The organism is Streptomyces sp. NPDC055749 (genome assembly GCF_053617235.1).
The window spans coordinates 1-53,702 of record NZ_JBSHFH010000013.1 but is presented as its reverse complement, the minus strand read 5'-3'; the positions used below and the strand labels follow the sequence as shown (position 1 = coordinate 53,702).

The following is a 53,702-nucleotide window of genomic DNA, read 5'->3' as shown; positions in this document are numbered from 1 at the left end:
TATCTCGTACGCATCACCACCCGCCTCGCCATCGACCGTCTGCGCCACGTGCAGTCACGGCGCGAGGCGTACGTCGGCCCGTGGCTGCCCGAACCGGTCGTCACCGACTTCGGGCCCTCCGTGCCCGACACCGCGGAACAGGTGGTCCTGGCCGACTCCGTGTCCCTCGCCGTACTGGTCGTCCTCGAATCGCTCTCGCCCCTGGAACGCGCCGTCTTCGTGCTGCGTGAGGCGTTCGGATTCCCGTACGCGGAGATCGCAGCAGCCCTCGACCGGACCGAGGCCGCCGTGCGGCAGCTCGCCGGCCGCGCCAAGCGTCATGTGGAGGAACGGAAGCCCCGTTACGACGTCGACCCGGAGGAGCGCCGCGATCTGACCGAACGGTTCCTCGCCGCGGCGTCCGGCGGCGATCTCGAACAGCTCCTGGCGCTGCTTGCGCCGGATGTGAGGCTCGTCAGCGACAGCGGAGGCAAGTCGAAGGCGCCGCGGAGGGTCATCGAGACCGCCGACAAGGTCGCCCGCTTCCTCATCGCCGTCGGGCACCCCGGCCCGGAGATGGAATTCCGGCTGACCGAACTGAACGGCGGCCCGGCTCTCGTGGTCCTCGTCGACGGAGCGCCGGACACCTTCTTCCAGGCGGACGTAAAGGATGGAGTCATCCAATGCGTCTATCTCATCCGTAACCCGGACAAGCTCTCCGGTCTGCCCACCGAATAACTCCCGCCCGCCCTATGGCGAGGGGCACCTCGGGCCCCTCGCGCACCCCGCACCGAGCCCCACGTACCCGCCCGGACGTGGGGCTTTGTGCTGCGCGCGGCTCACGGCACCAAGAACGTCCTGTGAACGCTCTGCGGTGCGGCGCCGTTTCGCTCCGTTACTGAATAAGGATTGGTCTTGACCAAGGGGGTGTGCCGTCCTATGGTCTCAACGTTAAGACAGGAACCTTTAATAAATAACGTCGCGGAAAGCGCCACTGGGCGATTGCGGAGGACAGGGTGGGGACCACGCAGCTGGAATCGGTACAGGAGCCGAAGTACTGGCACCTCAAGACCGTGCTCAGTGAGGCACTCGACTCGGACTTTGCGGTGGGGGAGATCCTGCCCAACGAGCGTGACCTCGCTGCTCGGTTCGGTGTCGCCCGAGCCACGCTCCGGCAGGCTCTGGAACAACTCGAACTCGAAGGCCGGCTCCAGCGTCGCCGCGGTGTGGGAACCACCGTCGCCCCGCCGCGCGTGGGTGTCGCCGTGTCCGCCGCGCAGCAGGACTGGACGGGCGGTGCCGGCGAGGCGTGGCAACCCGTCGACTGCACGACCTGCACCACCGCGACCGCCCCGGCTGCTGTGAGCGGGATGTTCGAGGCGGACGCCGGGGACACCGTGCACGTGGTGCGCCGCATCCGAGTCAGCCACGGACAGGCACTCGCTGCGGAACTCCTCTACGTCCCGTCCTCCTCGGTGCCCGAACTCTCGGCGATCGACGCCCCTTCGGGTCCGGCCCGCGCGCGAAGCGTGCTGCGTGAGCTGCACCGTCTTGGCCTCAACGGCCAGGACCGCTCGGTGGAGCTCGGATCGGCCCGAGCGGACGACGCCAAGGAGCTCGACAGGCTTCCCGGCGCCCCCGTCCTCGTGGTCACCACCCGCTACTTCGCGGCCGGCGGCACGGCGGCGGTCTCCGTCGCCACCTACCGCGCCGACACCTGCCGGCTCACCTTCGGGGACTCGGGTGCCCTGGAAATCAGCCACGAAGACCAGGCACGACAGGCTTCCTGACCGCCGGCACCCAGCCCCAGAACCACCTGCTCCGGTTTCCTGTTCCTGTTGTTCCTGTGCACCGTGCGGCCCGTCGCAGTCAGCGGCGGGCCGTTACCGTGCCCTCAACCGCGAACAGCTGCTCCTCGACATGGTCCAGCGCCAGCCGCAGAGCGCCGGTGGCGACGGCGGCCTCGCCCAGCAGGGACAGCGTGACCCGGGGAGGGCGCAGGCAGTAGCGGGCCAGCTCTCCGCGGAGCGGATCCAGGACACCGTCCAGACCAGCGGCCCAGCCGCCGATCACCACGAGCTCCGGGTCGAGCGCGAGCACCAGAGCCGCCACGTCGTGGACGAGGCGCTGGATGAACCGCTCGACGGCCGCCTGCGCACCGGCGTCACCGCCACGGGCTGCCGCGAAGACGGCGGCCACCGCGTGCTCGTCCAGCGGATCGAGCGGGGTGTCGGTCGTGGACAGCAGATGTTCCGGTGTCACATCCCGGCCCAGCAGATGCAGCGCGCCGATCTCACCGGCCGCGCCACCGAACCCGCGGTGCAGCCGCCCACCGATCAGCGAACCGGCACCGGGGCTGAGCCCTGCCAGGACGAACACGATGTCGTCCGACTCGGTCGCCGCCCCCTTCCAGTGCTCGGCCACCGCCGCGGCGTTGGCGTCGTTCTCCACGAGAACCGGGCAGCGGAACGACCGCCGAAGCCGCTCCCCGAGGGCGAGCCCTGTCCACTCCGGAAGCGCAGTCCCCAGACGTACGGTCCCGTCGGCCTCCACGATGCCCGGGCTGCCCACACCGACCGCCCGCAGACTGCTGCGGGCCACCCCGGTACGCCGCAGCACGTCGGCGATCACGGCTCTGACCTGGTCGAGCCGCTCGTCGGCACCCGCGGTCTCGGACACCGCCCTTGAACCGGCGCCGATGATCCGGCCGTCCAGCCCCGACAGCAGCGCGGAGACCCGGTGCGGTCCGATCTCGACGCCCAGCAGATGCCCGGCCTCGGCCCTGAAACGGAACCGCCGGGCCGGCCTTCCCTGCCGCCGGGCCTCGCCCTCGTCGGCCTGTGCCTCGACAACCAGTCCGGCCTCGAACAGGCCCTCGACGACACCCTCGACCGTCGGGCGGGAAAGCCCCGTTATCCGGGTCAGGTCGGTCAGAGTCGGAGAACCCGCGCCCCTCAGCGCGTGCAGTACCACCGCGGAATTGATCCGCCTCAACAGAGACGGGTCCCCTCCGGTCAGCCGGCCCACGGTGTGTCCTCCCAGCTCGCGCTCATGTCTGCCGGATCGTACTCGCTGGTCGGGGAGGTAGCGACTACTGGCCGGAGCCGGTATCGAGAGGTGACCTACGTCAGCGTGGAGCCACGAAGCCGGACTCGTACGCGGCGATCACCGCCTGGGTGCGGTCCCGGGCCCCCAGCTTGGCCAGAACGCCACTGACATGCGACTTCACCGTTTCGACACCGACGACGAGCTTGGCCGCGATCTCCGCGTTCGACAGGCCCCTGGCCATCAGCCGGAGCACCGCCTCCTCGCGCTCGGTGAGTGAAGCCTGCTCCATGGCCGCCCGGGCCTTGCTCGTGCCGTACTCGGCGGCGAGTTGCCGGACCGCCGCCGGGAACAGTAGCGACTCCCCTTCCGCCACCAGCCGCACCGCGTTGACGATCTCGGCGGGCCGGGCACGCTTGAGCAGAAAACCGTCCGCCCCCGCGCGCAGCGCCTCGTAGACGTACTCGTCGTTCTCGAACGTCGTCACCACCAGGATCTTCGGCGGTTGAGGCACCGTCCGCAGCAGCACCTTGGTCGCCTCAATGCCGTCCATCAGAGGCATTCGCACATCCATCGCGACCACGTCGGGCCGCAGTTGACGCACCAGCGGAATCACGGCGGCGCCGTCGCCCGCCTCGCCCACCACCTCGATATCGGGCTGTGCCTCAAGCACCGCACGCAATCCCGCGCGTACGAGAGGTTCGTCATCGACCAGAAGAACGGTAACCGGCATCCGATCAGCGTATGCGCTCCAGCGGAAGGCTCGCGTGCACCCTCCATTCACCGTCGTAGGGACCGGTCTTCGCCTTTCCGCCCAGCAGGGCGGCCCGCTCCCGTATGCCCCGGAGCCCGCTGCCACCGCCCGATATGCCCGTCGAGCCGGTGAGCGGGTTCGCCACCTCCAGCTCCAGCCACCCGTCCACCACACTTATCCTCACTCGGACGGGCACGGCCCCCGCGTGACGCAAGGCGTTGGTGAGGGACTCCTGAAGGATGCGATACCCCTCGCGGGACACCGGACCTGGCACCAGATCCAGCGCTCCGGATACCTCCGCCTCGACCTTCGCGCCTGAGCCACGCGCGGAATCCAGGAGCCGGTCCGCTTCGACGAGCGTGGGCCGCCCGCCTATGGGAGTGCCCGACTCACGCAACACCCGCAACACCCGCTCCAGATCGTCCATCGCCTCCCGGCCCGTCTCCTCGATCGCGGCGAGCGCCCGCTCCGTGAACGCGGGATCGTTCGCCGCGCGAGCTGCGCCGGCCTGCACGACAGCGACCGTCAGCGCGTGCCCGATCGAGTCGTGGAGTTCCCGCGCGATGCGATTGCGCTCCAGCAACTGCTCGGTGCGCTCCTCCAGGACGGTCATCCGCTCGGTGGCGGTCGGGCCGAGCAACCACCGCGCAGCTGCGGTGGCCACGTTGCCGCCCACGGTGATGAGGCCCAGAAGGACAAGGATCGGCAAGGGGGCCAGGAGGCCGTACCACCAGTGGGGTTCGACTCCCCGCACAAGCCAGTCGTTACTGGGGCCATTCCCGAAGGCCGTGCTGACGAGGTCGACGGAAGTGGCCGGCAGCCAGACCGTCGCGAACATGGCCGGTGTGGCGAGCAGGAGCCGCACCTCCAGCCAGAGCACGGTCCGCCACCGGTCGGCCCACGTCGACGCGGGCGCCACCGAGATCGCGGCGTCCGGTCTGCCACGCTCCGACGGTGTGAGAAGCAACTGTCCCTGAATGCCCTCGGCCAGGCGCATAGCGGGTATCAGCCCGACCGGAACCGCCATGACCAAGAGCGCCCACGGCTTTTCCGGGGAGATGAACAGCCAGATGCTGGCTACCGCGGCCGGACTGAGCAGATGCAGCCAGCGGCTGTACGTGGCCGGCCTGGCCAGCGGAGCGAGGAAGCGGTTCATGTGAGCCATCGTGCCAGCGCGGCAGCCGCGGCGGCTCCCCCGAGCGAGGGAGATGATCTACACGGGCGGGGGAGGCCGTAGCAGGGGGACGGCGGCCAGGCTGAGGACATGACCAGCATCGACGTCCATGAGCTCACCAAGGAATACGGCGCCACCCGCGCCGTGGACCGCCTCACGTTCAGCGTGCGGCCAGGCCGGGTCACGGGTTTCCTCGGCCCCAACGGCGCGGGCAAGTCCACCACCATGCGCCTCGTCCTCGGCCTCGACCGGCCCACCGGCGGCACGGCCACCATCGGCGGACAGGCGTACGCGACGCTCGACCGTCCGTTGCGCAGGGTCGGCGCGCTGCTCGACGCCCAGGCCGCCCACGGGTCGCGGACCGCGCGGCACCATCTGCTCGCGCTCAGTTCGAGCAATGGCATCCCCGACGCCAGGGTGGAAGAGGTTCTCGATGAAGCCGGCCTCAGCCAGGTTGCGGGGAAGCGGATCAAAACCTTCTCGCTGGGCATGCGGCAGCGCCTCGGCATAGCCGCAGCTCTCCTCGGCGACCCGGAGGTGGTGATGCTGGACGAGCCGTCCAACGGGCTGGATCCGGAAGGCATTGTCTGGATCCGTGAACTGATGAAGCGGCTCGCACGCGAAGGCCGTACGGTGCTCGTCTCCAGCCATCTGATGAACGAGACCTCGTCCTTCGCCGACCATCTGGTCGTTCTCGGCAAGGGGCGGCTCCTGGCCGACCTGCCGATGCGGGAATTCCTCGACTCCCGCAGCAAGCCCCGCGTGCGGCTGCGTACCACCGAGTCCTCGCGTCTCCGGGACGTCCTGATTCGGAAGGGACACGACCCGGTGCAGGGTGACGACGGCCGCTGGACCGTCGAGGGTGTCAGGGCGGAGGAGATCGGCGCCATAGCCGCCTTCGAAGGAATCCCGATCCTCGAACTTCTCGATGAGCAAACCACCTTGGAGCAGGCATACCTCGACCTCACAGCGGCGGAGACCGAATTCGCGTCCGCCGGAGCGTCCCCCACCACTCGCCAGGAGGCGTGACCATGTCGACGACCGCAGTTCTCCGCTCCGAATGGATCAAGGTCAGATCGGTCCGGTCGGTCGCCGGCTCGCTCATAGCCGTCTTCCTCGCCACACTGGCCGTCACGGTGCTCACCTTCGCCACCGTCGGACAGGCGGAGGCGGACAACGAGGGAGCAGAGCTGCTCTTCCTTGCGTTCTATGCGCTGAACTTCGGCCAGATCGCAGCTATCAGCTTCGGCGCGACGGCACTGTCCTCCGAGTATCTGAACGGTGCGCTGCGGATATCGCTCTCGGCGGTGCCCCGCAGAGGTCTCTTCTACCTGGCCAAGATGTCGGTTGTCGGCGGGCTCGCCCTAGTGGTGGGCCTGGTCACCAGCTTCACCTCGTTCCTGGTGGGTCAGCTGTTCATGGGTGAGTACGCGATCGGTCTGGGAGAACCGGGCGCTCTGCGCGCGGCCTTCGGCGGTGGCATCTACCTGGCGTTGATGGCCTTGTTCGCCGCGGGGCTCGCGGCACTGCTGCGCAGCGCGGTCGCGGTACTGAGCCTCCTCATCCCCTTCATCCTCATTGTCTCGTTCGTGGTCGGCGACATAGCCGGGGGAGTGGCCCAGTATCTGCCGGACCGGGCCGGGCAGTTGGTGCTGCACCAGAACCCGGAGGGCAGTCTCGGACCGTGGACAGGGCTTGCCGTGACAGCGGCATGGGCCGGAGCGGCACTGCTGGCGGGCTGGTGGGCGGTGCGGCGCAGGGACGCGTGACCGACGCGGCGCGTCACTTGTCAGTGGCGGACGGTTTACTGACGACATGACGACCGCGCACCACCTCCGCCTCATCGACGGGATGCGCGCCCGGGACTTTCCCGCGGAGCGCACCGGGCGGTGCGCCGGAGCGGTCAGCCCTCGTCGGAGGGCGGGGCGTCACCGATGGCGGCGGCTCGGAGGCGGGCGTACTCGTCAGCCATGGTCCGGGCGGTCCAGTGGGCGTTCAGCCCGCTGGGATTGGGCAGGGCCCAGACCCGCGCCCCGCCGATCCTCCGCTCCTGCGGACCGATCTGCGCGTGGCGCTCACCGAAGGCCGTGCGGTAGGCAGTGACACCGACGACGGCGAGCCACTGCGGTTCCAGCTGCTCCACCCTCGCGGTCAGCAGCTGACCGCCCTCACGGAATTCGGCGGCGCTCAGTTCGTCGGCGCGTGCCGTGGCTCTCGCCACCACGTTGGTGATGCCCAGGCCGTAGCCCGGCAGCTCGCTCTGTTCCGACGGTTTCAGCCGGCGGGGAGTGAAGCCCGACAGATGGAGCACCGGCCAGAAGCGGTTGCCCGGGTGGGCGAAGTGGAAGCCTGTGGCGGCGGTCATGAGACTGGGATTGATCCCGCAGAACAGCACACGCAGACCGCCCACGGCCACATCGGGGACGATGCGGTCGCGGGCGGCCAGGAGTTCTTCGGGTGTCATCCGGTGTCGGTGCCGGTCCTCAGAGGATGGAGCCGGGGGTGTAGCCCGCGGCTTCCGGGTGCTGCTTGGTGATCTCCTCGATCCGGGAAACCACCGCGGTGACCTGGTCGCCGGCCGCGCCCGTGAAGGAGAGCTTGTCGGCCATCAGCTCGTCCAGCTGTGCGCGGTCGAGCGGGATGCGCTCGTCAGCGGCCAGCTTGTCCAGCAGTTCGTTGCGCTCCGCGCCCTGCTCCCGCATGGCGAGCGCCGAGGCGACCGCGTGCTCCTTGATGGCCTCGTGCGCGACCTCCCGGCCGACCCCGGCCCGTACCGCGCCCATGAGGACCTTGGTGGTGGCGAGGAACGGCAGGTAACGGTCCAGCTCGCGCGCCACGACAGCGGGGAACGCCCCGAACTCGTCCAGCACCGTCAGGAACGTCTCGAGGAGGCCGTCGAAAGCGAAGAACGCGTCGGGCAGAGCCACCCGGCGGACCACAGAGCAGGACACGTCGCCCTCGTTCCACTGGTCACCCGCCAGCTCGCCCGTCATCGAGGCGTAGCCGCGCAGGATCACCATCAGACCGTTGACGCGCTCGCAGGAGCGGGTGTTCATCTTGTGCGGCATGGCGGACGAGCCGACCTGACCGGGCTTGAAGCCCTCGGTCACCAGCTCGTGGCCGGCCATCAGGCGAACGGTCTTCGCGACGGACGAAGGTGCCGCGGCGAGCTGAACCAGTGCCGTCACGACGTCGTAGTCGAGGGAGCGGGGGTAGACCTGCCCGACCGAGGTGAAGGCCTCGGCGAAGCCGAGGTGGCCGGCGATGCGCTGTTCCAGGTCGGCGAGCTTCGCGGCGTCGCCGCCCAGCAGGTCGAGCATGTCCTGCGCGGTGCCGACGGGGCCCTTGATGCCGCGCAGCGGGTAGCGGCCGAGGAGATCCTCCAGCCGTCCGTATGCCACCAGCAGCTCGTCCGCGGCGGTAGCGAAGCGCTTGCCGAGCGTCGTCGCCTGGGCGGCGACGTTGTGGGACCGGCCGGCGATGACCAGTTCGCGGTATTCGCCCGCCAGCTTGCCGAGCCGGGCCAGGACCGCAACCGTGCGGTCACGCATCAGTTCCAGCGAGAGCCGGATCTGGAGCTGCTCGACGTTCTCCGTGAGGTCCCGGGACGTCATGCCCTTGTGGACCTGCTCATGGCCGGCGAGGGCGTTGAACTCCTCGATCCGGGCCTTCACGTCGTGCCGGGTGATCTTCTCGCGCTCGGCGATCGAGGCCAGATCGACCTGGTCGAGTACACGTTCGTAGTCGGCGAGGGCGGCGTCGGGCACCTCGATCCCGAGGTCCTTCTGAGCGCGCAGCACCGCCAGCCACAGCTGACGCTCCAGCTTCACCTTCTGCTCGGGGGACCAGAGGACGGCCAGCTCCGTGGAGGCGTAGCGGCCGGCCAGGACATTGGGGATACGAGGCTTCGCAGACACAGCAGTCACGTGACCAGAGCTTACCTGTCGTTTTCAGCGGTTCGTGAGCGTCCCCGGAGGGGGAGCCGGCCGTCCCGGCGCTGGTCATTGATGACATGGGCACGCTGGCCGGTCGGCCGCTCGCCGACGATCTGCCGATGGGGCCTGTGCCCCGGGGTTCGCCGCTGCGACGTCCATGCGGCTGGATCCTGCCTTTCATACGAATCCACAAGAGGGGCCGGACGGCCGGCCGACTCCTTCATGGTTTCGGTGACTGCCCTCAGCAGGGCCCGGCGGATGTACTTGCGCTATTCCGGATTAACAGCACGTGAACAAGGCACGGAAGGGACAGCGGAAGCTTCCTGATGATCAATCAGGCTCGCGCCGCACCCGGGGAATCCCTACCGTCTGCGACAAAGGAGTGACCATGACGGCGCACGCCCAAGAGAAGAGCATCCAGGAGCTCGAGCGCACCTGGATGGACGAGGCCATCGGTCTTGCCACCAACAGCGTATTGAACGGCGGCGGTCCGTTCGGCGCACTGATCGCCAAGGGTGGCGAGGTTGTCGCGATCGGGAACAACAACGTCACTGCGAACCTGGACCCGACGGCCCACGGCGAGGTGAGCGCGATCCGCGCCGCCTGCCAGACACTGGGCTCCTTCTCGCTCGAGGGCTGCGTTCTGGTCACCTCGTGCGAGCCCTGCCCGATGTGTCTTTCCTCGGCGCTGTGGGCGCGGGTCGACCGGATCATCTTCGCCGCTGACCGGGATGACGCCGCGGTGGCCGGGTTCGACGACCGCAAGTTCTACGACCTGTTCGAGAAGAGGCCCGCGGAGCTGTGGCCGATGGAGATCGAGCGAGTGAACATGCCGAACCGTACGGCGCCGTTCGACGCGTGGCTGGCCAAGTCCGACCGCGTCGACTACTGAGATCCCGGTTCACCGCGCACCGGCGTCGAGTGAACCGAACCAACCGGACGGCTGTGGATCCCGGCACCGTGCGGCACCGCGGTAGAAGGTGAACCTCGTCGTCACAACGGCGCAGCTGCCGGGCCCGGGCCGCGGCCCGCGCCCCACTCGTAAAAGCCCCAGGACTCACTTTCCGTGACCTGGGGCTTTCGGTTTTCCATGCCCTGCGCCCCGGTGCTGCGCGTGCCGAAAGGGTGCCCCGCATGTGTGCGTTCGCACGAGCGCGGGGCACCCCTTGCCGATCCGGGCAGAGAGTCAGTCGACCTCGGTTTCGAAGGTGCGCAGCAGATCGGCCGCGACGCTCACGGCGATCGTCGCGGGTTCCTTGCCGGTGACGTCGGCCAGCCCGATCGGGGTCTTGATCCGGTCGATCGTGGCGTCGTCGTGGCCGCCCTCGGTGTGGAGGCGCTTGCGGAACCGTACCCACTTGGCCGCCGACCCGATCAGCCCGATGGAGCCGAGGTGGGTGGTGCGCAGGGCGGCGTCGCACAGAGCGGCGTCCTCGGCGTGATCATGGGTCATGATCAGGATGTGGGTGCCGCGCGGCAGCTCCTCCAGAACCTCTTCCGGCAGCAGCGGCGTGTGATGCACATGCACCTGCGCCACCGCGTCCGCCAGCGCGTCGAGACGTTCCTCGGCGAGCATGTCGGCGCGGGTGTCGATCAGATGGAGGTCGAGGTCCTGACGTGCCAGGATGCGCGCCAGTTCCAGCCCGACGTGGCCCACGCCGAAGACCGCCACCGCCCGTACCACCGGCAGGGGTTCGAGCAGCACCGAGACCGTGCCGCCGCAGCACTGCACGCCGTGCTGGTTGGTCACTTTGTCGTTCAGGGCGAAATCCATCAGCTCCGGCTCAGGCTTGGACGCGGCGATCATCTCCCGGGCCCGATCGATCGCGACGGCCTCGACATTGCCGCCACCGATCGAACCCCATGCCTCGCTCTGCCCCACCACCAGCTTCGCACCGGCGTCGCGCGGGGCATGGCCGCGCACGGTCGCGACGGTCACCAGCACGCCGGACTCCCGGCGTGCCCGCAACCGTGCGACCGCGGCGACCCACGTCATGTCAGGCACCGCTCAACGCTGCTGCGTCGGCGAGGACCTCGCCGTTGGAGGCGTGGCCGTTTCCGGTGTGGCCGCCCGCGGCGAATCCGTTGCGGGCGTGACCGTTCCGGGAGGCATCGCCCTGGCGAGCCGCCTCGATCGCCCAGTACACCGCCTCCGGAGTCGCGGGCGAGGCCAGCTCGACGCTTACCCCGCTCGGCCCGAATTCAGCGGCGGCCTGCCGCAGTGCTTCGCGCACCGAGAACGCCAGCATCAGCGGAGGCTCACCCACCGCCTTGGACCCGTACACCGCGCCTTCCTCGGTGGCGTTCTCCAGAAGCGTGACGTTGAACTCCTCGGGCATCTCCGAGAAGCTCGGCAGCTTGTAGGTGCTCGCGGCCTGCGTCAGCAGCCGGCCGCGGTTGGGCCCGTCAGTGGCGTCCCAGCGCATGTCCTCTAGCGTCAGCCAGCCCGCGCCCTGCACGAAGCCACCCTCGACCTGACCGATGTCGATCATCGGGGACAGGCTGTCGCCGACATCGTGCACGATGTCCACCCGCCGGATGCGGTACGCACCGGTGAAGCCGTCCACCTCCACCTCGGCAGCGGCGGCGCCGTGGGAGAAGTACTTGAACGGCGAGCCCCGGAACGCCTTCGCGTCCCAGTGCAGTCCCTCGGTCCGGTAGTAACCGGCCGCCGACAACTGAACGCGCTGGAAGTACGCGGTGCGCACCAGGTCGTCCCAGGCCAGCTCCTTGTCGCTGCCGAGGCTGCGCGCGACGCCCTCGACGATGCGTACGTCCGAGGCGCTCGACCCCAGCTGGGTGGCGGCCACCTGCGTCAGCCGCTCGCGCAGCTGCTCGCAGGCGTTCTTGATCGCCCCACCGTTGAGGTCCGCCCCGGCACTTGCGGCGGTCGCGGAGGTGTTGGGCACCTTGTCGGTACGCGTCGGGGCGAGGCGCACCTTGTGCAGCGGGATGCCCAGCGTGGTCGCGGCCACCTGCATCATCTTGGTGTGCAGGCCCTGGCCCATCTCGGTGCCGCCGTGGTTGATCAGGACGGAGCCGTCCTTGTAGATCAGTACCAGCGCGCCGCCCTGGTTGAAGGCGGTGAGGTTGAACGAGATGCCGAACTTGATGCCGGTGATCGCGAGAGCCCGCTTGGTGTGCGGGTGGGCGGCGTTGAAGGCGGCGATCTCGCGCTTGCGATCGGCGACGCCGCCGTTCTCCTGGACCTTGTCCCAGACGGCGGAGATCCGTTCGGACTGGGTGACCGGCTGGCCGTACGGCGTCGTCTGACCCTCCCCGTAGAAGTTGCGCTCCCGCAACTCCATCGGGTCCAGGCCGAGCAGCGGCGCGCACCGCCCCAGGATGTCCTCGATGACCAGCATGCCCTGCGGTCCGCCGAAGCCGCGGAACGCGGTGTTGGAGACCTTGTTGGTCTTGGCGATACGGCCGTTGATGTGGGCGTTGGGGATCCAGTACGTGTTGTCGATGTGGCACAGCGCACGCGCCAGGACCGGCTCGGAGAGGTCCAGGCTCCAGCCGCCGTCCGCGGTCAGGGTGGCATCCAGGGCCCGGATGCGGCCGTCGGCGTCGAAGCCGATCTTCCACGTGGCGTTGAACCCGTGCCGCTTGCCGGACATGGTCAGGTCCTGTGTCCGGTTGAGCCGCAGCCGGACCGGCCGGCCGGTCAGCTTGGCGCCGAGCGCGGCGACGGCCGCGAAGCCGTGCGGCTGCATCTCCTTGCCGCCGAAGCCGCCACCCATCCGCAGACACTGCACGGTCACCTCGTGACTGTGCAGACCGAGGACGTGCGCGACGATCTCCTGGGTCTCCGACGGATGCTGAGAGCTGCTCTGGATGAACACCTGCTCGTTCTCGTCGATGAGAGCCAGCGCCGCGTGCGTCTCGAGATAGAAGTGCTCCTGGTCGGAGAACTGGAACTCGCCGGTGAACACGTGCGCGGAATCGGCGAAGCCGGCGTCGACGTCGCCGGTCACCATCAGGGGCCGGGCGCCGTGGAAGCTCTCGGCCGCGATGGCGTCCTGCAGCGTGATCAGGGAGGGCTTCTCGTCGAGTTCCACCTCGACGGCCGCCGCACCGAGCCGGGCCGCCTCCAGGGTCTCGCCGAGCACCCAGGCGACCGCGTGGCCGTAGAACATGACCTCGTCGGGGAACAGCGGCTCGTCGTGCTTCATCCCGGCATCGTTGACGCCCGGTACGTCGGCGCCGGTCAGCACACGGACCACACCGGGCACAGCGAGCGCGGGCTCGGTGCGCAGCGCGGTGATCCTGCCGCAGGCCTTCATGACCTGGACGGGGTACGCGTGCAGTACGTCCTTGGTGCGCTGGACCAGGTCGTCGGTGTAGAGCGCGGTGCCGGTGACGTGCTGGAAGGCACTCTCGTGCGGCATCGAGACGCCGACGACAGGCTTTTCGGGGCGTTCGGAAAGATGACTCATGACGACACCGCCTCAGTGTTTGTCGCGGTCTGCGCGTGCAGCTTCAGCAGGCTCTGGCCCAGCATCGCGGAACGGTAGAGGGCGCTGGCGCGATGATCGCTCATCGGTGTGCCCTCGCCCCGCAGCTCCCGCGCCGCGGCCTCGACGGTCTCCGTCGACCAGGGCTTGCCCTCCAGGGCCGCCTCGGTGGCGAGGGAGCGGATCGGCGTGGCCGCCACGCCGCCCAGGCCGATCCGTGCCTTGCGGACGATCCCGTCCTCGATGTCGAGCGCGAAAGCGACCGCAACGCTGGAGATGTCGTCGAAGCGACGCTTGGCGATCTTGTGGAACGCCACGACCGGCGACAGCGGCAACGGGACGCGTACCGAACGGATCAACTCCCCGGGACGCCGCACGCTCTGCCGGTAGCCGGTGAAGTAGTCGGCCAGCGGGACCTCGCGCTCACCGTCGGCGTCGGCGAGCACCACCGACGCTTCCAGGGCGAGCAGCACCGGCGGGCTGTCACCGATGGGAGAGCCGGTGCCCAGGTTGCCGCCGATGGTCGCACCGTTGCGGATGAGCCGTGACGCGAACTGCGGGAACAGTTCGGCCAGCAGCGGGACTTCGCCGTCGAGGCGGCGTTCGATCTCGGTGAGCGTCAGCGCCGCCCCGATCTCGATGAAGTCGGATTCGACTCGCAGTTCCCGCAGTTCGGACAGCCGGTCGATGCCGATGACGCAATCCGCCCGGCGGGAACGGATGTTCACTTCGACGCCCCAGTCGGTGGAGCCTGCGACCACCACGGCGTCGGGCCGCTCGCGCAGCAACTGGAGCGTTTCCGCAAGGGTGTTCTTCCGCAGGAAGACGCTGTCGCCCTGGGTGTACTCGGTGGCGACCGGTGCGGGCGGGGACTGCTCGCGACGCTGCGCGAGCGGGTCGTCGTCCGCGGGCGCACCAACGGCGTACGCGGCATCGCGAATTGGGCGGTAGCCGGTGCACCGGCACAGGTTGCCGCTCAGCGCGTGCAGGTCGAAGCCGTTCGGACCGTGCTCGGCGTCGGTGCTGTCGGCCGAGTCCGCGCCGTCGCCCGAATCGGCGTGCGCGCAGCGGTCGGGACGGTAGTACTCGGAGGCCATGCTGCAGACGAATCCCGGGGTGCAGTAGCCGCACTGGGAGCCGCCGCGGACCGCCATCTCCTCCTGCACCGGGTGCAGGGTGGCCGGCGTGCCGGGCGCGCCGGCGGTGGCGAGGCCCTCGGAGGTAATGATCTCCTGACCGTCGAGCGCCGCGGCCGGGACCAGGCAGGCGTTGACCGCCACCCAGTCGGTGGGCTTGTTCACCCCGGGACGGGCCACCAGGACCGAGCAGGCGCCGCATTCACCCTCGGCGCAGCCCTCCTTGGTTCCGGTGAGGCCACGCTCGCGCAGGAAATCCAGTGCTGTGGTGTGGGGCGCAGCCGGTGAAATCGGCGCTTCTGTCCCATTGACCGTGATTCGCGCCGCTACCATGACAGGCCCTCGATTCCGTGCGAGATCTGTCGATTCATCATGTTCGCCAATTTCAGGCAGCTTTCTGTGTTCAGACGCGCCACGTGAGAGGAGTGGGCGCAGAAAGGCACGCAACAGCGACGTGCCGGAAGATGTTCAGGGGAAACCTGGAATGTGCCACGAACGGGCACATCAGAACGGCGCGATCAGCAGCCGTGCGCGATCCGACCCGGAACCCAGACAGTGCACTGGGCGAGGCGACCAAGATCAGAGCTGGTGTACATCCGCTGGTCGCCTCCTTCCGGAAGTTTTGGGTCGGCGATTACCGCAAACTAGTGGCTCGGGCCACAGAGGTCAAGGGTTAGGATCCTGCCTCGTCACCGCGTGATCCGGCAGAGGTCCGCTGGGGGTACCGAACCGTGGGGGGTTCCACGTCATGTCCGTTCCGCAACTGCGTTCGCCGGCAGGGCTCTCGTACGCTGCCGTGGCCCTGCTGGGTCTGTGCGCGCTGACCGACGTCCTTGAGGTCCTGCTCGCCCTCTCCGCGACGGCGCAGTCCGGCCTCGTCGTGGATCCTGGCCGTTTCGACACGCGCTACGCGTTGCTCGTGGGGATCCAGGGGCTCGCCTACGTCGCCTGCGGAATCGTCTTCTGTGCCTGGTTGTGGCGGGTCCGGGTCAATGCCGAGGTCTTCCGTCCCGACGGCCACAAGCACAGCCGCCCCTGGATCTGGTGCGCCTGGTACGTCCCGTTCGTCAATTTCTGGTATCCGCGCCGCATCGTCGTGGACATCTGGCGAGCCGGCACGACCGAGCGGTCCGGCCCCTCGGGAACGGGGCTCATCAATCTCTGGTGGGGATTCTGGCTTCTGGCCCAGACCGTGATGCTGGCAGCCCCCGAGATGGCTGAGAAGGACATGGGGACCCCCGCCTTCGACACTGCCGTCGCGTTCGCGATCGCTTACTCGCTCCTGGACCTGATTGCCGCGTGCCTGGCCGCCGCGATGGTCCGCAGGATGACCTCGATGCAGCACGAGAAGGCCATGGCGGGCCCATCACTCAGCCCTGAGCCCGCGCCCTGAGCCCGCATAGACGCGGTCCGCAGCACTCCGCCGCCTCACGCGACGTTCAGCCGAGCGGCGGCTCGTACGGCAGCAGGTCCGCACGCTTCGGCGGTCGTCCGTCGCCGGAGGACCGGCCGGTCAGGCGCCGCCCGATCCACGGTGCCAGATGCTGCCGGGCGAACCGGACGTCGTCGACCCGGCGCACCGCCCAGCGCGGCAGCACCGTCGCGGGCATCGGTGTACGCCAGTCCTGCTCGGCCGGCAGCCCCAGCGCCTGCCACACAGCCTCGGCCACCCGGGAGTGCCCCTCCGCGGTGAGATGGAGCCTGTCCACATCCCACATCCGGGGGTCGCCCAGCGACTCCGCACCGTACAGATCGACCACCAGCGCACCGTGCCGGTCCGCCAGCTCGTCGATCAGGGCGAACAGCTCCTCCATCCGCGGACGGAAGCGCTGCATCACCGGGCCGTTGCGCCCGGGGCTGCGCATCAGCACGAGCTGTCCGCACGAGGGCGCGAGGCGTTCGACCGCTTCCTCCAGCCGGGCCCGCACCATGCCCATGTCGCACTTCGGCCGCAGCGTGTCGTTGAGGCCGCCCACGAGTGTGACCACGTCCGCCTTCATGGCCGCGGCGACGTCCACCTGCTCGTCGACGATCTGGCCGATCAGCTTCCCGCGCACGGCGAGATTGGCGTACCGGAATCCGGGGCTGCGGGCCGCGAGCCGGGTGGCCAGGACGTCGGCCCAGCCCCGGTACGAGCCGTCGGGGAGCAGGTCCGACATGCCCTCGGTGAAGGAGTCGCCGACCGCGACAAGACTGGTGTAGGAAGCATTCATTTCCATGGCCCAGCGATTCTACCGTGCGGTAACCCGCTGCTCCCAGGACTCAGCGCCCCTGGGAACGTCCCACCAGCTCACGCAGCACGTCCTCCATCGTGACGAGCCCGGCCAGCCGGTCGTCCTCGTCGACGACGGCCGCCAGGTGCGTGCGACTGCGCCGCAGCGCGGTCAGTGCGTCGTCGAGCGGTGTCGACGCCCGCACCCGGGCGATCGGCCGCATCGCCGTCACCGGGAACGGGACATCGCGCGGTGTCGCGTCCAGCGCGTCCTTCACATGGAGGTAGCCGAGGATCCGCTCCTCGCTGTCCATGACGGGGAAGCGCGAGAATCCGGTCTCCGAGGAGAGCCGCTCCAGATCCTCGGGCGTCGTTCCGACCCGGGTGGACACCACCTGGTCCACCGGCAGGACGACATCGCGGACCGGGCGCCGGCCCAGCTCCAGCGCGTGCCGGAGCCGTTCGGCCGAACGGTCGTCGACGAGACCGGCGTCGCCCGCGTCCTTCACCAGCCGGGCCAGCTCGGCGTCGGAGAAGGTCGCGGACACCTCGTCCTTCGTCTCCACCCGCAACAGCTTGAGCAGCGCGTTCGCGAAGGCGTTGATCGTGAAGATCACCGGGCGCAGGCCCCGGGCCACCGCCACCAGCGGGGGACCGAGCAGCAGTGCGCTGCGGGCCGGCTCGGCGAGCGCGACGTTCTTGGGCACCATCTCGCCCAGGAGCATGTGCAGATACGTCGCCACGGACAGGGCGATCACGAACGACAGCGGATGCACCAGGCCGTGCGGCACACCGACCGCGTCGAAGACGGGCTCCAGCAGATGCGCGATGGCGGGCTCGGCGACGATACCCAGCACCAGCGTGCACAGCGTGATGCCGAGCTGCGCAGCCGCGAGAAGCGCCGACACGTGTTCGAGGCCCCAGATGACACTGTGCGCACGCTGGTTCCCGGCCTCGGCCTCGGGCTCGATCTGGCTGCGGCGTACGGAGATCATCGCGAACTCCGCGCCGACGAAGAAGGCGTTGACCACCAGGGTCAGCAGGCCGATGAGGAGCTGGACGGCGATCATCGTTCGTTCTCCGTCAGCTCGTGGGAACCGGCAAGCGGCGCGTGCAGGAGCGCACGTGCGGCGCGGCGCCCGGATGCGTCCACCACATCGATGCGCCAACCGGTCAGTTCGACGGTGTCACCCACCACCGGGATGCGTCCGACCTCGGCGGCGATGAGCCCGGCGAGTGTTTCGTACGGCCCGTCCGGTACCCGCAGCCCGATCCTCATGAGCTGGTCGGTGCGGGCCGCGCCGTCCGCGGACCAGAGTGTGCGTCCGTCGGCGTCCTCACCGGCCGGAGCGAGGTCCGGCGTCTCGTGCGGATCGTGTTCGTCGCGTACCTCGCCGACGACCTCTTCGACGATGTCCTCCAGTGTCACGACGCCGGCCGTGCCGCCGTACTCGTCGATGACGACAGCCATGGCCAGCTTTCCGGACAGCCGGTCGAGCAGCCGGTCCACGGTGAGCGTCTCCGGTACGAGCAGCGGCTCCCGCAGCATGTCCGAGACTCTTTTGCGGGGCCTCTCGTCGGCCGGGATCGCCAGCACGTCCTTGATGTGGGCGACTCCGACGACGGAATCCAGGTTGCCCCGGTAGACGGGGAAGCGGGACAGCCCGGTCGCGCGCGTCGCGTTCGCGACGTCCTCGGCGGTGGCCTGCAGTTCGAGCGCGGTCACCTGCACGCGCGGGGTCATCACGTTCTCGGCGGTCAGCTCGGCCAGGTTGAGGGTGCGTACGAAGAGCTCGGCGGTGTCCGCCTCCAGCGCGCCCTCCTTCGCGGAGTGCCGTGCCAGCGCCACCAGCTCCTGGGGGCTGCGGGCGGAGGCCAGCTCCTCGGTCGGTTCGAGGCCGAAACGGCGCACCATGCGGTTCGCGGTGCTGTTGAGGTGGCTGATGAACGGACGGAAGACGGCGGTGAACGCCCGCTGAGGAGTGGCCACCGCCTTCGCCACGGCCAGCGGTGACGAGATCGCCCAGTTCTTCGGGACGAGTTCACCGACCACCATCAGGACCACGGTGGACAGGGCGGTGCCGAGCACCAGCGCCACCGAGGACGCCACACCGGGGGAGGCGCCCAGTGCTTCGAGGGGGCCGCGGATGAGCTTCGCGATGGATGGTTCGGCGAGCATGCCGACGACCAGATTGGTGACGGTGATGCCGAGCTGGGCGCCGGAGAGCTGGAAGGTGAGGCTCCGTACGGCCTTGAGGGCGCTCGCGGCGCCCCGCTCCCCCCGTTCGACGGCCCGTTCGAGCTCGCCGCGCTCGACCGTGGTCAGAGAGAACTCCGCCGCGACGAAGGCCCCGCACGCGAGCGAGAGCAGTACCGCCACGAGAAGCAGGAGCACTTCGGTCATCGGTTCACCTCCGTCCCATGATCGTGCAGGGGCAGGAGGATCGCGCGATGGACGCGATGTCGGCTACTGGGAGGCTCGCCCATGGGCGGACGCTCACACCTTTCGAGGGGGTCGGACGGATGACAGGACATCGTAAGGGCCGCCGGGGCAGTCCGTGCGCCGTGCGTGTGCGGCGACGCCCCGCCCATGGTCTCAGCCGTTGAGGGGCTTCACCCAGCGGCTCCATTGAGGCTGAGGCGCGTACCCGGCGGCGCTCCAGGCATGCCGTGCCAGGTCATTGTGGTCGAGGACCATGGCGTCGCCCCGTCGCCCGCCGAGCGCGGTGAACCGTTCCTCTGCCGCTGCCAGCAGTGCCGCGCCGATGCCACGACGGCGCCGGCCGGGATGGACCGCGAGCCGGTACAGATGGCACCGCCAGCCGTCGAAGCCCGCGATGACGGTGCCGGCCAGGACGCCGTCGCGCTCCGCGAGGATCAGGGCGCCGGGGTCGCGGTCGACCAGCCGCCGGATGCCGTCCTGGTCGTCGCTGATGCTGGTGCCCTCGGCCGCCACCTTCCAGAAGGCGAGAACCTCGTCCAGGTCGGTGGCTTCGGCAGCACGTATCGCAAGATCATTCATGTCGGCCATCCCATCACCGGGCGGACGGGGCCGTCGACCCGATTCCGGCATGCGAGCAGGCCCTGCCGAACCATGTGTACGGGGCACGGCACGGCTCCCCTTGCTGGTGCTAGCAAACGCGCGCTAGCGTGATGGGGTGCCCAAGACTCAGTTGAACGTACGAGTGGACGAGGCCACCGCCGAGGCCGCGCGACAGCGTGCGCTGCAGAGGGGGATGAGCGTGAACCGCTATATCGAGGAGCTCGTGAAGCAGGACGCGGGCGAAGTCGGACACACCTTCGTCGAGGCCGCGGCCGACTTCATGAAGCAGTACGAGTCGGTTTTCGCGGAGGAGTTCGGTGCGGAGGGCGAAGGAGCCCGTTGAACCTGAAGATCGACCTTTCCTGGCTGCTGATGGTCGCCGAACACAAGACGCCCGGTGATCCGCAGGTCGTCGACTGGGGTGCGCTGGTCGCCGCGGTCAGCCGGCACGAGGCGGAGATCTTCGGCAGCCCCGTCTACAGCGACCCGCACAGCCGGGCCGCCGCCCTGCTGCAACTCCTGCTCCACGTGCCCGCGCTCGAACACTCCAACGCGATGTTCGCATCGGCCGTGGCCTACGGCTATCTCGTGGCCTCCGGACTGAAGGTCATCACCTCGCCCGAGCAGGTGCGCGACCTGGCCAGGCTGGTCAAGGAGGGCAAGGCGGACCTCCGGGCCATCGCCGACGAACTACGGCAGTGGAGCGTGTGACTCCGTATCCCGCCTCCCGGAACACCCTCTTCCGTGCCCGCGCGTGGCTAACGTCGCGAGCATGACACGCATAGCGCGCCTGCGAAGCTTGGGACGAACCAGACGGATGACGATCACCCTGGTCGGCACGACGGCCGCGGTGATCCTCGGTGTGAGCGGCGCTATCGCCGCCGGCGCCCCGGACGACGGGAGTACGGACACCTCGGGCGGTACGACGGTGGGTGTGACCGGCGGGTCGGGCGGCGACCCGACTCCCGTACCCCCGGACCCATCCGGCGGAGCGGACACCGGTACGGCCAGCGGGTCCGGCGGTACGGACGCCGGATCGGACGCCGGAACAAGCACCGGAGCGGACAGCGGCGGCACCGACGGCGGTTCGGGCAGCGTAGGCGGAGGGGAACCGACCGGATCCCCAAGCCCCACCCCCACGTCCCCCGCCGATCTCGCCGAACTGTCCGAACGCATCGGCGAACTCGAAGCAAAAGTAGACCAGTTGCCGACCAAGCAGGAACTGGCCGACGCCCTGCGGGCCTTCGCCGACCAGCTCGACAGCGGCGGGGAGGACGACGACTGACACGACTGACGCGTCAGTCGTCCGAGAACGGCCGGCGGGCCACGCCCAGGACGCAGGGGGAGGAGGGGAGTTGTATCCCCTTCTCCGGAATCCGCAGCCTGCGGTACGTACCCATCTCGAAGCCGGCCGCCTCGATCGCGGCAATCGTGTCCCGTGCCGTGTGACAACCGCCGAAGAGCAGCGGCCAGACCGTACGGTCCGCCATCCGCTGCGTCGTCGCCAGCGCACGGCCCGGGGCCAGCCCGTGCTCGAAGAAGCGCAGCTCGCCACCGGGCCGCAGCACCCGCCTGATCTCGGCCAGCGCGCGCGGCAGATTCCGTACGGTGCACAGGACCAGGGAGGCCACGGCCGCGTCGAACGCCTCGCTCTTCACCGGCAGCGCCTCGGCCGTGCCGGGCACCACGTCCACCGGGACCTCCGCCCGCAGCGCGGCGCCGGCCGCCAGCTGCCGCAGGCTCCGTTCCGGCTCGATCGCCACCACCTCGGAGACGGCCGCCGGGTAGTGCGCGAAGTTCAGACCGTTGCCCGCGCCGATCTCGATCGCCCGGCCGGACAGGCCGGCCAGCAGCTCCGCGCGAAAAGCGGCCACGCCGCCCCGATCGTCGGCGGCCACACTCATCCGGGCGTAGAACCGGGCGAAGACGGGGTGGTGCACCGCGTCCCGCGGGATCTTCGTACTGCGCAGCTGCATGGCGGCCTCCTCGAGGAACACGTACGGCTTCTTCGATTCTCCCCCGTACGGGCCCGCTCAGCCGGTCGTCAAGGCATTCGGTGCCCGCCGAGCTCCGCGGTCAGCCAACTCGCCGCCCGCGCACGGAAGTCCCGCGGCGCCAGTGATCCCGCACCGGCGGGTACCGCGCCCAGCAGCGGTGCGCCCGCCGCGACCGGCAGATCGTCGATATTGCACAGGGACGCCAGATCCGGTTCGGCCGGCATGCTGCCCACCACCACACCCAGGCACTCCAGACCACGGGTCCGCAGAGCCTCCGAGGTCAGCGCGGTGGAATTGAGCGTTCCGAGCCCCGCCGGAGCCACCACCAGAACTGGAGCGGCCAGCAGCCCGGCCACGTCCGCGAGCGTGGAGCCCTCGTCGTCGAACCGTACGAGCAGACCGCCCGCCCCCTCGATGAGGACGAGATCGTGATCGGTCGCCAGTTTCCCGGCCGCCTCGGCCACCTCGTACGGACGCACCGGTGTCAGACCGGACCTGCGCGCGGCGGTCGCGGGTGCCAGCGGCTCGGGGAACCGGGCCAGTTCGACCGGAGTGACATGACCGCCCGCGAGCCGTACCACCTCGGCCGCGTCCCCGGGCTCGCCCGGGGCCAGCCCCGTCTGGGCCGGCTTGAGCACGGCGACCCTGAGGTCCCGCGCCGCCGCGGCGACGGCCGCGGTCACCACGGTCTTGCCGATCTCGGTGCCCGTACCTGTCACCACCAGAATCGTCATCTCAGCCCTCCCGCGCCGCAGCGCACACCGCGCGGCAGATCATCGCCACATCGTCATCCCCGGTCACATAGGGCGGCATGGTGTAGACGAGGCCGCGGAACGGCCGCAGCCAGACCCCTTCCCGTACCGCCGCCCTGGTCGCGGCCTCCATGTCCACCTCATGATCCAGCTGTACGACGCCGATGGCGCCCAGCACCCGGACGTCCCGGACCCCGGGCAGCCCGGCGGCCTCCGCCAGACCGGCCTGCAGCCCCGCGCCGATCCGCTTGACCTCCTGCTCCCAGTCCTGGCCAAGCAGCAGATCCACGGACGCGCAGGCCACCGCCGCGGCGAGCGGATTCCCCATGAACGTCGGGCCGTGCGCGAGCACGGGCACCTCGCCGCTGGAGATGCCCTCCGCCACCCGCGAGGTGCACAGCGTCGCCGCCATCGTCAGATAACCGCCGGTCAGCGCCTTGCCGACACACATGACGTCCGGCGAGACGCCGGCATGTCCGGCCGCGAACAGCTTGCCCGTGCGCCCGAAACCCGTCGCGATCTCGTCGAACACCAGCAGCACGTCATGCGCGTCGCACGCCTCGCGCAGCACCCGCAGATACGCGGGCGAGTGGAACCGCATGCCGCCGGCGCCCTGCACCACGGGCTCCACGATCACCGCGGCCAGCTCATCGGCATGGTCCGCGATCATGTTCCGCAGATGCTGTACGTAGGCGTCGTCCGGTTCCGCGTCGAAGCCGTCCGGCGGCGCGTCCGCGAAGACCTGCCGGGGCAGCGCGCCCGACCACAGCTCGTGCATCCCGCCCTCGGGATCGCACACCGACATCGGCTGCCAGGTGTCCCCGTGGTAGCCGCCCCGCCAGGTCAGCAGCCGCTGCTTGCCCGGCCGTCCGGCCGAGCGCCAGTACTGCAGGCACATCTTCACCGCGACCTCGACCGACACCGAACCCGAGTCGGCGAGGAAGACGTGCTGCAGGGGCTCCGGGGTGATCTCCACCAGCCGGGTAGCCAGCCGCACGGCGGGCTCGTGCGTGAGCCCGCCGAACATCACATGACTCATCCGGTCCAGTTGACCGCGTGCCGCCTCGTTGAGTACCGGGTGGTTGTAGCCGTGCACCGCCGACCACCAGGACGACATGCCGTCGACCAACTCGCGCCGGCCGTAAGCCTCTTCGGCGAGCCGGAGCCGTACCCCGGACGCGGACTCCACGACCAGCGGTTCCTGGCGGCCCGGCATCGGGCCGTAGGGATGCCAGACGTGAGCCCGGTCCAGGGCACGCAGCTCGGCAGGGGAGAGCGGCTCAGGCATTGGGCGCGAGGTCCGTACCGGCACCGCGGCGGCGGACCGCCACCAGGTCCGTGCGCGCGGCCGGCACCTCGGGGGCGTCGGCGGCGGGCTCGGCGGCAGGCTCGTCGGTGGGTTCGCCGCAGGGCGCGCAGCCTCCTTCGTGCGAGCCGCAGCCGCCGCCGGCCTGCGCACGGTGCTGGGGGAGCGTCGTCGTACCCGCGCCCTCCACCTCGAAACCGGCATCCGCGATCATGTCCAGGTCGGTCTGGCCGGCCTGTCCCTCGCTGGTCAGGTAGTCACCCAGGAAGATCGAGTTGACCAGGTTCAGGGCGAGCGGCTGCATCGAGCGCAGATGGACCTCGCGACCGCCCGCGAGCCGCACCTCGACGTCCGGGCAGACGAACCGGACCATCGCGAGAATGCGCAGGCAGCGCTGCGGGGTGAGGTTCCACTCCTTCGCGAGCGGGGTGCCCTCGAACGGGATCAGGAAGTTCACCGGAACCGAGTCCGGGTCCAGCTCACGCAGCGCGAAGACGACATCGACCAGGTCCGCGTCGCTCTCGCCCATGCCCGCGATCAGCCCCGAGCAGGCGGAAAGACCGGCGGCCTGCGCGTGCTGCACGGTCTCCACCCGGTCCGCGTAGGTGTGCGTGGTGGTGATCTCCCCGTACGTCCCCTCGGACGTATTGAGATTGTGGTTGTACGCGTCGGCGCCCGCGGAGCGCAGCCGCTCGGCCTGCCCGTCGGAGAGCAGACCGAGACAGGCGCAGACCTCGACGCCCTCGTTCTGGTCCTTGATCGCCTCGATGGTCTGCGACACCCGGTCGACGTCGCGGTCCGTGGGACCACGGCCGCTCGCCACCAGGCACACGCGCTTCGCGCCGCCCGCCACCCCGGCGGCTGCCGCCTTGGACGCCTCGTCCGGTTTCAGCCAGGTGTACTTGAGGATCTCCGCCTTGGAGCCGAGCCGCTGCGAACAGTACGAGCAGTCCTCGGGGCAGAGCCCGGACTTCAGGTTGACCAGATAGTTCAGTTTCACGCGCCGCCCGAACCACTGGCGGCGTACCCGGCCCGCGGCGGCCACCACGTCGAGCAGTTCGTCGTCTGAGGTCGCCAGCACGGCGAGCGCTTCTTCGCGGGTCGGCAGTTCGCGCCGCAACCCCTTGTCCACCAGCGTGTTCAGCAGGTCCATGGCGATGATCCTGACGTACGGCACGCCCTTCGGCCAAGGAGGAACCAGACAGAACAGGCGGCGAAGGGTGTGGGTATTGCCACACCCTGACCCGCTGCGCCCGCGGCTAGGGTCTGTGAGCTGCCTACAAAAGGGACCACCTCATGTCCTTCGCCCCGTTCGACTGGATCGACGACGAGGCCCGCCGCCGTGCCGCGGCCGGGCTCGTCCGCACGCTTCGCCCGCGACCGGCCGAAACGGAACTGCTGGACCTCGCCAGCAACGACTATCTGGGCCTCACCCGGCACCCCGAGGTCACTACCGCCGCCGCCGACGCGGCGCTGCGATGGGGTGCGGGCGCCACCGGATCGCGACTCGTCACCGGTTCCACCGCCCTGCACGCCGCGCTCGAACAAGAACTGGCCGCGTTCTGCGGGTTCGAGGCGGCCCTGGTGTTCTCCTCCGGGTACGCGGCCAACCTCGCCGCCCTCACCGCGCTTTCCGGCCACGGCTCGCTGATCGTCTCCGACGCGGGCAACCACGCCTCGATCGTCGACGGATGCAGGCTCTCGCGGGCGGCGACGGCCGTGGTGCCGCACGCGGAGCCCGACGCGGTGCGCAAGGCCCTGCACGCGCACGACGGGCGAGCACTGGCCGTGACGGACTCGGTCTTCTCGGTGGACGGAGACGCCGCTCCGCTGGCCGCGCTCGCCGAGGCGTGCCGGGCCGAGGGCGCCGCCCTGCTGGTCGACGACGCGCATGGTCTCGGCGTTCTCGGGGAAGGTGGGCGCGGCGCGCTCGCCGCCGGGCTCGCGGGCGGCGAGGGGATCGTCGCCACGCTCACCCTGTCCAAGTCCCTGGGCAGCCAGGGTGGAGCGGTCCTCGGACCGGCCCGTGTCATCGACCACCTGGTCAACACGGCGCGCACGTTCATCTTCGACACCGGACTCGCCCCCGCGGCGGCCGGTGGCGCCCTGGGCGCCCTGAACCTGCTGAAGCGGGAACCGGAGCGGGCGGGCAGGGCCCGCGCCGTGGCCACGGCGCTGTACGAACGGCTGACCGCGGCCGGACTCACGGCGGCCCGCCCCGACGCCGCGGTGGTGGCTGTCCGGGCACCGTCGGCGGACACGGCCGTGCGCTGGGCGGCCGACTGCCGGGCTGCCGGAGTCGTGGTGGGCTGCTTCCGGCCGCCGTCGGTGCCGGACGGGATCTCCCGGCTGCGGCTGACGGCACGCGCCGATCTGACGGAGGACCAGATCGCGATCGCGGTGGCGACGATCGTACGTACCGCTCCCGACGGGGCGTCGGCTCCGGTCAGCTGAGCGGGAGGCCGTGCCGGCCGCCCAGCCCGTCCAGCCCGGAGACGAAGGAGGTCCAGGCCGTCGCGGAGAAGCGCAGCGGCGGCCTGTCCACGTCCTTGGAGTCCCGCACGGCGAGCTGCTCACCGCCGAGCGGTGCGGCTTCCACGCAGTTGTTCATTCCGGTACTGCGGCTGCTGCGGCGCCACATCGGTCCGGGAGCCGACACGGGCGGTGCGAGGCGGTCGGACATGGTGCCCCCTCGGGGAGTCAGGCGGTCCGGTCGCCGCGGAGGATCGCGGCGATCAGGTCCAACGAACGCTCCGGCGACAGCGCGTGCGCCTGCAGGGTGCGGAAGGCCGAGCTGTACGCCTCCAGGTCTTCTTTCCGCTCCAGATAGAGGCTACTCGTCAAGTGGTCAAGAACGACCACATCCAGATCAGAAATGGTCGGAAACGAGAAGATAACGAAAGGCCCGGTGAGTCCGACGTGGCCACCGACGCTGAACGGCAGTAACTGAAGCCGCACATGGGGCAGTTGGGCCACCCGTGACAGATGACGCAGCTGCGCGTCCATGACCCGGGGACCGCCGACCTCGCGCCGCAGCACCGCTTCGTCGAGCACGGCGCTCAGCCTCACGGGCGGATCCGCGCGCAGCACTCCCTGCCGGGCGAGGCGCACTTCGACCAGGGAGTCGAGCTGTCCGGCCGGCAGCCCGTCCAGCGAGGCCGTCGTCACCGCACGCGCGTAGTCGGCGGTCTGGAGCAGGCCGGGCACCACGGAGGTCTCCAGCGTGCGCACGGTCCCGGCCTGGGACTCCAGACTGATGAAGTCGCGGTACTGGGGCGGGATGAGACCGCGGTACGCGTGCCACCACCCCGTACCGCCGCCGCCCGCAGAGCCGGCGAGCGCTTCGAGGAGCGAGCGCAGCTGCCTGTCGTGCACGCCGTAGGCGTCCAGCAGCCGGGTCACATCGGCCGGTGTCACACCGCTGGTGCCCGTTTCGATCCGGCTCACCTTCGACTGGTGCCAGCCGAGCAGCCGTGCGGCCTCCCGGCTCGTCAGTCCGGTCGTGTGGCGCAGACTCCGCAGCTCCTCACCGAGCTTGCGCCGTCGCACCGCGGGGCCGTGCCGCATCGCCGGTCTCCCTCCTCCGTCAAGGGCGCCAGTGTGCCGTCCAAATACAGTCTTCCGTGGCAGAGTTCACCACTTTGGGCGACAGATATATGCATATCTTGGTGGATCGCCGTTACAGAGGGCGGCATCAGTGGCAATCTGGCGCGAAGCACAACCCGGCCGACCTCGGGTCGGCCGGGCCGGGAAGGGACGGCGTCGCCATGGCAGACCATCAAGAAGCATCCGTCACTCTGCCGAGCGATCCGGTCTCGGTCTCCTCGGCGCGCAGATACGTGGCCCGGGTACTCACCGAATGGGGCCTCCCGGACGACACCGAGATCGCCGACAGCATCCGCCTGATCGTCTCCGAACTGGCCACCAACGCGGTGCAGCACACGCTCGGACAGTCGCCCACCTTCACCGTGGACCTCCGGCTGGACCGGGACGAGGAACTTCACCTGGGGGTGACGGACAGTCACCCCCGCTGGCCCAGGCGGCTGCCCGCGGCCGTTCAGCAGGACAACGGGCGCGGCATGGTCATCATCCGCTGTCTGGCCAAGGAGTGCGGCGGGCGGCTCACCGTCAGTCCCACGGCCGAGGGCGGCAAGACGGTCTGGATCGCGCTCCCGTGGACCGTCCCCGTCCAGACCTGATCCCGGGGTGACCGCCGGTCAGCCGACCGTGGCCGCACGGCCGAAACCACTGCGCAGCAGCGCCGTGAGCGTCGCGGCTGCCGCGGTCGAGCGGTCACCGCGGTGCACCACCGAAATGGTCCGCCGGAAGGCGGCCGGGTCGAGCCGCCGCACGGCCAGCGGCGCCTGCGACATCGCGGCGACCATCTCCGGCACGACGGCCGCCCCGAGCCCCGCGCTGACCAGAGCGCACACCAGCCCGTAGCCCGGGGACTCGCACACCACGGCCGGCGTCGCCCCCGCGTCGGCCAGGGCGCTCTCCACGCCGCGCCGGGGCGGATGCGTCGGCGCGCTGCTGATCAGCGGCCGGCCTGCGAGCTCGGTCACCGGCAGCCGCCCCGTGCCCTCCGACAGGATCTGCCCGACGGCGGTGATGAGGACCAGTTCCTCGACCAGCAGCGGCTCGACGACAACACCCGCGGGCAGTGGATCGGCGACCGCCGGCTCGTACGCGTGCGTCAACGCGAGGTCCACCTCGCCCGAGGCCACGGCGGCGACCCCGCCCGGCGGCTCGAAATCGGTGACGGTCAGCTCTACATCCGGGTGGGCCCGCCGGAAGGCGCTCAGAACCGGCGGCAGCAGATGGATGCCCGCCGTCGTGAAGGTGGCGACCCTCAGCCGCCCGCCGGACAGCCCGGCCAGCCGCGCCAGCTCGTGGCGGGCCTGGTCCATCTCGTCCAGGACCCGCCTGGCCCGCCCCGCCAGCAGCTCACCGGCCGCCGTCAGCCGTGCGCCACGATGGTGGCGTACCAGCAGCACGGCCCCGGCCTCCCGCTCCAGTTTGGCCAGCTGCTGGGAGAGCGCGGGGGCCGTGTAGCCCAGTCGGGTCGCCGCGCGCGTGATCGAACCTGCCTCGGCGACCGCCACCAGCGCCGCGAGGCGCGTCGGGTCGTACATTAAGCGTTCCTTTTGGCAGACCCAGAAGATTGCAAGTACATGCTAAAGGCCCCACCGGTCCATGGTGTACCCATGGACGCACAACTGCTGGCCTTCACCGGAGTCGCCGCGGGCATGGTCGCGCTGCCGGGCGCCGACTTCACCGTCGTCGTACGCAATGCCCTGGCCTCGCGCCGCGCAGGGGTGGCCGCGGCGCTCGGAGTCGCCGGGGGCCTGCTGGTGCACACCGCGCTCGCCGTGGCGGGCCTCGCCGCCGTGCTGGTGACGATGCCCGTGCTCTTCCGCACCGTCCAGCTGCTCGGCGGCGCGTACGTGCTCTACCTCGGACTGAGCGCGCTGTACGCGATACGGCGGCGCCCGGCGACGGCCGGGACGGACCATGACACGGCGCCGGGACAGGACACCGAACAGGGGCAGGCGCCCGAAGTGCTCGGGCGGTCGCTGCGGCAGGGGTTCCTGACCAACGCCCTGAACCCCAAGGCGCCCGTGCTCTTCCTCAGCCTGCTGCCCCAGTTCGTACCGGACGGCCAGGCGCCCCTGCCGAGAACGCTGCTGCTCGCGGCCGTCGTCGTGCTGCTCGCGCTCGTGTGGTTCCCGGCCGTGGCCCTGCTCGTGGACCGGCTCGGCCGGTGGCTGCGCCGGCCGCGTACCGCCAGGGCGATCGAGGGCGGCAGCGGCGCGGCACTCACCGCGCTGGGGCTCGTGCTGGTGGGCGGGCCCCTGCTGCACTAGGGCCTCTCCGGCGGATCAGGGCCCAGGCAGCGGGGGCGCCGGTCAGCGCACCCGGCCGTACCAGACGCTCTTGGACCAGATCCGTTCCAGGCGCACGACGGACCCGGACTTCGGGGAGTGCCAGATCCGCCCGTGGCCGGCGTAGATGCCCACGTGGTAGACGCTGCGGCCCGCATGGAAGAAGACCAGATCGCCGCGCTGTCGCTGCGACGAGGAGATGTGCCGGGTCTTGTTGTACTGCTGCTGCGCCGTGCGGGGGAGCTTCTTGCCCACCCTCTTGAACGAGTACAGCGTCAGCCCCGAACAGTCGAACCTTCGGGGGCCCACGGCTCCGTACTTGTACGGAGAACCCTTCTTGGAGGCGGCGATCTTCAGCGCCTTCGTCGCATGGGTGGCGGCCTCGGCATCGTTCACGATGCCCGGCGCCAGCATGGTGGTGCCGATGGCGAGGGTGAGTACCGAGGCCGTACCGGCCCGGGCGAGAAGTGACGGGACATGAACCTGCGCAGACATGCGCAACCCTTCGTCAGCCGCCTGTGAAGGATGACCTGTCGGGTTCGGGCTGGCGAAGTTGCCCGGCCGCACTTGGCGGCTTCACCCCGAGGGACGGCCGGTCACCCGGTCGACCCGTTGTGCTCGGGTCCTCCACTCCTGCCGATCCACTCCTGTCGACCAGTCATCCGGACGGCGGCAGGACTCGGCGTCCGCCCGGACCGCCCCGCCGCGGTGGCGGGGGCTTGTCGTCCCAGGGATCTTGACTCACCGACTGCCGGATTTCCGAGCTGAAACGGTGTTATGTGAGGCTCGTCACGACTGATCCATTCGGGTGGACAGGGCGGATTTGGTTCAGGAGCGCGGCCGGCCGACCGGCCTCGTACCAGCGGCGGAGCGCTGGATTCCGCTCACAGTCCACGCGTATTGCGCAAATTGAGCCGTCCCCCGGGAGGGGGACGGCCTACGCCGAACGAGCGAGGAAATTCGGTCCGGGCATCGGGCGTGTCGGGGAGTCGCGCCGGAAAGGTGAGCCGGGGAAGCGGTTGATCAACTCGTGCCGACGGGGGGCACGGTGACCCGCTCCGCGCGCCGCTCCCCGTCGAGCACCCGCAACGCCCGCGCCAGGGTGCCCGTGTGGATCTGCGTCTCGCCCCGCTCGTGCATCGAGACGAGGGCGTCGCGCAGCGCTCCGGCCCGGGAGGCCAGCGCCTGCGCGGCCCGGAGTGCGCTGTAGGTGTCGCTGCCGCGTGCCGGGTTGATCCTGCCCAGTTGGTCGAGCACTTCCAGATAGCAGTCGATGAACTCCCCCTCGGCACGGGTCAGTGCGGGGAGCGGCGGGAACTCCGGTGACAGCATCAGCGGTTCACCTCGCGGTGTGCGGCGGCTGGGACGGGCTGCGGTTCTCCATGACGTGGTCCACCACCCCGTACGCCTTGGCGGCCGCGGCGTCGAGGATCGTGTCCCGCTCGATGTCGGCGGTCACTTGCTCGGCGGACCGGCCGGTGTGCCGGACCAGCATTCCCGTGAGCATCTCGCGCACACGCATCAACTCGCGTGCCTCGATCTCCAGATCGGATGGCTGGCCCCGCACGGCTTCGGGCAGAGCGGGCTGCTGAATGACTACCCGGGCACCGGGCAGGGCATGTCGCCGGCCCGGTGCCCCGGCCGCGAGCAGTACGGCGGCGGAGGAGCCGGCCTGGCCGAGACAGAAGGTCTCCACCTCGCAGGTGAGGAACTGCATCGTGTCGTAGATCGCGGCCATGGCGGTGAACGAGCCGCCGGGGGAGTTGATGTACAGCGAGATGGGCCGGTCCGGGTCCGCGTACTCCAGGTACATGAACTGAGCGATGAGGTCGGTCGTCGCGGTGTCGTCCACGGGTGTGCCCAGGAAGATGATCCGCTCGGAGAGCAGCTTCGAGTACGGGTCGAGGGTCCGGGTTCCGGTCGCGGTGCGCTCGTGGAACTCCGGCAGTACGTAACGGGCGGCGGGGCGGATCATGGCTCGGTCCTCCTTGTAAAAAATGTACAGGACGTACACAAGGTTATGATGGGGACTATGGCCTACGAGATTCCGGTGACGCAAGCCCGGGCGGAGCTCGCCGAACTGATCAACCGCGTCGTCTACGGCGGCGAACGCGTGGTCGTGACGCGGCACGGCAAGCCGCTCGTCGCGCTCGTTTCCGCCGCTGACCTGCAGCGACTTGAGGACGAGGAGGCGGCGCCCGAGGAGCAGGTGATCCGCTCGGTGTCCTCCATCCACTCCGTGACGTCCGCTCCGGGCGAACGGCGCAGCTTCGGTATCGCCGCCGAGCACCGCGGTCACCACAACCGGGACGACTGACCCCCGTACGCATACGCGCGAAAAAGGCCGTGCACCCCCGTCCGCTAAGGAGGGGATGCACGGCGGGGATGCACGGCGGTTCGAGGGCTCAGCGGGCCAGGGCGTTTTCCCGGGTTTCGGCTGCCGGACTCGGCGGGGTGGCCTCGGCCCTGCGCCGGCCGCCGAGCGTCACGACGGCCAGGCCGGCCGCTGCCCACAGCGCGAGCGTCCAAGCCGCGCCGCCGGCCGCACTGCCGTCGAAGAAGCCGACCGACCGCAGCAGTGTTCCGCCCGCGCCCGGCGGCAGCCACTGGCCGATCATGCCGACCGGCTCGGGAAGCATTTCGGGTGCGCTGGTGACACCCGAGAAGGAGTTGCCGAACAGCACCATCACCAGTGCGCCCAGGCCGATGCCCTTCGGTCCGAGGAGCCTGGCGAGCCCGGCCACGGTCGCGCCGATGGCCAGCACGGTCAGCGCGAGGGCGCCTGCCTCGGTCCACCAGTCACCGGCCAGCACTCCGAGCCAGCTGTGCGCGATCGCTGCGGCGGTGATGCCGACCAGCGCCGCGGCGCCGGTCAGCGCGACAGCGGCGCGTGCTCCGCGCAGCCCCATCATGGTCACGACGGCTCCCGATGCGACTCCCGCGAGTGCCAGCGGCAGGGCGCTCGCGCCGAGGGCGCTGCCGCGCGGATCACTGTCGGGGGCCTTCACGACATCGGTGACCGGGACCTCGGTGCCCGCGGGCGCCGATGCGGCGACGGCCTCGCGCAGCAGGTTCGCTACGACGGGGCCGGCCGCGGTGGCGGTGAGCAGCTGGGGGCCGGTGGGGGTGGCGACGACGGCGCCGTATACGACCCGGTCCTCGATGGCGGCGCGGGCGTCGGCCTCGTCGTCGTAACGGTGGATCTCGAAGGCGCCGTCGTTCTGTTCGAGCCGGGTCTCCAGCTGAGCTGCCGCGGGTGCGGCGCCGGCGACGCCGACGGGGAGGTCGCGCGGAGCGATTCGCGCGGCGGGCCAGGCGAAGGCCCACAGGGCGAGGGCCACCACTACGGGGATCAGGACGATCACCGCCACCATGCGGCGGTTCTGGGTGACGGACATGGGAGGGGCCTCGATTCCAGGAGGGGCGAATTTAAGAGAATGAGCGTTCGTTTTGAATAGAGCACCACTGTCGCCCCGGCGGGGGAGCTTGTCAAGAAGGAACGTTCGTTTTAAGTTTGTGTCATGGCTCGTGTATCCCAGGAACACCTCGACGCCCGCCGCCGGCAGATCGTCGCCGGCGCGGCGCGCTGCTTCGCCCGCAACGGCTTCCACGGCACCTCGATGCAGGACGTGCTCAAGGAGGTCGGCCTGTCCGCCGGAGCGGTCTACCGCTACTTCAGCGGCAAGGAGGACCTGATCGCGGCCATCACCGACGAGGCGTTCCGGGTGATTCGCGGAGCCTTCGAGGAGGCCGCCCGAACCACCCCGCCGCCCACTCCCGATCTGCTCCTCGGCAGGGTCATCGGCGGGCTGTTCGCGGGAGAGCTGTACGGCTTGGAGCGCAGGGGCTTCGCCTCGCTGATCGTGCAGGTCTGGGCCGAGACCATGCGCAACGAACGCCTGGCGGCCATGCTCGACGAGGGGTACACCGGAATGCGCGCCATCTGGGTGACACTCGTCGAGGCCTACCGCGAAGCCGGCATCCTGCACTCCGATGTGCCCGCCGACGACATCGCCCGCACGCTGATCGCCACCGCCCAGGGGTTCATCGCCCAAGAGGCGCTCTTCGGGGGCGTGAAGCCCCAGGCGCCGGAGAACGGCCTGCGGGGCCTGATGTCCATGGATGTGCAAAGGGCCAGTTAACGCGCCGGAAAAACTTCCGCCCTAACGTGCAATACCTCGCCGCAGGACCTGTCCGGAAGATCAACAAGTCGTTGAAGCCGGATAAGGTCCCGCTGCGTCCAGGGCAGGTACTGGGCGGAAGACAAAGAGGTGGAAGCGTGCAACTGACCCCGCACGAGCAGGAACGCCTGCTCATCCATGTGGCCGCCGACGTGGCGGAGAAGCGCCGGGCACGCGGGCTGCTGCTCAATCACCCGGAAGCCGTCGCCCTGATCACCGCGCACCTGCTGGAAGGCGCGCGCGACGGCCGTACGGTCTCCGAACTGATGGCGTCCGGACGCAAGTTGCTCACCCGTGACGACGTCATGGAGGGCATCCCCGAGATGATCCACGACGTCCAGGTCGAGGCCACCTTCCTGGACGGCACCAAGCTCGTCACCGTCCATGACCCGATCGTCTGACGGGGGCGCGCCGCGATGATTCCCGGAGAGATCCTGTACGGGGACGGGCCCGTGCCGCTCAACGAGGGCCGTGCCGTCACCCGTATCGCCGTCCTCAACGCCGCCGACAGGCCCGTCCAGGTCGGCTCGCACTACCACTTCGCCGAGGCCAATCCCGGCCTGGACTTCGACCGCGCCGCGGCCCACGGGCAGCGGCTCAACATCGCCGCCGGCACCGCCGTCCGCTTCGAGCCCGGCATCCCGGTCGACGTCGAACTCGTCCCGCTCGCAGGTCTGCGCATCGTCCACGGGCTGCGCGGCGAAACCGGAGGTGCCCTCGATGGCTGAGCTCCACCGCGCGGTCTACGCCGACCTGTTCGGCCCCACCACCGGCGACCGCATCCGGCTGGCCGACACCGATCTGTTCGCCGAGATCGAGGAGGACCGCTCCGGCGGCCCCGGAATCGCCGGTGACGAAGCCGTGTTCGGCGGCGGAAAAGTGATCCGCGAGTCGATGGGGCAGGCGTGCACCAGCCGCGCCGAAGGCGCCCCCGACACGGTGATCACCGGCGCCGTCGTCATCGACCACTGGGGCATCGTCAAGGCCGACATCGGCATCCGGGACGGCCGGATCACCGGCATCGGCAAGGCCGGCAACCCCGACACCATGGACGGGGTGCACCCCGATCTGGTCATCGGTCCCGAAACCGAGATCATCGCGGGCAACGGCAAGGTGCTGACGGCGGGCGCCGTCGACGCGCACGTCCACTTCATCTCGCCGACCATCGTCGACCAGGCGCTGTCCTCCGGTGTCACCACGCTCGTGGGCGGCGGCACGGGACCGGCCGAAGGCACCAAGGCGACCACCGTCACCCCCGGGTCCTGGCACCTTGCCCGGATGTTCGAGTCGCTGGAGGCCTACCCGGTCAACATCGGGCTCCTCGGCAAGGGGAACACGATGTCCGGCGACGCGATGCGCGCCCAACTCCGCGGCGGAGCACTCGGGTTCAAGATCCATGAGGACTGGGGTGCCACGCCCGCCGTCATCGACGCCTGCCTGAAGGTGTGCGAGGAGAGCGGCGCCCAGCTCGCCATCCACACGGACACCCTCAACGAGGCCGGCTTCGTCGGCGACACCCTCGCCGCCATCGCCGGGCGCACGATCCACGCCTACCACACCGAAGGTGCGGGCGGCGGGCACGCTCCCGACATCATCACCGTGGTCTCGGAGCCGTACATCCTGCCGAGCTCCACCAACCCGACCCGGCCGCACACCGTCAACACCATCGAGGAACACCTCGACATGCTGATGGTCTGTCACCACCTCAATCCGGCCGTGCCGGAGGACCTGGCCTTCGCCGAGTCGCGTATCCGGCCCTCGACGATCGCGGCCGAGGACATCCTCCACGACCTCGGGGCGATCTCGATCATCTCCTCCGACGCCCAGGCGATGGGCCGCGTCGGCGAAGTGATCATGCGCACCTGGCAGACGGCGCACGTGATGAAGAGGCGGCGCGGCGCGCTGCCGGGCGACGGGCGGGCCGACAACCACCGCATCCGTCGCTATGTCGCCAAATACACGATCAACCCGGCGGTGGCCCAGGGCCTGGACCGGGAGATCGGCTCCGTCGAGACGGGCAAGCTCGCCGACCTCGTGCTCTGGGACCCGGCGTTCTTCGGTGTCAAACCGCAGACCGTCATCAAGGGCGGCCAGATCGCGTACGCCCAGATGGGCGACGCCAATGCCTCCATCCCCACCCCGCAACCGGTCATGCCCCGGCCCATGTTCGGCGCGCACGGCCGCGCACCCGCAGCCAACTCGTTCAACTTCGTGTCGGGCGTCGCCATCGAGGACGGCCTGCCGGAACGCCTCGGCCTCGGCAAACGGTTCGTGCCGATCACCAGCACCCGCGGAGTCACCAAGGCGGACATGCGCGAGAACGACGCGCTGCCCCGGGTCGAGGTCGACCCCGACAGCTTCGCCGTCACCATCGACGGTGAACCGGTCGTACCCGCACCGGCCGCCGAACTCCCGCTGGCCCAGCGCTACTTCCTCTTCTGACTGCTCTGACCTGCTCTGACTGTTCTGAACGGACGTCACTCCATGACGCGCGCAGCGCTGCTCGTCCTCGCCGACGGCCGGTTCCCCGCCGGTGGTCACGCCCACTCCGGTGGAGCCGAACCGGCCGTCAAGGCAGGACGTATCCGTAACGCCGACGACCTCGCCGCATTCTGCCGTGGCCGCCTCCACACCACGGGACTCACCTCCGCCGCGCTCGCCGCGGCGGCCACCCACGGCCTCGACCCGCTCGCGCTCGACGAGGCCGCCGACGCCCGTACCCCCTCACCCGCCCTGCGGGCCGTCGCGCGCAAGCTCGGCCGCCAGCTGATGCGGGCCGCCACGGCCACCTGGCCCAGCCCCGAGCTGGCCGCGCTCGCCGCCGCCCGGCCACGCGGCGCCCACCAGCCCGTGGTCCTCGGCCTCACCGCCCGGTCCGCGGGACTCGAACCCGAGGACGCCGCGCACTGCGTCGCGTACGAGACCGTCAGCGGACCGGCCGGCGCGGTCGTCCGGCTGCTCTCCCTCGACCCCTTCGAGGCCACCGCCGTCCTCGCCCGCCTCGCCCCCGAGCTCGACCGGGTCGCAGCCCAGGCAGCCGCCGCGGCCCGCCAGGGCATCGACGCACTGCCCGCCGCCTCGGCGCCCCTGCTCGACATCACCGCCGAAGCGCACGCCGCCTGGCCGGTCCGCCTCTTCGCCTCGTAACCGCACATCAGGAGCCGCCCCATGCACCTCGACCACATCCACGAAGGACCGGCCGCCGTGAGCGCCGACGCCGCACGGCCCGACGGCACCCGCCGCGCCCTGCGCATCGGGCTCGGCGGCCCGGTCGGCTCCGGCAAGACCGCTACCGTCGCCGCCCTCTGCCGCACCCTGCGCGACCAGCTGTCCATCGCCGTCGTCACCAACGACATCTACACCCGCGAGGACGCGGCCTTCCTGCTCCGCAACGCCGTCCTGCCGCCCGAGCGCATCCAGGCCGTCGAGACCGGCGCCTGCCCGCACACCGCGATCCGCGACGACATCTCCGCCAACCTCGAAGCCGTCGAGGACCTGGAGGACGCGGTGGGTCCGCTCGACCTCATCCTGGTCGAGTCCGGCGGCGACAACCTCACCGCCACGTTCTCCAGGGGACTCGTCGACGCACAGGTCTTCGTCATCGATGTGGCGGGCGGCGACGACATCCCCCGCAAGGGCGGCCCCGGTGTCACCACCGCCGACCTCCTCGTCGTCAACAAGACCGACCTCGCCCCGTACGTCGGCTCCGATCTCGGCCGGATGGCCCGCGACGCCGCCGAGCAGCGCGGCGAACTGCCCGTCGTCTTCACCTCCCTGACGTCCGGCGAAGGCGTCGCACCCGTCGCCGACTGGGTGCGCGCACAGCTCGCCGCCTGGACCGCATGAGCGTCCAGGCCACGGCCCGCATCACCGCCGTCCCGGACGGCCGGGGCGCCACCTCGCTCCCCGTGCTGGAGAGCAGCGGACCGCTCGCCCTGCGCCGCACCCGGTCCCCCCACGCCCCGTACGCCCGCGTCACCGTCGTCGGCGCCATGACCGCGCCGCTCGGCGGCGACCGCCTCGCCGTCGAGGCGGACGTCCGGGACGGGGCGCGGCTGACCGTCGACTCGGCGGCTGCCACGGTCGCCCTGCCCGGAGCATCGCCGGAGGCCGGACCCGCGACCTACGACGTACGGCTGACCGTGGGGGAGGGGGCCGAGCTGCGCTGGCTCCCGGAACAGCTCGTCTCCGCGTACGGCAGCGAGCTGCGCATGACCACCCGGGTCGAACTGGCCGCCTCGGCACGCCTGGTGCTGCGCGAGGAACAGATCCTCGGCCGGCACGGCGAGACCACCGGAACCCTCACCACCCGCCTCACCGTGCACCGCGCCGGCCGGCCGCTGCTGGACCAGCAACTCGCCTACGGGCCGGGAGCACCCGGCGGCTGGGACGGTGCCGCGGTGCTCGGCGGACACCGGGCTGTCGGGCAACTGCTGATCGTCGAACCGGGCTTCGAGGACAAGATCCCCGAAGCCCGGCTTATCGGACCGGCCGCCGTACTCACCCCGCTCGCCGGTCCCGCCCTGCTGGTGACCGCCGTCGCCGCCGACGCGCGGCTGCTCCGCGGAGTGCTGGACGACGCCCTGAGCGAGCTGAGCGGCAGCGGCTGAGGGGGAGTTCGCTCAGCGGGACCGGGGTCACCGGTTATTGGTTCGGTAAAGAAACACGTGTACGCCCTGTTCTCAGGAACCCCACAGGCGAAAGGATCTGCGAGAAGTCCCGATGAACTGCGCCGCCACCGGCGGCGCATCGGATATGGGGGAGGTTCCACTTGAGACGCACAGCAGTGCTCGGTTCGGCCGGCGCTCTGATCGCGGGCACGCTCATAGCGGGCGCGATAGCCGCACCGGCGGCCAGCGCCGACGGGCGTCAGCAGGGCGGCTCCGAGGCGTACGGCGTCAAGCTCGCCGCCGCACGGGCCGCGCAGGCCGGTATCGACTGGCAGGACTGTCCCGCGGACTGGGCGCTCTCCAAGCCCATCCAGTGCGGCTGGGTGACCGTCCCGCTCGACTACGCCAAGCCCAACGGCAAGAAGATCAAGCTGGCCGTGGACCGGGCGGTAGCCACGGGAACGGCGGCGGAGCGCCAAGGCGCACTCGTCTACAACCCTGGCGGCCCCGGCGGTTCGGGGCTCAGGTTCCCGAACCGGGTCGTCACGAAGAACCCGCTCTGGGTGAAGACCTCGAAGGCGTACGACTTCGTCGGCTTCGACCCGCGCGGTGTAGGCCACTCGGCGCCGATCTCCTGCGTCGACCCGCAGGAGTTCGTCAAGGCCCCGAAGGCCGACCCGGTCCCCGACAGCGAGGCGGACAAGAGGGCCCAGCGCAAGCTGGCCGCCGAGTACGCCGACGGCTGCGCGGAGCGCAGCGGCGACATGCTGCCGCACATGACCACGCCCAACACCGCTCGCGACCTGGACGTCATCCGCGCCGCGCTCGGTGAGAAGAAGCTCAACTTCCTGGGCGTCTCCTACGGCACGTACCTGGGCGCCGTCTACGGCACGCTCTTCCCGACGCATGTGCGCCGCATGGTCGTCGACAGCGTGGTCAACCCGTCGAAGGACAGCATCTGGTACGAGGCCAACCTCAACCAGGACATCGCCTTCCAGATGCGCTGGAACGACTGGAAGGCGTGGGTCGCCAAGAACGACGCCGTCTACCACATCGGTGACACCCCGGAGAAGGTCGAGCAGGCGTGGCTGGAGCTGCGCGCCGCGGCCAAGAAGGACCCGATCGGTGGAGTCGTCGGCCCCGCCGAGCTCATCGGCTTCTTCCAGAGCGCTCCGTACTACGACTCCAGCTGGGCGCCCGTCGCCCGGGTCTGGAGCGCCTACCGGGGCGGCGACACCCAGGCACTGGTCGACGCCGCGGGCCCCGACATGTCGGACCTCGCGGGCAACGCGTCCGCGGAGAACGGCAACGCCGTGTACACGGCCGTCGAGTGCGCGGACGCCAAGTGGCCCACGAACTGGCAGCGGTGGGACCGGGACAACACCCGGCTCCACAAGGACTACCCGTTCATGACCTGGGCCAACGCCTGGATGAACCTGCCCTGTTCGACGTGGTCCGCCAAGCAGCAGACCCCGCTGGAGGTCAAGACCGGCAAGGGTCTGCCGACCGTGCTGATCGTGCAGGCCACGCGTGACGCCGCCACCCCGTACGAGGGCGCCGTCGAGCTGCACAAGCGCTTCAAGGGCTCGCGTCTCATCACCGAGAAGGACGCCGGTTCGCACGGCGTCACGGGCGTGCTCAACCCCTGCGTCAACGAGCGGGTGGACACCTACCTGCTCACCGGGGAGACCGACCGGCACGACGTGACGTGCGCCCCGCACGCCACACCGAAGCCGTAAGCACATCCGTTACGGGCAAGGGGCGGCCGGATACCCATCCGGCCGCCCCTTCGCTCTGTCCCGGTGCCTCACAGGCCGCGGTCGTACGCCTCCAGCCAGGCGTCCTCCGCCGCGTAGTCGAAGATGTCGCCGTAGTTCCGGGCCATCTTCGGGAACGCGTCCGTCCAGTCCCGGCCGCCCAGCTGCTCGGCGAGCCACGCCACGGTCGCCGGCAGGGATTCCGCGTAGCCGGTCACCGGCCGGTAGCCGAGCTCCCGCTCCGCCGCCGCCATGTCGTACACGATGGAGTGCGGGGCGCTCCACGGGGTCTCGCCTACGCCGCCCGGGGCCGGGGCGCCCGGCAGCAGCACGGTCTCGGCCTTTCTGCCGAGCACCTCGTCGACGGCCGTCCCGATCTCCGCGACCGTCGGGGCCTCGGGGTCCGCCGCGTTCAGCACACGGGCACCGGGGCGCAGTGCGGCGAGCCGGACCAGCTCGGCCACGTTGGACACATGGACGGGATGGAAGCGGCTGGCGCCCCCGTAGGCGAGCACCCGGCGCTCCCGGCCGTCCAGGGCACGCTTCACGAAGTACAGCTCGCGCGGAGTGCGGCAGAACGGCCCGTGGACGGCTCCGGCCCGCAGCAGCGTCACCGGGAGGGATTCCGCGGCGGCCAGCAGATCGCGCTCCAGGCGGATCTTGCGCGTCCCGTACGTCGCGTCGCCCGGTGCCACGGTGGCGAGCGACTCCGGGATCGGAAGCGGGTACCGTGGGCTGCCGTCCGGCCGGTCCTGGGTGTCGAAGCTGCGTCCCTGATCGTCCTCGTACACCGCGCCGCTGGAGATGACCACCGCCGAGCCGATCCGGTCCGCGAGACCCGTCAGCTGCCGGGCGTGGGCCCCGTCGTACGCCACCATGTCGACCAGGACGTCGCAGCCCTCGCCCAGCGCCGCCGCGAGTGCCCCGTCCTCGTCCCGGTCGAGGCGGACGCCGCGCACCCCGTCCGCCCAGGTGCCGTCCCTGCCGCCGCCGTGCGAGGCCGCGGTCACCTCCCAGCCGTCCTCGACGAGGGCCGTGACGGTGACCCGCCCGATCTGTCCTGTCGCGCCGAGCACGAATGCGTTTCCTCTGCTCATGGGGGAGACGCTAGGGGGCGGGCTCTCACCTGGCCATGAACCTTCGCTGAGCGCAGATTCGCGGTCAGCGTCGCAGGCGCGGGAACTTCTTCGGCTGCTCGGCCTCCGCGGCCTTCACCTTGGCCGCGTACTCGTCGACGTACTCCTGGCCCGACAGCCCGAGGATCGCGTACATGATCTCGTCGGTGACGGCACGGATCGCCGCCTTCTGGTCCTCCATACCGGCGTACCGGGAGAACTCCAGCGGCTCACCGAAGCGGATCGTGACCTGCTTGATCCGGGGGACGACCTTGCCGGGCGGCTGGATCTCGAACGTGCCGACCATCGCGCACGGGACCACCGGCACCCCGGCCTTGATCGCCATCACCGCGACCCCGACCTTGCCCTTGTACAGCCGCCCGTCGTGCGAGCGGGTGCCCTCCGGGTAGATCCCCAGCAGCTCGTCCTTGGCCAGTACCCCGAGCCCCTCGCGGATCGCGGCCTGGCCTGCGTTCTTGCCGGAACGGTCCACCGGGATCTGCCCCGCGCTGCGGAAGAAGGCGGCGGTCAGCCGGCCCTTGACACCGGGCCCGGTGAAGTACTCCGCCTTCGCGAGAAAGGTGATGCGCCGCTTGATGATCGCGGGCATCAGGAAGTGGTCGGAGAACGACAGATGGTTCCCGGCGACGATGGCAGCCCCGTCGTCGGGAACGTGTTCCAGACCCTCGATCCGCGGCCGGAACAACAGGCGCAACACCGGCCCCAGCACAACGTATTTCAGGACGTAATAGAACACGGAGGGTGCACCTCGCTCTGCCGGTCGGCTCAGGGCTGTGTCGTGCCAGGTCATCGTGGTGCCGGGGAAACCGTCAGTCTAGGTGGCCCGTCGCGAGGGCGGGACCGTACTGATCAGTCACCACGCCGGTGCCAGGCTTCGACCCGGTGCCCGCGCCGCTCCGCCGGAGCGGGTCAGTTCTCCTGTGTGGCCGCCGTTCCCAGCGTCGCCAGGCCCAGCACGACCCAGCCGAACCAGAGCCAGCCGTTGCTGCCCAGCGCCACCGTGTATGCCGTGATGGCAACCAGTGTCCCGAGGGTGAGCACTCCCATGGTCTTCACGGATCCGGACATGCGCGCACGCTCCTCACCGGCCGCGCGGCCGTTGAGCCCATGGTCGCCCCGGGAGTGCGCTCCGCGCTACTGTCCGCGCGCCTGCAAAGAGGCGAGATACGCGTTGTACGCCGCGAGCTCCTTGTCGCCGTCCCGGTCGGCAGCGCGGTCCGAGCGCTTCGCCGTGCGCTGCTCGGAGCGGTACCACTGGAACACCAGTGCGACCAGCACGAGCACCGAGGGGATCTCGCTGAACGCCCAGGCGATACCGCCCGCCCAGTTCTGGTCACTCAGCGCGTCGATGCCGAGCGAGGCCGGGGGATTCTCGTACGTCTTCACCATCGGCTGGCTCGCCATCATCAGCGCGATCCCGAAGAACGCGTGGAACGGCATGCCCGCGAAGAGCTCCAGCATCCGCATCACATAGCCGGGCCGGTGCGGACCCGGGTCGATCCCCATGATCGGCCAGAAGAAGATCAGGCCCACGGCGAGGAAGTGCAGCATCATCGCCAGATGGCCGGGCGTCGATCCCATCAGGAAGTCGAAGATCGGGGTGAAGTAGAGCGCGTACAGACTGGCGATGAAGAGCGGGATCGTGAACGCCGGATGCGTAATGATCTTCAGATAGCGGCTGTGCAGCAGCATGAGGAGCACTTCGCGCGGCCCGGTCCTGCCCCGTCCCGCGACCGGCAGTGCCCGCAGCGTCAGCGTCACCGGCGCGCCGAGCAGCAGCAGGATCGGCGACACCATGCTGATCACCATGTGCTGCACCATGTGCACGCTGAACATGACCATGCCGTAGTCGTTCAGCCTGGTGCACATCACCAGGGCGATCGACAGCACGCCGAGGACGAAGAAGACGGTCCGGTTGACCGGCCAGCCGTCACCGCGCCTGCGCAGCCGCAGCACGGCGTAGCCGTACAGCGCGAGCGCCAGGACGCAGCCGGCCAGGAAGAACGGGTCCGCGGAGAATGCCAGCCCGCGTCCCAGCGTGAACGGCGGCAGATCCATGTTCATGCCGTGCCCGCTGTGGTCCATCTGTTCACTCCCGCTGGGGACGTCCCCGATTCGTGCCGCTTGTCCGGGTCCAGAGTAGAACTGCCCCCGGCCGCAGCTGCGGCCGGGGGCAGTTCGTCACCACGAGCGGGTCAGAGCACGCACTCGGCCTCGGCGTAACGCTCCGCCGGAACCGTCTTCAGGGTCTCCACGGCCGCCGCCAGCGGAACCATCATGATGTCCGTGCCGCGCAGCGCCGTCATCATGCCGAACTCGCCGCGGTGCGCCGCCTCCACCGCGTGCCAGCCGAAGCGGGTCGCGAGGACCCGGTCGTACGCGGTCGGGGTGCCGCCGCGCTGGACATGGCCGAGGATCACCGGGCGGGCCTCCTTGCCGAGGCGGTGCTCCAGCTCGATGGAGAGCTGCGTGGCCACTCCGGCGAACCGCTCGTGCCCGTAGATGTCCTTGGTGCCCTGGGCGAACTCCATGGAGCCCGCCCGCGGCTTCGCGCCCTCGGCGACCACGACGATCGCGAACTTCTTGCCGGCCGAGAAACGCTGCCCGACGAGCGTGGTCAGCTCGTCGATGTCGAAGGGGCGCTCCGGGACGACGATGGCGTGCGCACCGGCCGCCATGCCCGAGTGCAGGGCGATCCAGCCGGTGTGCCGGCCCATGACCTCGACGATCAGCACGCGCTGGTGCGACTCGGCCGTGGTCTTCAGCCGGTCCAGCGCCTCGGTGGCGACACCGACGGCGGTGTCGAAACCGAAGGTCACGTCGGTGGAGGCGATGTCGTTGTCGATGGTCTTCGGTACACCGACGATCGGCAGACCAGCCTCGGAGAGCAGATTGGCCGCCTTCAGCGTGCCCTCGCCGCCGATCGGGATGATCGCGTCGAGGCCGAGCTCGGCGACATGGCCCCTGGCCTTCTCCACACCGTCACGCAGATGGGCCGGCTGGACGCGGGACGAGCCGAGGATCGTGCCGCCGCGGGCGAGGATGCCGCCGACCGCGTCGAGGTCGAGCTTGCGGTAGTCGCACTCGAGAAGGCCCCTCCAGCCGTCGTGGAAGCCGATGACCTCGTCGCCGTGGTCCACCACCGCGCGGTGCACGACGGAACGGATGACGGCATTGAGGCCGGGGCAGTCGCCGCCGGAGGTGAGCACACCAATTCGCATTGCCCGGGAAACCTTTGCAACGTGGGGCCGACGACCGGACCACGTCGTCCGGTTTGATCCCCGCCACCCTACCGGCGCAGGGTGGCGGGACCGAACCGGGCGTCCGCCTGCTGGACTCCGCTCAGTTGAGCCGAAACGGCCTCATCAGGCGGGCTGCGTCGCAGCGGCGATGCGCTCGGAGCGCAGCGCCTCGTACCAGCGGTCGTCGGTGGGCGGCAGAGCGTTCACGTCGAGCGCCAGCTTCAGCAGCAGATCCGCGATCAGCGGGTTGCGTGCCATCACGGGGCCGTGCATGTACGTACCGAACACCGTGTCGTTGTACGCGCCTTCGGTGCCGTCCCCGGTCCCGTTGCCCCGGCCGAACTGCACCCGGGCGAACGGCCGTGCCGACGGGCCGAGATGGGTGACGCCCTGGTGGTTCTCGAAACCGGTCAGGGGCGGCAGACCCAGGTTCGGGTCGATGTCCGCGAGTACGTCGCCGACGCACCGCGCACCCTCGCCGCGCGTGGAGACCACGTCGAGCAGACCGAGACCCGGCTCGCGCTCCCCGAGGTCGTTGATGAACTCGTGCCCCAGGATCTGGTAGCCCGCGCACACCGAGAAGATGATCGCGCCATTCGACGCGGCCCGGCTCAGACCGCCGTCACGGCGCAGCCGCTCGGCGGCGAGCCGCTGCGGCCGGTCCTCACCCCCGCCGATCAGGTAGATGTCACCGGAGGTGGGAATCGGCTGGTCGCTGCGCACGTCGACGCGCTGCACGTCGAGACCGCGCTGCCGGGCCCGGCGCTCCACCACGAGGGCGTTGCCCTGGTCGCCGTAGGTGCTGAGGAGGTCGGGGTAGACCCACACCAGCCGCAGGCTGTTGTTGCTCATGCTTCGTCCTCTCCGGAGGGGGCCGGGGCCGGGGTCAGTTGCCGACACGACGGCGCAGATCCTGGAAGGCGGTGTAGTTGGCAATGACCTCGATACGGCCGGGCGGCGCCAGCTGGACGGCCTCGTCCAGCGTCTCGCAGACCCGGAAGTCGAGACCGGCCACCTCGAGGCGGACCGCGAGGTCCAGCTTGCGGTCACCGAGCACGAAGATCGGGTGGCCGTACAGCTGGGTGTAGTCGACGTCCCAGAGCCAGGAGGTGTCCGTGCCGTCCGCGCCACGGGCATTGACGGAGAGGATCACCGGCGTGGGCGGCGGGTCGATCAGGGAAAACGTTTCGAGCCAGCCCGCCGGGTTCTTCGCCAGCAGGAGCCGCAGCTCACGGCCGAGGAAGGTGACGACGTCGTAGCGGCCCGCCACGGCCTGCACCTGGTACATGCGCTCCAGGGCGACCTGCGGCGGCACACCGAAGACGGCGGCGACCGCGGCCGAACTGGTGGCGTTCGCCTTGTTCGCGCGCCCCGGCAGCTGGAGGTGGATCGGCCAGGCCGAGCCGTGCGGGTCGAGGACGTAGTCGCCGTTCAGCGCCCAGCTCGGGGCGGGGCGGCGGAAACCGCACTCGCCGCAGAACCAGTCGTCGCCGGGGCGCTGCATCACGCCACCGCACGCGGGGCACGACCAGGCGTCGTCCTTCCAGGCCTGTCCTGCCGCCACCCACACCACATTGGGGGAGGAGGAAGCGGCCCAGACGATCAGCGGGTCGTCGGCGTTGGCCACGATCACGGCCTTCGAGCCGGACAGGCCCTCACGCCACTTCTCGGCCAGCATCCGGGTCTCCGCGGCGCGGTCGAGCTGGTCGCGCGAGAGGTTCAGCAGCGCGATCACCTTGGGCGTCGTGTCGCGGGCGACCCCTGCGAGGTACTTCTCGTCGACCTCGATCACGCCGTACTTCGCGTCGGAGCCACCGGCCAGCGCGGAGGTGATCCCCGCCGGCATGTTGGCACCGAGCGCGTTCGACACGACGGGGCCAGCGGCCCCCAGTGCCTCCGCGATCAGCCTGGTGGTGGTCGTCTTGCCGTTCGTCGCCGACACGAGGATCACGTCCAGGTGCTGCGCCAGCCGCCCCAGCAGGTCGGGGTCGAGCTTGAGCGCCACCCGGCCGCCGATCACCGATCCGCTGCCGCGCCCCGCAGCGCGCGACACCGCCGCCGCGGCCTTGCCCGCCGTCACGGCGAGCTTGGCCCGCGGCGACAACGGCTCCGTGTTGCCTGCCATCGTCCTAGATCCTCCTTGCATCGGTCCGCGCCCAGCCTATCGATGTCCGGTGCCACGACCGCACCGCGGCACCACGGGAAGGCGCGGGCCGCGGCGGAACGTACGCTTGCCGCCATGCGAAACCGCCCGATCCCCGGCAGTTCCGGACTCATTCGCGCCATGAGTCTCTTCGGCGACCCCGTCCTCCACAGCCCCTGCGAGGACGTCACCGACTTCGGTCCTGCCCTCGGCCGACTGGTCGAGGACATGTTCGCCACGATGTACGCGGCGCAGGGTGTCGGGCTCGCCGCGAATCAGATCGGCGTTCCGCTGAAGGTGTTCGTGTACGACTGCCCGGATGACGATGATGTTCGTCACCTGGGACATCTGGTCAATCCGAAACTCGTCGAGGTGGACGGCATCACCGTACGCGGACCGGAAGGGTGCCTTTCACTTCCGGGTCTCGAGGCGGGCACCGAACGCTTCGACCACGCCGTCGTCGAAGGGGTGGACGTCGACGGCGTACCCGTCCGGATCACCGGCACCGGCTGGTTCGCCCGGTGCCTCCAGCACGAGTGCGATCACCTCGATGGCACCGTCTACACGGACCGGCTCACCGGACTGCGCCGCACCAGGGCGCTGCGCGCGGCCCGGCGGGCGCCATGGGGGCAGACCGGCTGAGCGCGGTCAGAATCCGGGCGCGCCCGGCCGGTCGCCGGCCTCGGCGAGCCTGCCCCAGAGCAGATCGGCGAGGCTGCGCACCAACTGGGCGCGGGAGCACGGGCGGTCGCCCAGCCACCAGTCGCCCGCCGCGTGCATCATGCCGACGATTCCGTGACCCCAGATGCGGGCCATCTGGTCGTGGTCCGGACCGAGATCGACCCGTTCGGCGATCACCTTGCCCAGTTCCTCGCCGAGCCGGCGCAGCAGCGGGGCCGAGTGCCGGCCGACGTCGAAGCCCTGCTCGGGCGAGGGGGCCGCGTCGTCGGACGGGTGCATCAGGAAGCGGTAGACCTGGGGGCGTGCCTCGATCGCCGCGAGATAGGTGTCGAGCGTCGCCTCGACCCTTTCCCGGCGGTCGGCGGGGGCGTCGAGTGCCGCGCGCAGGGCACTCAGCAGGGCGTCGGTGTGGCGTTTGGCGAGCGCGCGGTAGAGCCCGCCCTTGTCGCCGAAGTGCCGGTAGAGGATGGGCTTGGTGATCCCGGCCTCCGCGGCGATCGCGTTCATCGACGCCTTGGGTCCGTCCCTGAGCACCACTCGGTCCGCGGCCTCGAGCAGTTCGCGGCGGCGGCGCTCGGCCGCGCTCCGCTGACGCTCGGCGCCTCGTGCGGTCTCCATGTCGTGTCTCCCCACCCCTGGCCATGCCTTTTGTTCACGCCTGCGCAACGTAACACCCTGCCCAGTGGTGACGTGGATCGGAGTTCTGGCGGTTGACAGTACCTACTTGCCGGTAACAGACTGCAGTTACCGCAAGTAACGTACGTTTTTCAGCAGTGCATGGAGGGGAATATGGCCGAGTTCACGCTCGATCTCAACGAGGACCAGAAGCAGGTCCGTGACTGGCTCCACGGCTTCGCGGCGGATGTCATCCGGCCGGCGGCTTCGGAGTGGGACGAGCGTGAGGAGACTCCCTGGCCCGTCATCCAGGAGGCCGCCAAGGTCGGCATCTACTCCCTGGACTTCTACGCCCAGCAGTTCTTCGACCCCACGGGCCTCGGCATCCCGATGGCCATGGAGGAGCTCTTCTGGGGCGACGCGGGCATCGCCCTGTCCATCGTCGGTACGGGCCTGGCGGCCGTGGGCGTCCTCGCGAACGGCACCGAGGAGCAGATCGGCACCTGGATTCCGCAGATGTACGGCGACGCGAACGACGTGAAGGTCGCCGCCTTCTGCTCGTCCGAGCCGGACGCGGGTTCCGACGTGGGCGCGATGCGCACCCGCGCGGTCTACGACGAGGCCAAGGACGAATGGGTCCTCAACGGTACGAAGACCTGGGCGACCAACGGAGGGATCGCCAACGTCCACGTCGTCGTCGCGGTCGTCGACGCGGAGCTCGGCTCCAAGGGGCACGCCTCGTTCATCGTGCCGCCGGACACCGCCGGACTTTCCCAGGGACAGAAGTTCAAGAAGCACGGCATCCGTGCCTCGCACACCGCCGAGGTCGTCCTCGAGGACGTGCGGGTGCCGGGCAGCTGCCTGCTGGGCGGCAAGGAGAAGCTCGACGAGCGAATGGCCCGCGCCCGTGAGAGGGCCAGGTCCGGCGGTGGTGAGAGGGTCAAGAACGCCGCGATGGCCACCTTCGAGGCGTCCCGCCCCGCCGTCGGCGCCATGGCCGTCGGCACGGCCCGCGCCGCGTACGAGGTCGCGCTCGACTACGCGAAGACCCGTACGCAGTTCGGCCGCCCGATCATCGACAACCAGGGCATCGCCTTCCAGCTCGCCGACATGCGTACGCAGATCGACGCGGCCCGGCTGCTGGTCTGGCGCGCCTCCTGGATGGCGACCACGGGCAAGCCGTTCGACTCGGCGGAGGGCTCGATGTCGAAGCTCTACGCGAGCGAGACGGCCAAGAAGGTCACCGCACAGGCCATCCAGATTCTCGGCGGCAACGGCTTCACCCGTGAGTACCCGGTGGAGCGGATGCACCGGGACGCCGCGATCTACACCATCTTCGAGGGCACCAGCGAGATCCAGCGCCTCGTGATCGCGCGCACGCTCTCGGGCATGCCGATCCGCTAGCGCGTCGTCCGAGCGCCGGACGGGCTCGGCCCTCAAGCCCGTCCGGCCCGGTGCGTCAGGCCGGCAGCTGGGCCTCGATGGCCGCGATGACCTCGGTGGCCTCCGGCTCGGTGCGGGGACGGATGCGGGCGACCGGCTCGCCCGCCGGGGAGATCAGGAACTTCTCGAAGTTCCACTGGACGTCACCGGCCGCGCCGTCCGCGTCCGCGAGCTTCGTCAGCTCCGTGTACAGCGGGTGCCGGGCGTCACCGTTGACGTCGAGCTTCGCCAGGAGCGGGAAGCTGACGCCGTACGTGGCGGAGCAGAAGCTCTGGATCTCCTCGGCACTGCCCGGCTCCTGGCCCGCGAACTGGTTGCAGGGGACACCGAGGACGGTGAAGCCGCGGTCGCCGTACTGCTTCTGGAGCCGCTCCAGGCCCTCGTACTGCGGGGTCAGTCCGCACTTGGAGGCCACGTTCACCACCAGGATCGCCTTGCCCTGGTGGGCTGCCAGCGTGGTGGGCTCGCCGGTGAGCGTGTGGAGCGGGATGTCGTACAGCGTCATGGAGCTACTCCTCGGTGGGGTGGCGTTCTGTCTTCATTGTGCTGCCCGGGACGCCTCGGGCGAACCCGGTGTCCTGTAGTAGAAGGTGGTCGGCCTGAGCTCGCCCGCAGGGTTGCCCGCGTAATCCGGAATGGACCCGCACTCCGTCCAGCCCGCCGAGCGGTAGAGCTGTTCGGCGGGGCTGCCCGACTCGGTGTCCAGGATCAGCAGGGTCACACCCGACCTGGCCGCCGCCTCTTCCGCGGCGGCGAGCAGACGCCGGCCGAGTCCCTGTCCCCGGGCCGAGGGGCGGACCATCAGCTTCGCCACCTCCGCACGGTGGCGGGCGTTCGGGAGGGGCGCCCGGTGCAGGCCGATGGTGCCCGCCACCCGTTCCCCGTCGCGGGCGAGCCACACCAGATGGTGGCCCGCATCGACGGACGCGGCCCGCTCGCGCCACCATGCGGCGGCCTCGGCGCGGTCGAGCGGAGCGAGGAAGCCCACCGAGGACCCGCCGTTGACGGTCTCCACCAGGAGGGCCGCCAACTCATCGGCGTACGTGACCAGTTCGGGGCCGGTCACGGGGACGATCTCGGTCATGTCGCGGGTGCCTTTCTGGGGCGGGGCGGGGCGGAGTGGGGGCGGAGTGGGGCAGGGTCAGGGGAGGACGATCAGCAGGGCGTAACGGACCGCGTCGGGACCCGGGCAGTGGAAGCGGGAGGGGCCGCGCAGCCGGAAGCGCAGACAGTCGCCGGTGCGCACCGTGTGGACGCTTCCCTGCACGGTGATCTCCAGCGTGCCCTCCAGGACCCAGAGGTGCTGTTCCAGGCCGGGCACGGGCGGATCCTCGTACGAGACGACGGCCCCCGCGTCGAGCCTGCCCTCGATCACCTCGCCGCGCAGTCCGGCGTGCGGCGGGGAGACCGAGCGGCGGACGAAGCCCGAGACCTCGTCGCGCCACACGGGCTGCCGTTCGGCGGGCACCAGCAGCGGAGGCTCCGTCTCCACCTCCATCAGCAGGCGCGACATGGTCCGTTCGTACACCGTGCACAGCCGCCCCAGCAGTGCGGCGGTCGGGCTCAGCTCGCCGCGCTCCAGGCGCGACAGCGTCGAGCGGCTCACCCCGCTGCGCCGGGACAGCGCGTCGAGCGACCAGCCGTGCTCGGTGCGCAGCTCGCCCAGCCGGGCGGCCAGGCGGGCATCGACCGAGCCGGGTTCCGGGATCTCGCTCTCTCTCACATCGGAGAGGATATCCCGAATGTGGGACGCCGGGCGTCGGGGCGGCGCGTCAGCGGGCAGGCAGCTCGCTTGGCCAGCTGCCGATCGCGCGCAGTACGCCCATGAACGCCCGCTCGGCCGGGGACAGCAGCCGGTCCCTGCGCCGCACCAGATTGACCGGGCGCGAGCGCGGCCGGGGACTCACATCGAGCACGGCAAGCGACCCCGCCCGTACGTCGTCGACCACCGCGTGCTCGGAGATCAGCGAGAGACCGAGGTCCGCCGCCACGCACTGCTTGACCGCCTCCGGCCCCCAGATGTCGCTGCGGGACACCTCCGTCAGCCCCCACTCCGCGAGAACGGACTCCTGGAGCTCGCGGGTCTGCGAACCGGGCTCACGCAACAGGAAGCGGGAAGCGGCGAGCGCCGCGGGCTCGACCTCACGGGCCCCGGCCAGCGGATGGGACGGCGCGGCGACCAGGACCAGCCGTTCGTCGAGGACGGTCTCCATGACCAGTTGCGCCGCCGTGGGGGTGCCCGCGACAACGGCGACCCCGATGCCTCCGCCCAGCAGCCGTTCGAGCACGGCCTCGTTGTTGCCGACGAAGATGTCGCACTCGATGCCCGGGTGCTGCTCGGCGAACCGGGCGATCAGGGGCGGCAGCAGATAGGTGCCCACCGTGGTCGTGCCGCCCACCAGCAACCGCCCCGAGGTGAGACCGCTGACCTGCTGGACGGCGGCCACCGCCTCGTCGGCCAGCAGGAAGACCCGCTTGCCGTACTCGGCGAGGACCTCGCCCTCGGCCGTGGGCCGGATCCGGGCGCCGGAACGGTCGATGAGGGTGACGCGCAGGGACTGTTCCAGCCGGCGCACCTGGTTGGAGACCGAGGGCTGACTCATGTAGAGGCGTTGAGCCGCCGCGGAGAATCCGTGGTGCTCGACCACCTGCATGAAGATCCACAGCCGGTGCAGGTTGAGTTCCACGCGCCTCCTGACGTTGATCGACAATCGACCGCGCGGTGAGCGTATCCGCGATCGGCGCTGCTGGGGAGGGGTGCGGACGGGCGATCACGAGGTGCGTACGGCTATGGGCGCTATAGCGATTCCGGAGGTTCTGCACCGGCGGTGACGGGTGCTACCCATGAAATACGGAGCGGGAGTTGCCGCTCCGAGACTTCGACCTCAGGGGTGGATCCGTACATGAAGGAATCTGTTGCCGAGCAGCTCGACGTGAACGGCCGCACCTACGCCTGGCCCGCACGACCCGTCGTCGTGGTCTGCATCGACGGCAGCGAGGACGCCTACCACGAGCGTGCCGTCGCCGACGGCCGCATGCCCTTCCTGGAACGCATGCTGGAACGGGGCAGCGACCTGCGGGCCGACTGCACCATGCCGTCCTTCACCAACCCCAACAACCTCTCGATCGCCACGGGCGTGCCGCCGGCCGTCCACGGGATCTGCGGCAACTACTTCTACGACACCGAATCCGGCACCGAGATCATGATGAACGACCCGGCGCTGCTCAGGGTGCCGACGCTCTTCGCGGCGTTCTCGGCGGCCGGCGCCAGGGTCGCGGTCATCACCGCCAAGGACAAGCTCCGCCGACTGCTCGGCCGCGATCTGGTCGACGGCGTGTGCTTCTCTGCCGAGAAGGCCGACCAGGTCACCGAGGAGGAGAACGGCATCAGCAAGGTGCTGGAACGGGTGGGGCGCGAACTGCCTTCCGTCTACAGCGCCGAACTCAGCGAGCTGGTCATGGCAGCCGGTACCGACGTACTGGAGAACGACAGGCCGGACCTGATGTACCTCTCCCTGACCGACTACATCCAGCACAAGCACGCCCCCGGGTCACCGGTCGCCAACGACTTCTACGCCATGCTCGACGGGTACTTCGAGCGGATCGACGCCCTCGGCGCGATCCTCGTCGTCACGGCCGACCACGGCATGAACGCCAAGAGCGACGCCGACGGGGTGGCCAACGTCGTCTTCCTCCAGGACTGGCTGGACGTCCGGCTCGGGGACGCCGCGGCCCGCGTCATCCTGCCCATCACCGACCCGTACACCGTCCACCACGGGGCGCTCGGCTCGTACGCCACCGTCCATCTGCCCGCGGGAGCCGACGAGGCCGCACTCGTCGCCGGACTCGACGGACTCGACGGTGTGCAGACGGTGCTGACGCGCTCCCAGGCGTGCGAGCGCTTCGAGCTGCCCGCCGACCGCATCGGTGACCTCGTGGTCATCGCCGAACGCAACACGGCGCTCGGCACCACCCCGGCCCGGCACGACATCTCGGGGTTCAAGGAACCCCTGCGCTCCCACGGCGGCCTGACCGAACAGCGGGTCCCGTTCCTGGTCAACGCCCCGACCGGGCAACTGCCCGAGGGACACCGGCTGCGGAACTTCGACGCCTACTGGGTCGGCCACGCGCTGGCCGCCGGACGCCCCCTGACCGACTGAACCGGAACCACTCCGAAAGGCCCACCCCACAGACCCGGCCCCGGCGCGCTGCCGAGGCG

The 53,702-nt window shown here is 70.2% G+C and carries 59 protein-coding genes and 1 riboswitch (1 of these 60 running past the window's edge); of the genes, 24 read left to right on the top strand and 35 right to left on the bottom strand.

The window, feature by feature from the left end; translation table 11 throughout:
• Both ACWGO0_RS12470 and ACWGO0_RS12465 read left to right on the top strand, forming a co-directional pair.
• A protein-coding gene (locus ACWGO0_RS12470) for an RNA polymerase sigma-70 factor (protein WP_453532209.1) crosses the window boundary here: on the top strand, window positions 1-717 show its 3' portion. The gene continues 165 nt to the left of window position 1, outside the view; the window shows 717 of its 882 coding nt (coding positions 166-882); its start codon lies off the left edge, out of view; it ends in the stop codon at window positions 715-717.
• Window positions 718-995: 278 nt separating this feature from the next.
• Complete coding sequence (locus tag ACWGO0_RS12465; protein ID WP_453532206.1) at window positions 996-1,769, top strand: GntR family transcriptional regulator; 774 nt, start codon at window positions 996-998, stop codon at window positions 1,767-1,769.
• Window positions 1,770-1,848: 79 nt separating this feature from the next.
• Here ACWGO0_RS12465 and ACWGO0_RS12460 read toward each other — a convergent pair whose 3' ends face one another.
• The 3 genes from ACWGO0_RS12460 to ACWGO0_RS12450 all read right to left on the bottom strand — a co-directional run bounded on the left by ACWGO0_RS12460 (window position 1,849) and on the right by ACWGO0_RS12450 (window position 4,934).
• Complete coding sequence (locus tag ACWGO0_RS12460) at window positions 1,849-3,006, bottom strand: ROK family transcriptional regulator (protein WP_453532203.1); 1,158 nt, start codon at window positions 3,004-3,006, stop codon at window positions 1,849-1,851.
• 100 nt (window positions 3,007-3,106) lie between these two features.
• Complete coding sequence (locus ACWGO0_RS12455; protein WP_453532200.1) at window positions 3,107-3,757, bottom strand: response regulator transcription factor; 651 nt, start codon at window positions 3,755-3,757, stop codon at window positions 3,107-3,109.
• A gap of 4 nt (window positions 3,758-3,761) precedes the next feature.
• Window positions 3,762-4,934: a sensor histidine kinase gene (locus tag ACWGO0_RS12450; RefSeq protein ID WP_453532193.1), complete on the bottom strand. Its 1,173-nt coding sequence runs from the start codon at window positions 4,932-4,934 to the stop codon at window positions 3,762-3,764.
• A 108-nt stretch (window positions 4,935-5,042) separates the two neighbouring features.
• Here ACWGO0_RS12450 and ACWGO0_RS12445 point away from each other — a divergent pair, with 108 nt between their 5' ends.
• Window positions 5,043-5,981 carry an ATP-binding cassette domain-containing protein gene (locus tag ACWGO0_RS12445; protein WP_453532190.1) on the top strand — a complete coding sequence of 313 codons (939 nt, stop codon included), beginning with the start codon at window positions 5,043-5,045 and terminating at the stop codon, window positions 5,979-5,981.
• Window positions 5,978-6,721, top strand: coding sequence for an ABC transporter permease (locus ACWGO0_RS12440; protein WP_453532187.1), 744 nt, complete (start codon window positions 5,978-5,980; stop codon window positions 6,719-6,721). Before ACWGO0_RS12445 ends, ACWGO0_RS12440 begins: the two co-directional genes overlap by 4 nt.
• Window positions 6,722-6,855: 134 nt before the next feature.
• Here the strand turns inward: ACWGO0_RS12440 and mug are convergent, their stop codons facing one another.
• Entirely contained in the window at window positions 6,856-7,416 is a 561-nt protein-coding gene (gene mug / locus ACWGO0_RS12435) for a G/U mismatch-specific DNA glycosylase (protein WP_453532184.1), read from the bottom strand.
• Between the two features lie 19 nt (window positions 7,417-7,435).
• Window positions 7,436-8,878: an adenylosuccinate lyase gene (purB, locus tag ACWGO0_RS12430; protein ID WP_453532181.1), complete on the bottom strand. Its 1,443-nt coding sequence runs from the start codon at window positions 8,876-8,878 to the stop codon at window positions 7,436-7,438.
• 397 nt (window positions 8,879-9,275) lie between these two features.
• Between purB and ACWGO0_RS12425 the strand changes: the two genes are divergently transcribed.
• The gene (locus ACWGO0_RS12425) at window positions 9,276-9,779 is read left to right on the top strand and encodes a nucleoside deaminase (protein WP_453532178.1); all 504 of its coding nucleotides are present in this window, start codon (window positions 9,276-9,278) and stop codon (window positions 9,777-9,779) included.
• Between the two features lie 294 nt (window positions 9,780-10,073).
• Here ACWGO0_RS12425 and xdhC read toward each other — a convergent pair whose 3' ends face one another.
• From xdhC to ACWGO0_RS12410, 3 genes are read right to left on the bottom strand one after another with little or no spacing between them, the layout of a single operon-like run.
• A complete protein-coding gene (gene xdhC, locus ACWGO0_RS12420; RefSeq protein ID WP_453532509.1) occupies window positions 10,074-10,883 on the bottom strand; it encodes a xanthine dehydrogenase accessory protein XdhC in 810 nt (269 codons plus the stop codon).
• 1 nt (window position 10,884) lies between these two features.
• On the bottom strand, window positions 10,885-13,326 hold the full coding sequence (gene xdhB, locus ACWGO0_RS12415) for a xanthine dehydrogenase molybdopterin binding subunit (protein WP_453532175.1): 2,442 nt from the start codon (window positions 13,324-13,326) through the stop codon (window positions 10,885-10,887).
• On the bottom strand, window positions 13,323-14,813 hold the full coding sequence (locus tag ACWGO0_RS12410) for a xanthine dehydrogenase small subunit (protein WP_453532172.1): 1,491 nt from the start codon (window positions 14,811-14,813) through the stop codon (window positions 13,323-13,325). Before ACWGO0_RS12410 ends, xdhB begins: the two co-directional genes overlap by 4 nt.
• A gap of 415 nt (window positions 14,814-15,228) precedes the next feature.
• Here ACWGO0_RS12410 and ACWGO0_RS12405 point away from each other — a divergent pair, with 415 nt between their 5' ends.
• The gene (locus tag ACWGO0_RS12405; RefSeq protein WP_453532169.1) at window positions 15,229-15,873 is read left to right on the top strand and encodes a DUF4328 domain-containing protein; all 645 of its coding nucleotides are present in this window, start codon (window positions 15,229-15,231) and stop codon (window positions 15,871-15,873) included.
• Window positions 15,874-15,919: 46 nt separating this feature from the next.
• Here the strand turns inward: ACWGO0_RS12405 and ACWGO0_RS12400 are convergent, their stop codons facing one another.
• The 4 genes from ACWGO0_RS12400 to ACWGO0_RS12385 all read right to left on the bottom strand — a co-directional run bounded on the left by ACWGO0_RS12400 (window position 15,920) and on the right by ACWGO0_RS12385 (window position 19,723).
• On the bottom strand, window positions 15,920-16,699 hold the full coding sequence (locus ACWGO0_RS12400; protein ID WP_453532166.1) for an SGNH/GDSL hydrolase family protein: 780 nt from the start codon (window positions 16,697-16,699) through the stop codon (window positions 15,920-15,922).
• A 43-nt stretch (window positions 16,700-16,742) separates the two neighbouring features.
• Window positions 16,743-17,762 (bottom strand): hemolysin family protein, encoded by a 1,020-nt coding sequence (locus tag ACWGO0_RS12395; RefSeq protein WP_453532163.1) that lies wholly within the window; start codon window positions 17,760-17,762, stop codon window positions 16,743-16,745.
• The gene (locus tag ACWGO0_RS12390) at window positions 17,759-19,096 is read right to left on the bottom strand and encodes a hemolysin family protein (protein ID WP_453532160.1); all 1,338 of its coding nucleotides are present in this window, start codon (window positions 19,094-19,096) and stop codon (window positions 17,759-17,761) included. The genes ACWGO0_RS12395 and ACWGO0_RS12390 overlap by 4 nt, the downstream gene beginning before the upstream one ends.
• A gap of 192 nt (window positions 19,097-19,288) precedes the next feature.
• Window positions 19,289-19,723, bottom strand: coding sequence for a GNAT family N-acetyltransferase (locus ACWGO0_RS12385; RefSeq protein ID WP_453532157.1), 435 nt, complete (start codon window positions 19,721-19,723; stop codon window positions 19,289-19,291).
• Window positions 19,724-19,850: 127 nt separating this feature from the next.
• Here ACWGO0_RS12385 and ACWGO0_RS12380 point away from each other — a divergent pair, with 127 nt between their 5' ends.
• From ACWGO0_RS12380 to ACWGO0_RS12370, 3 genes are all read left to right on the top strand, one after another.
• A complete protein-coding gene (locus tag ACWGO0_RS12380) occupies window positions 19,851-20,078 on the top strand; it encodes an antitoxin (RefSeq protein ID WP_453532154.1) in 228 nt (75 codons plus the stop codon).
• Window positions 20,075-20,446 carry a fic family toxin-antitoxin system, toxin component gene (locus ACWGO0_RS12375; protein ID WP_453532151.1) on the top strand — a complete coding sequence of 124 codons (372 nt, stop codon included), beginning with the start codon at window positions 20,075-20,077 and terminating at the stop codon, window positions 20,444-20,446. The genes ACWGO0_RS12380 and ACWGO0_RS12375 overlap by 4 nt, the downstream gene beginning before the upstream one ends.
• 106 nt (window positions 20,447-20,552) lie before the next feature.
• The gene (locus ACWGO0_RS12370; RefSeq protein WP_453532148.1) at window positions 20,553-21,020 is read left to right on the top strand and encodes a hypothetical protein; all 468 of its coding nucleotides are present in this window, start codon (window positions 20,553-20,555) and stop codon (window positions 21,018-21,020) included.
• Window positions 21,021-21,033: 13 nt separating this feature from the next.
• Here ACWGO0_RS12370 and ACWGO0_RS12365 read toward each other — a convergent pair whose 3' ends face one another.
• The 4 genes from ACWGO0_RS12365 to bioB form a co-directional block, all read right to left on the bottom strand.
• Window positions 21,034-21,711, bottom strand: coding sequence for a class I SAM-dependent methyltransferase (locus ACWGO0_RS12365; RefSeq protein ID WP_453532506.1), 678 nt, complete (start codon window positions 21,709-21,711; stop codon window positions 21,034-21,036).
• A 68-nt stretch (window positions 21,712-21,779) separates the two neighbouring features.
• Window positions 21,780-22,466: a dethiobiotin synthase gene (gene bioD / locus ACWGO0_RS12360; RefSeq protein WP_453532145.1), complete on the bottom strand. Its 687-nt coding sequence runs from the start codon at window positions 22,464-22,466 to the stop codon at window positions 21,780-21,782.
• Window position 22,467: 1 nt separating this feature from the next.
• Window positions 22,468-23,772: an adenosylmethionine--8-amino-7-oxononanoate transaminase gene (locus ACWGO0_RS12355; protein ID WP_453532142.1), complete on the bottom strand. Its 1,305-nt coding sequence runs from the start codon at window positions 23,770-23,772 to the stop codon at window positions 22,468-22,470.
• Window positions 23,765-24,943 (bottom strand): biotin synthase BioB, encoded by a 1,179-nt coding sequence (bioB, locus tag ACWGO0_RS12350; RefSeq protein WP_453532139.1) that lies wholly within the window; start codon window positions 24,941-24,943, stop codon window positions 23,765-23,767. Before bioB ends, ACWGO0_RS12355 begins: the two co-directional genes overlap by 8 nt.
• Before the next feature lie 143 nt (window positions 24,944-25,086).
• On the opposite strand from bioB, the gene ACWGO0_RS12345 reads away from it, so the two are divergent.
• Window positions 25,087-26,244 (top strand): 8-amino-7-oxononanoate synthase, encoded by a 1,158-nt coding sequence (locus tag ACWGO0_RS12345; RefSeq protein ID WP_453532136.1) that lies wholly within the window; start codon window positions 25,087-25,089, stop codon window positions 26,242-26,244.
• On the opposite strand, the gene ACWGO0_RS12340 is transcribed toward ACWGO0_RS12345, so the two are convergent.
• Together ACWGO0_RS12340 and ACWGO0_RS12335 are read right to left on the bottom strand one after the other, a co-directional pair.
• Entirely contained in the window at window positions 26,237-26,473 is a 237-nt protein-coding gene (locus tag ACWGO0_RS12340) for a DUF397 domain-containing protein (RefSeq protein ID WP_453532133.1), read from the bottom strand. The genes ACWGO0_RS12345 and ACWGO0_RS12340 overlap by 8 nt on opposite strands.
• Before the next feature lie 17 nt (window positions 26,474-26,490).
• A complete protein-coding gene (locus ACWGO0_RS12335; RefSeq protein ID WP_453532130.1) occupies window positions 26,491-27,357 on the bottom strand; it encodes a helix-turn-helix domain-containing protein in 867 nt (288 codons plus the stop codon).
• Between the two features lie 200 nt (window positions 27,358-27,557).
• Between ACWGO0_RS12335 and ACWGO0_RS12330 the strand changes: the two genes are divergently transcribed.
• Window positions 27,558-27,989: an ATP-binding protein gene (locus ACWGO0_RS12330; protein WP_453532127.1), complete on the top strand. Its 432-nt coding sequence runs from the start codon at window positions 27,558-27,560 to the stop codon at window positions 27,987-27,989.
• 18 nt (window positions 27,990-28,007) lie between these two features.
• Here the strand turns inward: ACWGO0_RS12330 and ACWGO0_RS12325 are convergent, their stop codons facing one another.
• Window positions 28,008-28,925 (bottom strand): LysR family transcriptional regulator, encoded by a 918-nt coding sequence (locus ACWGO0_RS12325; protein WP_453532124.1) that lies wholly within the window; start codon window positions 28,923-28,925, stop codon window positions 28,008-28,010.
• Between the two features lie 72 nt (window positions 28,926-28,997).
• On the opposite strand from ACWGO0_RS12325, the gene ACWGO0_RS12320 reads away from it, so the two are divergent.
• Window positions 28,998-29,657 carry a LysE family translocator gene (locus ACWGO0_RS12320; protein ID WP_453532121.1) on the top strand — a complete coding sequence of 220 codons (660 nt, stop codon included), beginning with the start codon at window positions 28,998-29,000 and terminating at the stop codon, window positions 29,655-29,657.
• A gap of 42 nt (window positions 29,658-29,699) precedes the next feature.
• Here ACWGO0_RS12320 and ACWGO0_RS12315 read toward each other — a convergent pair whose 3' ends face one another.
• From ACWGO0_RS12315 to ACWGO0_RS12305, 3 genes are all read right to left on the bottom strand, one after another.
• Entirely contained in the window at window positions 29,700-30,170 is a 471-nt protein-coding gene (locus ACWGO0_RS12315; protein ID WP_453532118.1) for a C40 family peptidase, read from the bottom strand.
• 3 nt (window positions 30,171-30,173) lie between these two features.
• Window positions 30,174-30,338: riboswitch (cyclic di-AMP (ydaO/yuaA leader) on the bottom strand.
• Window positions 30,339-30,698: 360 nt separating this feature from the next.
• Window positions 30,699-31,007, bottom strand: coding sequence for a hypothetical protein (locus ACWGO0_RS12310; protein WP_453532115.1), 309 nt, complete (start codon window positions 31,005-31,007; stop codon window positions 30,699-30,701).
• A gap of 7 nt (window positions 31,008-31,014) precedes the next feature.
• Window positions 31,015-31,650: an ATP-dependent Clp protease proteolytic subunit gene (locus ACWGO0_RS12305; RefSeq protein ID WP_453532112.1), complete on the bottom strand. Its 636-nt coding sequence runs from the start codon at window positions 31,648-31,650 to the stop codon at window positions 31,015-31,017.
• Window positions 31,651-31,707: 57 nt separating this feature from the next.
• Here ACWGO0_RS12305 and ACWGO0_RS12300 point away from each other — a divergent pair, with 57 nt between their 5' ends.
• Entirely contained in the window at window positions 31,708-31,992 is a 285-nt protein-coding gene (locus ACWGO0_RS12300; protein WP_453532110.1) for a type II toxin-antitoxin system Phd/YefM family antitoxin, read from the top strand.
• Window positions 31,993-32,080: 88 nt separating this feature from the next.
• Here the strand turns inward: ACWGO0_RS12300 and ACWGO0_RS12295 are convergent, their stop codons facing one another.
• Window positions 32,081-33,073, bottom strand: coding sequence for an ABC transporter permease (locus ACWGO0_RS12295; protein ID WP_453532107.1), 993 nt, complete (start codon window positions 33,071-33,073; stop codon window positions 32,081-32,083).
• Window positions 33,074-33,196: 123 nt separating this feature from the next.
• On the opposite strand from ACWGO0_RS12295, the gene ACWGO0_RS12290 reads away from it, so the two are divergent.
• From ACWGO0_RS12290 to ACWGO0_RS12255, 8 genes are all read left to right on the top strand, one after another.
• A complete protein-coding gene (locus ACWGO0_RS12290) occupies window positions 33,197-33,817 on the top strand; it encodes a TetR/AcrR family transcriptional regulator (RefSeq protein WP_453532104.1) in 621 nt (206 codons plus the stop codon).
• 137 nt (window positions 33,818-33,954) lie between these two features.
• Window positions 33,955-34,257 carry an urease subunit gamma gene (locus ACWGO0_RS12285; RefSeq protein ID WP_453532101.1) on the top strand — a complete coding sequence of 101 codons (303 nt, stop codon included), beginning with the start codon at window positions 33,955-33,957 and terminating at the stop codon, window positions 34,255-34,257.
• A 15-nt stretch (window positions 34,258-34,272) separates the two neighbouring features.
• Window positions 34,273-34,584, top strand: a complete 312-nt coding sequence (locus tag ACWGO0_RS12280; RefSeq protein ID WP_453532098.1) for an urease subunit beta — start codon at window positions 34,273-34,275, stop codon at window positions 34,582-34,584.
• Window positions 34,577-36,298, top strand: coding sequence for an urease subunit alpha (locus tag ACWGO0_RS12275; protein WP_453532095.1), 1,722 nt, complete (start codon window positions 34,577-34,579; stop codon window positions 36,296-36,298). Before ACWGO0_RS12280 ends, ACWGO0_RS12275 begins: the two co-directional genes overlap by 8 nt.
• A gap of 42 nt (window positions 36,299-36,340) precedes the next feature.
• The gene (locus ACWGO0_RS12270; RefSeq protein WP_453532092.1) at window positions 36,341-37,003 is read left to right on the top strand and encodes an urease accessory protein UreF; all 663 of its coding nucleotides are present in this window, start codon (window positions 36,341-36,343) and stop codon (window positions 37,001-37,003) included.
• Window positions 37,004-37,024: 21 nt separating this feature from the next.
• A complete protein-coding gene (gene ureG, locus ACWGO0_RS12265) occupies window positions 37,025-37,702 on the top strand; it encodes an urease accessory protein UreG (RefSeq protein ID WP_453532089.1) in 678 nt (225 codons plus the stop codon).
• On the top strand, window positions 37,699-38,466 hold the full coding sequence (locus tag ACWGO0_RS12260; protein WP_453532086.1) for an urease accessory protein UreD: 768 nt from the start codon (window positions 37,699-37,701) through the stop codon (window positions 38,464-38,466). The genes ureG and ACWGO0_RS12260 overlap by 4 nt, the downstream gene beginning before the upstream one ends.
• A gap of 161 nt (window positions 38,467-38,627) precedes the next feature.
• Window positions 38,628-40,205, top strand: a complete 1,578-nt coding sequence (locus tag ACWGO0_RS12255; RefSeq protein WP_453532083.1) for an alpha/beta hydrolase — start codon at window positions 38,628-38,630, stop codon at window positions 40,203-40,205.
• 68 nt (window positions 40,206-40,273) lie between these two features.
• Here the strand turns inward: ACWGO0_RS12255 and ACWGO0_RS12250 are convergent, their stop codons facing one another.
• From ACWGO0_RS12250 to ACWGO0_RS12220, 7 genes are all read right to left on the bottom strand, one after another.
• Window positions 40,274-41,320 carry an NAD-dependent epimerase/dehydratase family protein gene (locus ACWGO0_RS12250; RefSeq protein ID WP_453532080.1) on the bottom strand — a complete coding sequence of 349 codons (1,047 nt, stop codon included), beginning with the start codon at window positions 41,318-41,320 and terminating at the stop codon, window positions 40,274-40,276.
• Between the two features lie 64 nt (window positions 41,321-41,384).
• A complete protein-coding gene (locus ACWGO0_RS12245; protein ID WP_453532078.1) occupies window positions 41,385-42,095 on the bottom strand; it encodes a lysophospholipid acyltransferase family protein in 711 nt (236 codons plus the stop codon).
• Between the two features lie 173 nt (window positions 42,096-42,268).
• Window positions 42,269-42,427 (bottom strand): hypothetical protein, encoded by a 159-nt coding sequence (locus tag ACWGO0_RS12240; RefSeq protein ID WP_453532075.1) that lies wholly within the window; start codon window positions 42,425-42,427, stop codon window positions 42,269-42,271.
• A gap of 66 nt (window positions 42,428-42,493) precedes the next feature.
• Entirely contained in the window at window positions 42,494-43,444 is a 951-nt protein-coding gene (locus ACWGO0_RS12235) for a cytochrome c oxidase assembly protein (protein ID WP_453532072.1), read from the bottom strand.
• Window positions 43,445-43,554: 110 nt separating this feature from the next.
• On the bottom strand, window positions 43,555-44,580 hold the full coding sequence (locus ACWGO0_RS12230; protein ID WP_453532070.1) for a 6-phosphofructokinase: 1,026 nt from the start codon (window positions 44,578-44,580) through the stop codon (window positions 43,555-43,557).
• A gap of 144 nt (window positions 44,581-44,724) precedes the next feature.
• Entirely contained in the window at window positions 44,725-45,453 is a 729-nt protein-coding gene (locus ACWGO0_RS12225; RefSeq protein ID WP_453532067.1) for a type 1 glutamine amidotransferase, read from the bottom strand.
• 34 nt (window positions 45,454-45,487) lie between these two features.
• Complete coding sequence (locus ACWGO0_RS12220) at window positions 45,488-46,726, bottom strand: MurT ligase domain-containing protein (RefSeq protein ID WP_453532065.1); 1,239 nt, start codon at window positions 46,724-46,726, stop codon at window positions 45,488-45,490.
• Window positions 46,727-46,840: 114 nt separating this feature from the next.
• Between ACWGO0_RS12220 and def the strand changes: the two genes are divergently transcribed.
• Window positions 46,841-47,386 carry a peptide deformylase gene (def, locus tag ACWGO0_RS12215; protein ID WP_453532062.1) on the top strand — a complete coding sequence of 182 codons (546 nt, stop codon included), beginning with the start codon at window positions 46,841-46,843 and terminating at the stop codon, window positions 47,384-47,386.
• Window positions 47,387-47,392: 6 nt separating this feature from the next.
• On the opposite strand, the gene ACWGO0_RS12210 is transcribed toward def, so the two are convergent.
• A complete protein-coding gene (locus ACWGO0_RS12210; protein WP_453532059.1) occupies window positions 47,393-48,043 on the bottom strand; it encodes a TetR family transcriptional regulator in 651 nt (216 codons plus the stop codon).
• Between the two features lie 171 nt (window positions 48,044-48,214).
• Between ACWGO0_RS12210 and ACWGO0_RS12205 the strand changes: the two genes are divergently transcribed.
• Window positions 48,215-49,444 carry an acyl-CoA dehydrogenase family protein gene (locus ACWGO0_RS12205; protein ID WP_453532056.1) on the top strand — a complete coding sequence of 410 codons (1,230 nt, stop codon included), beginning with the start codon at window positions 48,215-48,217 and terminating at the stop codon, window positions 49,442-49,444.
• Window positions 49,445-49,499: 55 nt separating this feature from the next.
• Here ACWGO0_RS12205 and ACWGO0_RS12200 read toward each other — a convergent pair whose 3' ends face one another.
• From ACWGO0_RS12200 to ACWGO0_RS12185, 4 genes are read right to left on the bottom strand one after another with little or no spacing between them, the layout of a single operon-like run.
• On the bottom strand, window positions 49,500-49,988 hold the full coding sequence (locus ACWGO0_RS12200) for a glutathione peroxidase (protein ID WP_453532053.1): 489 nt from the start codon (window positions 49,986-49,988) through the stop codon (window positions 49,500-49,502).
• Window positions 49,989-50,021: 33 nt separating this feature from the next.
• Window positions 50,022-50,567: a GNAT family N-acetyltransferase gene (locus ACWGO0_RS12195; RefSeq protein WP_453532050.1), complete on the bottom strand. Its 546-nt coding sequence runs from the start codon at window positions 50,565-50,567 to the stop codon at window positions 50,022-50,024.
• 57 nt (window positions 50,568-50,624) lie between these two features.
• Complete coding sequence (locus tag ACWGO0_RS12190; protein ID WP_453532047.1) at window positions 50,625-51,206, bottom strand: helix-turn-helix domain-containing protein; 582 nt, start codon at window positions 51,204-51,206, stop codon at window positions 50,625-50,627.
• A 49-nt stretch (window positions 51,207-51,255) separates the two neighbouring features.
• Complete coding sequence (locus ACWGO0_RS12185) at window positions 51,256-52,170, bottom strand: LysR family transcriptional regulator (RefSeq protein ID WP_453532044.1); 915 nt, start codon at window positions 52,168-52,170, stop codon at window positions 51,256-51,258.
• Between the two features lie 216 nt (window positions 52,171-52,386).
• Here ACWGO0_RS12185 and phnA point away from each other — a divergent pair, with 216 nt between their 5' ends.
• The gene (gene phnA / locus ACWGO0_RS12180) at window positions 52,387-53,643 is read left to right on the top strand and encodes a phosphonoacetate hydrolase (RefSeq protein ID WP_453532041.1); all 1,257 of its coding nucleotides are present in this window, start codon (window positions 52,387-52,389) and stop codon (window positions 53,641-53,643) included.
• The last annotated feature ends 59 nt before the right edge of the window (window positions 53,644-53,702 follow it).

Bases quoted from the DNA above. Each gene is read 5' to 3' on its own strand.
- def (WP_453532062.1), top strand. From the start codon at position 46,841: ATGCGAAACCGCCCGATCCCCGGCAGTTCCGGACTCATTCGCGCCATG.
- ACWGO0_RS12210 (WP_453532059.1), bottom strand. From the start codon at position 48,043: ATGGAGACCGCACGAGGCGCCGAGCGTCAGCGGAGCGCGGCCGAGCGC.
- ACWGO0_RS12200 (WP_453532053.1), bottom strand. From the start codon at position 49,988: ATGACGCTGTACGACATCCCGCTCCACACGCTCACCGGCGAGCCCACC.
- ACWGO0_RS12230 (WP_453532070.1), bottom strand. From the start codon at position 44,580: ATGCGAATTGGTGTGCTCACCTCCGGCGGCGACTGCCCCGGCCTCAAT.
- ACWGO0_RS12280 (WP_453532098.1), top strand. From the start codon at position 34,273: ATGATTCCCGGAGAGATCCTGTACGGGGACGGGCCCGTGCCGCTCAAC.
- ACWGO0_RS12270 (WP_453532092.1), top strand. From the start codon at position 36,341: ATGACGCGCGCAGCGCTGCTCGTCCTCGCCGACGGCCGGTTCCCCGCC.
- ACWGO0_RS12240 (WP_453532075.1), bottom strand. From the start codon at position 42,427: ATGTCCGGATCCGTGAAGACCATGGGAGTGCTCACCCTCGGGACACTG.
- ACWGO0_RS12340 (WP_453532133.1), bottom strand. From the start codon at position 26,473: ATGTCCGACCGCCTCGCACCGCCCGTGTCGGCTCCCGGACCGATGTGG.
- ACWGO0_RS12260 (WP_453532086.1), top strand. From the start codon at position 37,699: ATGAGCGTCCAGGCCACGGCCCGCATCACCGCCGTCCCGGACGGCCGG.
- ACWGO0_RS12205 (WP_453532056.1), top strand. From the start codon at position 48,215: ATGGCCGAGTTCACGCTCGATCTCAACGAGGACCAGAAGCAGGTCCGT.
- ACWGO0_RS12405 (WP_453532169.1), top strand. From the start codon at position 15,229: ATGTCCGTTCCGCAACTGCGTTCGCCGGCAGGGCTCTCGTACGCTGCC.
- bioB (WP_453532139.1), bottom strand. From the start codon at position 24,943: ATGGACCTGCTGAACACGCTGGTGGACAAGGGGTTGCGGCGCGAACTG.
- ACWGO0_RS12295 (WP_453532107.1), bottom strand. From the start codon at position 33,073: ATGTCCGTCACCCAGAACCGCCGCATGGTGGCGGTGATCGTCCTGATC.
- ureG (WP_453532089.1), top strand. From the start codon at position 37,025: ATGCACCTCGACCACATCCACGAAGGACCGGCCGCCGTGAGCGCCGAC.
- ACWGO0_RS12355 (WP_453532142.1), bottom strand. From the start codon at position 23,772: ATGCCTGAGCCGCTCTCCCCTGCCGAGCTGCGTGCCCTGGACCGGGCT.
- bioD (WP_453532145.1), bottom strand. From the start codon at position 22,466: ATGACGATTCTGGTGGTGACAGGTACGGGCACCGAGATCGGCAAGACC.
- ACWGO0_RS12315 (WP_453532118.1), bottom strand. From the start codon at position 30,170: ATGTCTGCGCAGGTTCATGTCCCGTCACTTCTCGCCCGGGCCGGTACG.
- ACWGO0_RS12305 (WP_453532112.1), bottom strand. From the start codon at position 31,650: ATGATCCGCCCCGCCGCCCGTTACGTACTGCCGGAGTTCCACGAGCGC.
- ACWGO0_RS12250 (WP_453532080.1), bottom strand. From the start codon at position 41,320: ATGAGCAGAGGAAACGCATTCGTGCTCGGCGCGACAGGACAGATCGGG.
- ACWGO0_RS12345 (WP_453532136.1), top strand. From the start codon at position 25,087: ATGTCCTTCGCCCCGTTCGACTGGATCGACGACGAGGCCCGCCGCCGT.
- ACWGO0_RS12395 (WP_453532163.1), bottom strand. From the start codon at position 17,762: ATGATCGCCGTCCAGCTCCTCATCGGCCTGCTGACCCTGGTGGTCAAC.
- ACWGO0_RS12290 (WP_453532104.1), top strand. From the start codon at position 33,197: ATGGCTCGTGTATCCCAGGAACACCTCGACGCCCGCCGCCGGCAGATC.
- ACWGO0_RS12400 (WP_453532166.1), bottom strand. From the start codon at position 16,699: ATGGAAATGAATGCTTCCTACACCAGTCTTGTCGCGGTCGGCGACTCC.
- ACWGO0_RS12335 (WP_453532130.1), bottom strand. From the start codon at position 27,357: ATGCGGCACGGCCCCGCGGTGCGACGGCGCAAGCTCGGTGAGGAGCTG.
- ACWGO0_RS12425 (WP_453532178.1), top strand. From the start codon at position 9,276: ATGACGGCGCACGCCCAAGAGAAGAGCATCCAGGAGCTCGAGCGCACC.
- ACWGO0_RS12385 (WP_453532157.1), bottom strand. From the start codon at position 19,723: ATGGCCGACATGAATGATCTTGCGATACGTGCTGCCGAAGCCACCGAC.
- ACWGO0_RS12390 (WP_453532160.1), bottom strand. From the start codon at position 19,096: ATGACCGAAGTGCTCCTGCTTCTCGTGGCGGTACTGCTCTCGCTCGCG.
- ACWGO0_RS12445 (WP_453532190.1), top strand. From the start codon at position 5,043: ATGACCAGCATCGACGTCCATGAGCTCACCAAGGAATACGGCGCCACC.
- xdhC (WP_453532509.1), bottom strand. From the start codon at position 10,883: ATGACGTGGGTCGCCGCGGTCGCACGGTTGCGGGCACGCCGGGAGTCC.
- mug (WP_453532184.1), bottom strand. From the start codon at position 7,416: ATGACACCCGAAGAACTCCTGGCCGCCCGCGACCGCATCGTCCCCGAT.
- ACWGO0_RS12410 (WP_453532172.1), bottom strand. From the start codon at position 14,813: ATGGTAGCGGCGCGAATCACGGTCAATGGGACAGAAGCGCCGATTTCA.
- ACWGO0_RS12235 (WP_453532072.1), bottom strand. From the start codon at position 43,444: ATGGACCACAGCGGGCACGGCATGAACATGGATCTGCCGCCGTTCACG.
- ACWGO0_RS12455 (WP_453532200.1), bottom strand. From the start codon at position 3,757: ATGCCGGTTACCGTTCTTCTGGTCGATGACGAACCTCTCGTACGCGCG.
- ACWGO0_RS12450 (WP_453532193.1), bottom strand. From the start codon at position 4,934: ATGAACCGCTTCCTCGCTCCGCTGGCCAGGCCGGCCACGTACAGCCGC.
- ACWGO0_RS12195 (WP_453532050.1), bottom strand. From the start codon at position 50,567: ATGACCGAGATCGTCCCCGTGACCGGCCCCGAACTGGTCACGTACGCC.
- ACWGO0_RS12320 (WP_453532121.1), top strand. From the start codon at position 28,998: ATGGACGCACAACTGCTGGCCTTCACCGGAGTCGCCGCGGGCATGGTC.
- ACWGO0_RS12365 (WP_453532506.1), bottom strand. From the start codon at position 21,711: ATGCAGCTGCGCAGTACGAAGATCCCGCGGGACGCGGTGCACCACCCC.
- ACWGO0_RS12330 (WP_453532127.1), top strand. From the start codon at position 27,558: ATGGCAGACCATCAAGAAGCATCCGTCACTCTGCCGAGCGATCCGGTC.
- ACWGO0_RS12310 (WP_453532115.1), bottom strand. From the start codon at position 31,007: ATGCTGTCACCGGAGTTCCCGCCGCTCCCCGCACTGACCCGTGCCGAG.
- phnA (WP_453532041.1), top strand. From the start codon at position 52,387: ATGAAGGAATCTGTTGCCGAGCAGCTCGACGTGAACGGCCGCACCTAC.
- ACWGO0_RS12275 (WP_453532095.1), top strand. From the start codon at position 34,577: ATGGCTGAGCTCCACCGCGCGGTCTACGCCGACCTGTTCGGCCCCACC.
- ACWGO0_RS12325 (WP_453532124.1), bottom strand. From the start codon at position 28,925: ATGTACGACCCGACGCGCCTCGCGGCGCTGGTGGCGGTCGCCGAGGCA.
- ACWGO0_RS12370 (WP_453532148.1), top strand. From the start codon at position 20,553: ATGACGATCACCCTGGTCGGCACGACGGCCGCGGTGATCCTCGGTGTG.
- ACWGO0_RS12300 (WP_453532110.1), top strand. From the start codon at position 31,708: ATGGCCTACGAGATTCCGGTGACGCAAGCCCGGGCGGAGCTCGCCGAA.
- ACWGO0_RS12220 (WP_453532065.1), bottom strand. From the start codon at position 46,726: ATGGCAGGCAACACGGAGCCGTTGTCGCCGCGGGCCAAGCTCGCCGTG.
- xdhB (WP_453532175.1), bottom strand. From the start codon at position 13,326: ATGAGTCATCTTTCCGAACGCCCCGAAAAGCCTGTCGTCGGCGTCTCG.
- ACWGO0_RS12225 (WP_453532067.1), bottom strand. From the start codon at position 45,453: ATGAGCAACAACAGCCTGCGGCTGGTGTGGGTCTACCCCGACCTCCTC.